The organism is Stenotrophomonas sp. Br8, assembly GCF_014763005.1.
GTDB classification, from domain to species: Bacteria; Pseudomonadota; Gammaproteobacteria; order Xanthomonadales; family Xanthomonadaceae; genus Stenotrophomonas; species Stenotrophomonas lactitubi.
In genome coordinates this window covers 54,789-112,232 of sequence record NZ_JACGTN010000023.1, presented here as the reverse complement: position 1 = coordinate 112,232, position 57,444 = coordinate 54,789, and the positions used below count along the sequence as shown (strand labels likewise).

The window sequence follows — 57,444 nt, the reverse complement described above, 5'->3', positions numbered from 1 at the left end:
ATTCAGCGTCAGCGCACCGGGCGGCGGCCGGCGTACCGAGTACAGCGACGGCAACTGGCGTGTCTTCGACGAAGCCGGACGTCTGCGCGTGCGCATGGGAGTGTGGTGACAGGGCGTCTGCCGGCGACGGCAGACGCCCAGCTTGTCAACCGTATCGGCCGCCGGTGAAAGCGGCCTCTTTTTTTCCTGGAGTTCTCATGAAATTCAATGCTCGACTTGTCCTGCTTACCCGCGCCGTGGAGCAACCCGGCGTGGTCAACCTGCACTTCCGCGCGGAGGGGGAGGCGGTCCCGCCGCAGATGGTGATTCCGGTGGCACCGGCCGATGCCTACGCCCTGAAGTTCGGGGGGCTGTATCGGTTCGAGCCGGTGGAAGTGGACGAATTGCCTGCCGCTCTGGCCTGAAAGGTCGGGCTGGGGCGGACAAGGCGCTGTCGCGGCAGTTCAGGGACCATGGCCCAACCCCGGTATACTGGCGCCCTTTCAGGCCCCGGCCCCCAGGTCCCCCTGCCATGCCGGCAGGGGCCCAGGCCCCCAGAGTCCCGCGATTCCATGTCCCAGCTGAACCCCAAAGTCGGCTTCGTCAGCCTTGGCTGCCCGAAGGCCCTCGTCGATTCCGAGCGCATCCTTACCCAGCTGCGGTCGGAAGGCTACGACATCGTCCCGTCCTACGATTCGGCCGACGTGGTGGTGGTCAACACCTGCGGCTTCATCGATTCGGCGGTGACCGAATCGCTGGATGCGATCGGCGAGGCGATGAACCAGAACGGTAAGGTCATCGTCACCGGCTGCCTGGGCAAACGCCCGGAGCAGATCCGTGAGGCGTACCCGAACGTGCTGGCGGTGTCCGGGCCGCAGGATTACCAGAGCGTGATGGAAGCCGTGCACGCGGCGCTGCCGCCCAAGCACGACCCGTTCGTGGATCTGGTGCCGGACTACGGCATCAAGCTGACCCCGCGTCACTACGCCTACCTGAAGATTTCCGAGGGCTGCAACCACCATTGCAGCTTCTGCATCATTCCGTCGATGCGCGGCAAGCTGGTCTCGCGCCCGGTCGATGACGTGCTGCGAGAAGCCGAGCGCCTGGTGCGTGGCGGTGTGCGTGAGCTGCTGGTGGTTTCGCAGGACACCTCTGCCTACGGCGTGGATGTGAAGTACGCCGAGAAGATGTGGCGCGACAAGGCTTACCAGACCCGGCTGAAGGCACTGTGCGAAGGCTTGTCCGAGCTGGATGCGTGGGTGCGCATGCACTACGTCTATCCGTATCCGCACGTCGATGACGTGGTGCCGCTGATGGCCGAGAACCGCATCCTGCCGTACCTGGACATCCCGTTCCAGCACGCCAGCCCGCGCATCCTGCGCCTGATGAAGCGCCCCGGCGCGGTCGAAAAGACCCTGGAGCGCGTGCAGAACTGGCGCCGCATCGCGCCGGACATCACCGTGCGTTCGACTTTCATCGTCGGTTTCCCGGGCGAGACCGAGGCCGAGTTCGAAGAGCTGCTGTCCTTCCTGGACGAAGCGCAGCTGGACCGCGTCGGTGCGTTCGCCTACTCGCCCGTCGAGGGCGCCACGGCCAACAACCTGCCGGACCCGGTGCCGGAAGAAGTGAAGCAGGAACGACTGGCGCGCTTCATGGAAAAGCAGGCGCAGATTTCGGCCTCGCGTCTGGAAGCCAAGATCGGCACGGTGCAGCAATGCCTGGTCGATGCCATCGAAGGCGATATCGCCGTGGCCCGTTCCAAGGCCGATGCGCCGGAGATCGACGGCCTGGTGCATATCCAGAACGCCGACCAGGTGACATTGCGCGTGGGTGAGTTCGTCGACGTGGAAATCACCGAGAGCGACGAGCACGACCTCTACGGCGACGCGCTGCCGCCGACCACGCGCCCGGCCTTCGACCTCAAGGTGCTGTGACCGGGGCGGAGGCTGCTGATGGCGGCCCCCGCCGCTTCGTGGCACCGCTGCGCGCGGCGGTGGATCGGTCTGCGTTCGATCATCCGGTGTTTGCCGGTATCGCCGAATTCGCTGATCTGCTGACCACAGCGGACTGGCCGCGCGTGTCCGACCTGGACGCGCGCCTGGCGCTGCCGGGCAAGCGCATTGTTGAACAGGATGCGGCGCTGCTGGCCGATGGCCTGCACTATGAAACGCGCATCGCCGAAGGGCGCATCGCCACCCGTGCCGACAACTGGCACGACCTGTTCAATGCCCTGGCCTGGGCACGCTACCTGCCGATCAAGCGCGCACTCAACGCGCAGCAATGCCGGCACATCGAGCGCATGGCCGCCGGACAGCGCAACCGCGCGCAGGCTGCGCTGACCCAGTTCGATGAAACCGGCGTGGTGGTGCATGTGCGCGACCGGGCATCACTGGCAGCCTGGGATGCTCACGATTGGCGCGCGTTGTTCGAACCGAGCCATTGGCAGTCAGGGCGGATCGCCATTGCCGCTGTATTTGGTCATGCCTTGATGGAACAGGCGCTGCTGCCGGGCCGGCTGCTGGTGGGTAAATGCATCGTGCTGCAGGGCGATGACGATGCCGGCTGCATCGATGTGGTCGCGCAGGCCATCGACGAGGGCAGAGTGCTGCTCGACCCTCTGGAGCTGCGCCCGCTGCCATTGGCAGGCATTCCGGGCTGGCACGCCGATCAGGCACCAGCCTTCTACGCGAACGACGATTATTTCCGCCCACTGCGCGAAGGGCGTCGTTATCCGCCGCCGCTGCCGCTCCAGTAGAGCCGAGCCCGTGCTCGTTGAGCGCTGCTGCCCGGCAGAGGCTCAGCCCTTGGCCGCAGTCTCGTACTCGACATCGATCACCGCAAAGGTGTGATGACCACTGGGCAGTTCCACCGAAAACTCATCATCCAGGCGCTTCTTCAACAAGGCCCGCGCCAACGGCGAATCGATGCTGATCCAGCCCAGTCCTGCATCGGTCTCATCCGGCCCGACGATGCGGTAGCGGCTGGTCTGCCCGCTGTCCACGTTCTCCAGCTCCACCCAGGCACCGAAGAACACCGCTTGCGGATCGGTCGGCGTGGTGTCGACCACGCGCAGCGATTCCAGGCGCTTGGTCAGGTAGCGCACGCGACGATCGATCTCGCCCAGCTGCTTCTTGCGGTAGGTGTATTCGGCATTCTCCGAGCGATCACCTTCGGCTGCGGCCGCAGCCAGCGCCTTGACCACCTCGGGTCGACGTACCCGCCACAGCTCATCCAGCTCGGCTTTCAAGCGTGCATGGCCGGCTGCGGTGATCAGCGCGGTGCTCTTTTCTGCGGGGGGACGCCAACGCGACATGTAATGCGGCTTCTCGTACGGAATGAAACAAATACGGCGCGCCGCTGCCGGCGCGCCGCGAAGGTGCTGCCGGAGTTCTCAGCGCTTGCCGCCGAAGATGCCACCGAGGATGCCGCGCACGATCTGGTTGCCCAGCTTGGTACCGACCGTACGCGTTGTCTGCTTGGCCATCGTCTCGATCATGCCCTGGCGGCGCTTGGTGCCAAAGATCGCGTCCTTGATCGATTGTCCGAAGCCACCTTCCTGCGCCTCGTCCTGCTCACGGCTGCGTGCGGCCGGTGCATCGGTTTTCTCAACCGCCTTCTGCGCGCGCTGGGCCAGCAGTTCGGCCGCCGATTCGCGGTTGATGGCGGTGTCGTAGCGGGTGCCGACCGGGCTGCCGGCCCGAACCTGCGTACGTTCGGCCTCGGTGACCGGTCCCATGCGGCAGCGCGGCGGGGCGATCATCGTCTGCTGCACCGGCATCGGCACGCCCTTGTCCTGCAGCGTGGACACCAGCGCCTCGCCGGTACCGAGCTGGCTGAGCACCTTCACCACATCCAGCTTGGGATTCGGCACGAAGGTCTCCGCGGCGGTCTTCACCGCCTTCTGGTCGCGCGGGGTGAATGCGCGCAACGCGTGCTGCACGCGGTTGCCGAGCTGGCCGAGGATGTTGGCCGGTACGTCGTCCGGGAACTGCGAGCAGAAGTACACGCCCACGCCCTTGGAACGGATCAGCCGCACCACTTGTTCGATGCGCTGTACCAGTGCGGGGGGCGCATCGTCGAACAGCAGGTGCGCTTCGTCGAAAATGAAGACCAGCTTCGGCTTGTCGAGGTCGCCCACTTCCGGCAGCTGCTCGAACAGCTCCGACAGCAGCCACAGCAGGAAGGTGGAGTACAGCTTGGGCTTGAGCACCAGCTGGTCGGCGGCAAGGATGCCGATGACACCGCGGCCATCATGGTTGACCCGCATGATGTCGGCCAGTTCCAGCGCCGGTTCGCCGAAGAAGTGCTCGCCGCCGTCCTGCGCCAGGCGCAGCAGGGCGCGCTGGATGGCGGCCACCGACTGCGCGCTGACCAGGCCGTACTCGGTGGAGATGTCCTTGCGCTCCTCGGCCACCAGGCCGAGCAGGGCGCGCAGATCGTCCATGTCCAGCAGCAGCAGGCCGCGGTCATCGGCCAGCTTGAACACGATGTCGAGCACGCCGGCCTGGGTGTCGTTCAATTCCAGGATGCGTGCCAGCAGGGTCGGGCCCATCTCGCTCACGGTGGTGCGCACCGGGTGGCCGAGCTTGCCGTACAGATCCCAGAACACGGTGGGGCTGGCCGCCGGGGCGTAGTCGCCCACACCGATCTCGGCCGCGCGCTTGAGCAGGTTCTCGGCGCCGGTACCCGGCACCGCCAGCCCCGACACATCGCCCTTCACATCGGCCAGGAACACCGGTACCCCGATCCGCGAGAAACCCTCGGCCAGGGTCATCAGGGTCACGGTCTTGCCGGTGCCGGTGGCGCCGGCCACCAGCCCATGGCGGTTGCCGAGTTTCGGCAGCAGGGTGACAGCCACATCGTCGGTGATGCCTTTGCCGAGCAGAATCGGATCCATGGTCCAGCCCTTGTGATGAATGTGCCAATGTTAACCGCCGACAGTGACGGGCCGAAGGTCGGCTTGCCCCGACCTTGGCAGCGCCGCTACTCTGCCTGCCTGTTTCATACACAGTGCCACCAATGCCCGTTCCTGTCCTGATTTCCCGTACCTGGCCGCTGCTGGCCCTGGCTGGCCTGGTTTCCCTGGCGCCGGAGGCCCACGCACAGCGGGTTTCGGCCCGGGACAAGGTGAAGGTGGATACACTGCAGCAGCGCATGACGGCTGCCGAGAAGCGCTACAGCGATGCCGTGCTGCTGGTGGCCAACGCCGATCCGAAGGGGCGCAACGAGGCTGATGCCGCGCTGGAGGACATGGAAGATGTCATCAGCGAGTGCGTGAAGCAGAAGGGGTGCCAGATGAGCAACATGCTGGCGACCTACAAGCGGCTGCTCAAGCATGACGCCGATGCCGCCGCCGATGATGACGTGGCCGATGAAGCCGGCGACCGCCTGGAAGCCGACCCGGACCATGTCGGCCCGCTGGCTGCCGACGTGCCCGAGGCCGCCCGCGCAGCGGCGCTGCTCAACGACAAGCGCCATGCCTTCGACAACATGGTCGAATACAACCCGGCCGTGCAGGCCGGCATCCGCCGCTGGCTGACCGACATGCGCCCGGCGCTGATGACCACCTACGAGAACTACCAGAACCTGCGCGCGGTGATGTGGCCGGAATGGGAGAAGCGCGGCCTGCCCGAGGCGCTGCTGTTCGGCATCATGGCCAAGGAGTCCAATGGCCGCGTGCATGCGTCCTCACGTGCCGGCGCCGCAGGCCTGATGCAGTTCATGCCGGCCACCGGCCGCCGCTTCGGCCTGGGCCCGGACGGTACCGGTTTCGATACCCGCTTTGATGCGCGCAGCGCCGCCGAAGCCAGCGCGACCTACCTCAACGAGCGCATGCGTGAGCTCAACAACAACGTCGAGTTGTCGTTGGCCGGCTACAACGGCGGCGAAGGCCGCGCGGCGCGCGTCTACAAGCAGTACCCGGGACAGAGCTTCTGGGTGGACAGCGTCTACAACCAGTTCCCCGGCGAGACCAAGGACTACGTGCCGATGGTGATCGCCGCGTCCTGGATCTTCCTGCACCCGCAGCAGTACGGCGTGGAGTTCCCGAAGATCAATGCACAGCCGGCCACCATCCGCCTGGCGCGCTCGACCACGATCTACGAGCTGACCATCTGCCTGGGCAGCCATGGCACCCGCGATGGCTACATGCGCGCATTGCGCAACCTCAACCCGCGCTATGAGGCCGATGGCTGGATCCCGGCCGGGACCCTCATCAACGCCACCAACCGCATTGCCGGCCTGTACGCGCGCAACTGCGTCAGCGGCCCGCGTGCGGATCTGGCACGCACCCTGATCACCGCCGACCTCAATGCCGCGATCGTGCGCCCCAGCGCCGCCAGCTATACCGGCAGCGTGGCCGTGGGCGGGGTGGTGCCGGTGGTCGATCCCAATGCCGCCAGCAGCGTGCCGACCACGCCCGCAGCGCCCGTGGCTGCGCCGCGCCCGGCGCCGGCACCGCGTGCCAAGCCGGCCCGCAGCTACAAGGTCGGCAAGGGGGAGACCCTGGGCCGGATCGCCGCGAAGTTCCAGTGCGATGTGCCGGTGCTGGCCCGCGCCAATGGCCTCAAGGCCCCCGGCTACAGCCTGCGCCACGGCCAGGTGCTGAAGCTGCAGGGCTGCGACAAATAATTTTTCTGCAATCTGGATATCGCATGGACATCGAAGACACCCGCAACCTGTTCACCAACCTTCGCGAGAACACCGACTGGGACCTGGATGCCCCGCTGCTGTGGGGGTACTTCTTCGTGCACTCCACCGCCGAGCCGCTGCAGGCACTGGGCACCCACCTGCAGGCGCAGGGCTATGTGCTGGTGGAACTGTTCGAGCAGGAGCCGGAGGACGGTGACGCTGCATTCCACGTGCTGCACGTGGAGCGCGTGGAAGTCCACGACGAAACCTCGCTGGACAAGCGCAACCAGGAACTGAGCGCGCTGGCCACGCAGATGGGCGTGGAAGACTACGACGGCATGGACGTCGGCCCGGCGCCGACCCTGCAGTAAGCAAAAAGGGGACGGAGGGGATTAAGTCGTTTGTGTCACAAACGACTTAATCCCCTCCGTCCTCTTTTCTCAGCGCAGCTTCGCCAGTGCCTGGCCCAGCTGCACCGGATGCTCTGCATCCAGATGCGGGGCGAATTCGGCCACCCCCGGTGGCAGCAGCACGATCACGGTCGAGCCGTAATTGAAGCGCGCCATCTCTTCGAAGCGCTGCAGCGTGATGCCGCGGCCCCGGTAATCCTTGCGGGTGATGCGGTCGCCGTAGTGCGGAATCTCCTCACCGCTCCACACCGTTTCCACGCCCGACACCAGCAGCGCACCGACCATCACGCTGACCATCGGGCCGAAGCTGGTGTCGAAGTGGCAGACTAGGCGTTCGTTGCGTGCGAACAGGCCTGGCACGTTGTTCACCGCGGCCGGGCCAACGCTGAACAGGCGGCCGGGCACGTGCACGGTTTCGCGCAGGGTGCCGGTCCACGGCATGTGCACGCGGTGATAGTCGCGCGGCGACAGGTACACCGTGGCATACAGCCCATCGTTGAACGGCTTGGCATCCTCGGCGCTGCCCAGCAGCTCGGCGGCGGTGAAGGACTGGCCCTTGGCCTGGAAGATGCGGCCGGCGTCGATCTTTCCGAGCTGGCTGATGCGGCCATCGGCCGGCATCACCAGGCTGCGCGGATCCGCATCGGCCACGCGCGCGCCGGGTTTCAGCGCGCGGGTGAAGAACTGGTTGAAGGTCGGGTAGCTGCGCGGGTCAGGGTTGGCCGCTTCATCCAGGTTGACGTTGAATTTGCGGGTGACCGTGTCGATCAGCCAGCGCGATACGCGCGGGTTGTCCGAGTACGCCAGCGAACGCGCCATCGAGGACAGCAGGCGGTGGGGCAGGACGTACGTCAGGGCGGTGGTCAGACTCATGGGGCGGATTTCTCGGTCAGCTTCTGCAGGTCGCGGGCGATCGCCGGCGCGTTGAACGGGGGCCGCACCAGGCCGGCAAGCCGGCCCTGCGGGTCGAGCACGGCCAGGCTGGCAGAGTGCTCGAGGGTGTAATCCTCGGGATTCTCGTCGAAGTGCTTGCCCGGCACCTTCTGGAACACGAAGCCCAGCGAGGTGGCAAAGCGCTCCAGCGAGGGGATGTCGGCGGTCGCCGCCAGGGTGTCCTTGTGGAAGCCATGGGCGTACTCGCCCAGGCGGGTCGCGGTGTCGCGCTCCGGGTCGACCGAGACGAACAGCACGCGCGGGCGCAGGCCGTCGGGCAGGGCTTCCCACTGGTTCTGCGCACCGGCCAGCTCGGCCAGGGTGGTCGGGCAGACGTCCGGGCAGAAGGTGAAGCCGAGGAACACCAGGGTCCAGTGGCCCTTCAGCTCGCCGGGAATCAGGCGCGTGCCGTCGGACTGGGCCAGGTTGTAGTCGGGCAGGGCGCGCGGCTGCGGGTACAGGGTGATCGCTTCGGTGGCCGGCTGCCCGGCCGGCGGCTTCGGCGCGAACACCTGCTGGGCGGCGAGCAGGCCAAGGCCCGCCGCCAGGGCGATCAGCAGGATGATGCCGACGTTGCGATTGAACATGGGATTCCGCCGCAGGAAGTGGCCACCATCATACCGGCTGCGACTGGATCGTTTCTGCCGCAACGGATGCCGGCGCAGGCGGCAACCCCTATAATCGGGGGCCACTTTGCCCGCAGTACCGCCATGACCGCTGAAACGGCCGCCGAACTCCATACGATCATCGATCTGATCCGCTACGGCACCAGCCGTTTCAATGCTGCGGGCCTGACCTTCGGGCACAGCTACGACAATGCCCTGGACGAGGCCACCCAGCTGGTGTTGCACGGCCTGCACCTGCCGCACGACCTCGGCCCGGCCTACGGCCAGGCGCGCTTGCTGCGCGAAGAGAAGCTGGCGGTGCTGGAGCTGTTCCAGCGCCGTATCGACGAGCGCATCCCGGCCGCCTACCTGACCGGTGAAGCCTGGTTCGCCGGCCTCAGCTTCAAGAGCGATACGCGCGCCCTGGTGCCGCGCTCGCCGATCGCTGAGCTGATCGAGTGCGGCTTCGAGCCGTGGCTGGCTGGCCGCGACGTCAGCCGCGCGTTGGACCTGTGCACCGGTTCGGGCTGCATCGCCATCGCCATGGGCCACTACTACCCGAACTGGGAAGTGGACGGCGTGGACCTCAGCGATGAGGCGCTGTCGCTGGCCGAAGAAAACAAGGAACGCCTGCAGGCGCACAACGTGACCCTGCTGAAGTCGGACCTGTTCAACGGCCTGACCGGCCGCCACTACGACCTGATCGTCACCAACCCGCCGTACGTCACCAACGACGAGACCGATGCCCTGCCGCAGGAATACTCCTACGAGCCGGAGATGGGCCTGCGTGCCGGCGACGACGGCCTGGACCTGGTGCTGAAGATCCTGCGCGACGCGCCGCTGCACCTGAGCGAGGACGGCCTGCTGATCTGTGAAGTGGGCGAATCCGAACAGCACCTGATCAAGCTGCTGCCGGAAGTCGATTTCGCCTGGGTCGAATTCAAGGTCGGCCAGATGGGCATCTTCGCGGTCGAGTGCCGCGAGCTGATCGCCCACAGCGCACGCATCACCGAACTGGCGGCACAGCGCCCGTGAGCTCCAATTCGTTCGGCAAGCTGTTCACCGTCACCACGTTCGGCGAATCGCACGGGCCGGCCATCGGCTGCGTGATCGATGGCTGCCCGCCGGGGCTGGCGCTGGACGCGGCCGAATTCAGCCACGACCTGCAGCGTCGCGCCACCGGCAAGAGCCGGCATACCTCGGCGCGGCGTGAGGCCGACGAAATCGAGATCCTGTCCGGGGTGTACGAGGGCCTGACCACCGGCACCCCGATCGCGCTGCTGATCCGCAACACCGACCAGCGCAGCAAGGACTACAGCAACATCGGCCAGCAGTTCCGTCCGGGTCATGCCGATTACAGCTACTGGCACAAGTACGGCATCCGCGACCCGCGTGGCGGCGGCCGTTCCTCGGCGCGCGAGACCACCATGCGCGTAGCCGCTGGCGTGATCGCCAAGAAATGGCTGGCCGAACGCTTCGGCATCACCGTGCGCGGCTACCTGTCGCAGCTGGGCGGGATCACCCCGGCCGGTTTCGACTGGTCGGTGGTCGAGGACAACCCGTTCTTCTGGCCGCACGCCGCACAGGTGCCCGAGCTGGAGGCGTACATGGATGCACTGCGCAAGTCCGGTGATTCGGTCGGTGCCTGCGTGGACGTGGTCGCCGACAATGTGCCGCCGGGCTGGGGCGAGCCGATCTACGGCAAGCTCGATGGGGAACTGGCTGCCGCACTGATGAGCATCAACGCGGTGAAGGGCGTGGAGATCGGCGACGGTTTCGCCAGCGCCATGCAGAAGGGCACCGAACACCGTGACCTGCTGACCCCGCAGGGTTTCGCCAGCAACCACGCCGGCGGCATTCTCGGTGGCATCTCCACCGGCCAGCCGGTGGTCGCCTCGATGGTGCTCAAGCCGACCTCCAGCCTGCGCCTGCCGGGTGAATCGCTGGATACGGCCGGCAATGTGGTGGAGGTGGTCACCACCGGCCGCCATGATCCCTGCGTCGGCATCCGCGCCACCCCCATCGCCGAGGCGATGATGGCGCTGGTGCTGATGGACCAGGCGCTGCGCCACCGCGCGCAGTGCGGCGACGTCGGCACCATCACTCCGCGCATTCCCAGCCAGCTTGATGGCTGATACGCGGCCGACGGTCTGGGTGAGCCAGCCGCTGATCGACGCGGCCATCGTGCCGCTGCGCGATCGCGTGCAGCTGCGCACCACCGATACCGTCACCGCCTGGTCGCCGCAGCAGATCGCCGCGCAGCTGGCTGACGTTGACGGCGCGATCATCACCCTCAACGAGCGCATCGGCGCGGCCCAGGTTGCCGACGCCGTGCAGCTGCAGGTGATCGCGAATGTCGGGGTCGGCTACAACAATCTGGATGTCGACGCGCTCAGCGCCGCCGGCATCCTCGCCAGCAACACCCCGGACGTCCTCACCGAGACCACCGCCGATCTCGGCTTCGCCCTGCTGATGGCCACCGCACGCCGGATCACCGAATCCGAGCGTTGGCTGCGCGAGGGGCAATGGGGACAGTGGTCGTTCCAGACCATGCTCGGTGCCGACATCCATGGCAGCACGCTGGGCATCCTCGGCATGGGCCGCATCGGCCAGGGCATCGCCCGTCGCGGTGCGCACGGCTTCGGCATGAAGGTGCTGTACCACAACCGTTCGCGGCTGCCGGCCGACGCCGAAGCCGCGCTCGGCGCGACCTACGTGGATCTGGACACGCTGCTGGCGCAGTCCGACCATCTGCTGACCGTACTGCCGTACACCGCTGCTTCGCACCACATCATCAACGCCACCGCGCTGGCGAAGATGAAGCCGTCTGCCACGCTGGTGAACATCGCCCGCGGCGGCATCGTCGACGAACTTGCGCTGGCCGATGCACTGGCCAACGGTCGTCTGGCGGCCGCTGGCCTGGATGTCTACGAAGGCGAGCCGAACGTGCGGCCGGAACTGCTGGCGCTGCGCAACATCGTGCTGACCCCGCACATCGGCAGCGCCTCGCTGGCCACGCGCACGGCCATGGTGCAGATGGCCGTGGACAATCTGCTGGCCGGGCTTGGCCTGGACGGCAGTCCGGCGCGCATGCCGAGCGCGATCAACGCCGACGCGGCCCTTGCCGCGCGCGCCTCGATGGATGAAAAAAGCGGGAAACGATAGGGAACCTCCGCGCATCCATCCGAGGAGGCTCCCCGAACCCAGCTGTCGTGCGTGAGTTTTCCCCCTTCCCGTTTTCGTGAGAGTTCCCCCATGAGCAATGCACAACGCAGCTTCCACGTCGCCATCGTCGGCGCCACCGGTGCGGTCGGCGAGACCATGCTGGCCATCCTGGCCGAGCGTGATTTCCCGGTCGCCACCCTGAGCCTGCTCGCTTCCGAGCGATCGGCCGGCGGCGAAGTCGAGTTCAACGGCAGCAAGGTGAAGATCCAGGACCTGGCCACCTTCGACCCGAGTGGCGTGGACATCGCCCTGTTCTCGGCCGGTGGCAGCGTGTCCAAGGAATACGCCCCGAAATTCGCCGCCGCTGGCGCGGTGGTGATCGACAACTCCTCGGCCTTCCGTTACGACGACGACGTGCCGCTGGTGGTGTCGGAGGTCAACCCGGACCAGGTCGGCAACCGTCCGCGCGGCATCATCGCCAACCCGAATTGCTCGACCATGCAGATGCTGGTCGCGCTGGCACCGCTGCATCGCAAGTACGGCATCGAGCGCATCAACGTGTCCACCTACCAGTCGGTGTCCGGCGGTGGCCGTTCGGCGCTGGAAGAACTGGGCAAGCAGACCGGCCAGCTGTTGAGCTTCCAGGAGATCGATCCGCAGCGTTTCCCGGTGCAGATCGCCTTCAACCTGATCCCGCACATCGACGACTTCCTGGACAACGGCTTCACCAAGGAAGAGATGAAGCTGGTCTGGGAGACCCGCAAGATCCTGGGCGACGACAGCATCCTGGTGAACCCGACCGCCGTGCGTGTGCCGGTGTTCTACGGCCACTCCGAATCGGTGGCGATTGAAACCCGTGACAAGGTGACCGTGGCCGAAGCGCGCGCGCTGCTGGAACAGTCGCCGGGCATCGAGGTGGTGGATCGTCATGAAGCCGGTGGCTACCCGACGCCGGTTACCCATGCCTCGGGCACGGACGCGGTGTACGTCGGACGCATCCGCGAGGACCTGTCGCATCCGCGCGGCCTGAACCTGTGGATCGTGTCGGACAACGTGCGCAAGGGGGCTGCCCTGAACGCGGTGCAGCTGGCCGAACTGGTCGCCGCCGAGACGCGCTGATGGAGAGGCCGGGCAACGCCCGGCCTTTTCTGTAGAGCCGGGCCCATGCTCGGCTCTCCCCAAGCAGCCGAGCATGGGCTCGGCTCTACATGGGTGCGGACCGTGGTCCGCACGCTTTATAGTGTCGCCCATGAATAAACGAGCCAAGGGCGCACGGCGTCCGCTCACCTGTCTCTCCGCCGCGCTGCTGGCCCTGGTCAGCAGTTCGGCCATGGCCCTGGGGCTGGGCGACATCCGGGTCCTGTCCAAGCCGGGACAGCCGTTGCTGGCCGAGATCCCGGTGATCTCGGCCGATCCATCCGAACTTGAGAACCTGCGCGTCGCGCTCGCCTCGCCGGTCACCTTCGAGCGCGTTGGCCTGCAGCGTCCGGCTGGCCTGGTCAGCGAGCTGCAGTTCGAGTTGACCCGCAACGCACAGGGCAGGGCGGTGGTGCGGGTTACCTCGCAGACGCCTGTGGAAACACCGTCGCTGAGCTTCCTGGTCGAGGCCGACTGGGGCCAGGGTCGGCTGGTGCGTGAGTACTCGGCCCTGGTTGATGCACCGGCCAGCGCACTGGCCGTGGCCGAACCGGAGATCGTCGCGCCGGCCGGCGTGCTGTCGGACACCATCGTCCGCGATGCGCCTGCCGCCGCTGCAACGGCAGCCGAGCCGGCACCAGCCACGCCGGCAGCCGCACCTGCTGCACCTGCCGCACCTGCTGCACCTGCTGCACCGCGTCCGCGCGCTGCGGCATCTGCGCCAGCACCAGCAGCACCGGCAGCACCGGCACTGGCCGCAGACGGCAGCGTGACCGTGCAGCGCGGGCAGACCCTTTCGCAGATTGCCGGGTCGCTGGCCCGTGGCAATCAGATCAGTCGCGACCGGGCGATGATCGCGCTGTTGCGTGCCAACCCCGAAGCCTTCATCCGAGGCAACGTCAACCTGCTCAAGCAGGGCGCGGTGCTGCGCATGCCGGGCGATAGCGCACTGGCCGCGGTGGATGCGGCCGAGGCCGCCGCGCTGGTTCGCGAGCATGCCGCGCAGTGGCGACAGGCACGCACCGTGCCGCAGCCGGCTGGCGCCCCGATGCCGGTGGCCAAGGCCGATGGCAGCGTTTCTTCCCCGGCTGCGGCCACAGGGGCACGACTTGAAATCGCTCCGGCGCTGGCGTCCGACGCCGCGCACGCGGGCACAACCACCGGCACCACTGCCGGCAGCGAGGGTGACATGCTGGGCAACGAACAACTGCGCCAGGCCAAGGAGGACATCGCCACCCGCGATGCCGAGATCGGCGATCTGAAGCAGCGCGTGGCGGAGCTCGAAAAGCTCAAGGAGCAGCAGCAGTCACTGATCGCGATGAAGGACAATGACCTGGCCGCCGCGCAGCAGCGCTTGGCACAGGCGCCGGGTGCGCCGGGCGCCGGCACGCCGTGGTACTGGCTGGGCCTGCCGCTGCTGGTGCTGGTTGCCCTGGGCGCCTGGTTGCTGCGTCGTCGCAAGCCCTCGCCGCTGCCGCCGCTGCGCGAGGAACACGATGCCGCCGGCCTGGCCGCAGCGCTGCCGGCAGGTGCCGCGCTCGATACCCTGGCCGAGCAGGACGCCGGGGTGGGTTTCGCGGCCGAAGGCGGACGCCAGGAACCGGCGATGCCGGCCTGGGCCAGCACTGCCGACGATGATGCGCCGGATGCGGACATCCGTGAGGATGCCTCGCCGGCCGAGTGGCGGGCGGGTGAGCTTGATGAGGACGCGCTGGCTGAACTGCCTGCTGCGGTGAACGATCTGCCGCGCTGGGACGATGCTGCAGCCCCGGTCACGCCGACCGAGGCCGCCGAGGTGGCCGTACCCGACTACGCGCTGCAGGCCGAACAGGAGCCGCAGTTCCGCGGTGTGTTCGATCTGCCGGCCGAACCGCATGAGCACGGGACGGCTGGACCGGTCGACCTGCACGACGACCATGCTGCCACCGAGGACGCTGCCGTGCCTCCGGCAGACAGTGGCCATGACTGGACCCCGCGTGTCGGCCAGGAACGGCTGGAACTGGCCATCGCTTATCTGGACCTGGGCGACGCGCAGACTGCGCGCACCCTGCTGCACGAGGTGGCCGAAGGTGGCGATCTGCATTGCCAGGCGCAGGCCCGCGAACTGCTGGCCCGTCTGCCATGACCCGCGAACGCCGTCTCGACTACGTTGAATTCGCCTCGAGCGACCCGGCTGCGAGTCGCGTCTTTTTCGAAGACGTGTTCGGCTGGTCGTTTGTCGATTACGGCAGCGACTACACCGCCTTCGATGACGGCCGCCTGCAGGGAGGCTTCTTCCGCGGCCAACCGCAGCGTGCCAGCGAAGGCGCGCCACTGCTGGTGCTGTATGCCGACCAGCTGGCGCCGATGGAAGCGGCGGTGCGCGCGGCCGGTGGCGAGATCGTGCGAACCGTGTTCTCTTTTCCCGGCGGCAGCCGTTTCCAGTTCGTCGAGCCCGGTGGCAATGAACTGGCGGTCTGGTCCGAGCGCGACCCGGCCTGAGCGCCGCCCCACCCGCAACATCGAGGTAGCACATGCGTTACGCGCTCGGCGTCGAGTACGACGGCAGCGATTTCAGGGGATGGCAGAACCTGGGCGAGGGCGGACCCAGTGTCCAGGCCAGCCTGGAACAGGCCCTGTCATCGGTGGCCGATACCCCCTTGCAGGTGGTCTGCGCCGGCCGCACCGATGCCGGCGTGCATGGCCAGTGCCAGGTCGTGCACTTCGAGACCGACGTGGTGCGTGATCCGCGCGCCTGGATGCTCGGCACCACCACCCGCCTGCCGCGTTCGATCGCGGTGCGCTGGTGCGTGCCGGTGGCCGATGACTTCCATGCCCGTTTCTCCGCGCGGGCACGACGCTACCGCTACCGCCTGCTCAACCGCGAGGTACGCCCGGCGCTGGGTCGGCAGACCCTCAGCTGGGAGCGCCGTCCGCTCGATGCCGAGCGCATGCACCTGGCCGGGCAGGCCCTGCTGGGCGAGAACGACTTCAGCGCCTTCCGCTCCGTCCAGTGCCAGGCCCTGCATGCGCGGCGTGAACTGCAGTCGCTGCAGGTCAGCCGCCACGACGACGTCATCGAGGTGGCGGTGCGTGGCAATGCATTCCTTCATCACATGGTCCGCAATATTGTCGGCTCGTTGATTCTGGTTGGCAGTGGGGAGAAACCGGTGGAGTGGATCGCCGAACTGCTGGCCGGGCGCGACCGAACCGTAGCCGGTCCCACCGCTCCTCCGCAGGGACTGGTGTTCCTGGGGCCGCTGTACCCCGACAACTGGCATCTGCCCGCCGAGGTAACGCTATGAGCCGCTCCTACTACCGTACCCGCATCAAGTTCTGTGGCATGACCCGCGCCGGCGACGTGCGCCTGGCCGGCGAGCTGGGCGTGGACGCGGTGGGCTTCATTTTCGCCCGCGAGAGCAGCCGCCGGGTCGCACCGGCCGAAGCGCGCGCGATGCGCCAGGCGATCGCACCGATGGTCGACGTGGTGGCGCTGTTCCGCAACAACAGCAAGGAAGAAGTGCGTGAGGTGCTGCGCACCGTGCGGCCGACCCTGCTGCAGTTCCATGGCGAGGAAGACGAAAGCTTCTGCCGCAGCTTCAACATGCCGTACCTGAAGGCGATCGCCATGGGCGGGCGTGAGGAGATCAATGCGCGCACCCTGCAGCTGCGCTACCCCAGCGCCGCCGGTTTCCTGTTCGACAGCCATGCCCCGGGCGGCGGCGGCGGTACCGGCGTGGCCTTCGACTGGTCGCGCGTGCCGACCGGACTGCATCGTCCGTTCCTGCTGGCCGGTGGCCTGACCCCCGAAAACGTGTACGACGCCGTGCTGGCGACCCTGCCGTGGGGCGTGGATGTGTCCAGTGGCATCGAACTGGAGCCGGGCATCAAGGACGGCTACAAGATGCGCACGTTCGTGGAAGAAGTCCGCCGCTCCGATTGCGCCGTGCTGGATTGAACCACGGTCAGTTCTGGCGTGTCCGGCCTTCATATTTGAGCCTGCACACCTTCTTCACATAGGATGATCCCAAGCGTGCTGGCCATGAGGGCCGGCACGAGGATCGACGGAGCCGCTGTTGGCGTGCTCCGAACGGGCGCTTGGCGCCCCAGCCCAGGAAGGCAAACGATGCAGGAATTCCTCACCGTCGTGCTCGGTTATCCGACCCTCCCGTACAGCGTCGCGCTGGCGGTGGCGGTTCTGTATTGGGGGATTGCCGCCTTCGGCCTGGTCGATGACGGTTTCGGCGAGGCCGGTGCCGACGGCGCCCTCGAAGGCGACGCCCATCTCAGCGGTCTGTCCGCCCTGCTGGCGCGCTGGGGGCTGGGCGGTGTGCCGCTCATGGTGGTGGTGACGCTGCTGAGCCTGTTCGCCTGGACCCTCACCTACTTCATCCACCTGTACCTGCTGCTGCCGTTGCCCGACCTGCTGCGCTGGTCATTGGGCACCGTGGTGGCGGTGCTCGCACCACTGCCGGCCGTGCCGGTCACCGCGCTGCTGCTGCGTCCCATCCGCCGCTTCCTGCTGCGCCTGCGCCCGGTGCCGCAGGCCTCGCTGCTGGGCCGCGTTGGCGTGGTCGCTTCGCCGAAGGTCGACGCACGCAGTGGCCATGCCACCGTCGATGACGGCGGTGCCGGCCTGGTCCTGCAGATCCGCAGCGACATCGAACTGCAGCGTGGCGAGCGCATCGTGCTGGTCGAGCACGTGGCTGCACAACACCATTACCGGGTGGTCCGCGCCGACGCGGTCGCCCTCGACTTCCAGGACAACCTGCTTCCGGGCAACAAGGAGAATCATCAATGACGTTGGCTTCCGTGCTCCCCTTCCTCTTCATCGTGGGCTGCGTGCTTGCCCTCCTGCTCGGCGTGGCCGGCCTGTTCAAGGCGTTCTACCGCAAGGTCGACCAGGGCGTGGCGTTGATCGTCAACGACATGAGTGCGACCCCGAAAGTGCATTTCACCGGCGCGCTGATCATTCCCGTGCTGTACCGCGCCGAGCTGATGCGCATCAGCCTGATCACCCTGCAGATCGACCGTCGCGGCAAGGAAGGCCTGATCTGCCGTGACAACATGCGCGCCGACATCGCCGTGGCGTTCTACCTGCGCGTCAACGAGACCCAGGCCGACGTGCTGCGCGTGGCCAAGGCCATCGGCGCTGATCGCGCCTCGGACAAACACGCGGTCGATGAGCTGTTCAACGCCAAGTTCTCCGAAGCACTGAAGACGGTCGGCAAGAAGTTCGACTTCACCGAGCTGTTCGAGAAGCGCCAGGAATTCCGCGACGAGATCATCGCGGTGATCGGCAATGACCTCAATGGTTATGTGCTGGAAGACGTGGCCATCGACTACCTCGAGCAGACGCCGAAATCGCTGCTGGACCAGTTCAACATCCTCGACGCGCAGGGCATCCGCAAGATCACCGAGCTGACCGCTGCGCAGAACGTGGTGACCAACGAGCTGGAGCAGAACGAGAAGCTGGCCATCACCAAGAAGAACGTCGAAGCGCGCGAAGCGTTGCTGGCGCTTGAACGGCAGCAGGCCGAGGCCGAGGCACGGCAGAAGCGCGAGATCGAAACCATCCGTGCGCGCGAGGAAGCCGAGACCGCCAAGGTGCAGGAAGAGCAGCGCCAGCTGTCCGAGAACGCCCGCATCGAAGCGCAGCAGGTGATCGACATCCGCGAGCAGAACCGCATGCGCGAAGTCGAAGTAGCCGAACAGAACCGCCAACGCGCCGTGGCCATCGAAGCCGAGCGCGTCGAACGTGCACGCCAGCTGGAGCAGGTCACCACCGATCGCGAAGTGCAGCTGCAGGGCGTGGAACGTGACAAGGTGGTCGAGCAGGGCAAGATGGACGTGGCCAACATCACCCGCGAACGCATCTCCATCGACAAGACCGTGGCGCAGGAAGAAGAGCGCATCAAGGAAGTGCGCGAAGTCTCCGAGGCCGACCGCCAGAAGCAGGTGCTGATCCTGGAAGCTGAGGCGAAGGCGCAGGAATCGCTGGTGCGCGAAGTGAAGGAAGCGCAGGCCCGCGAGACCGCGTCCAAGCATCGTGCGGTGGAGCTGACCACGCTGGCGCAGGCCGAGCACGAAGCGGCCGGCAAGCAGGCCGAAGCCAAGCGTCTGCTGGCCGATGCGTTCCGCGCCGAGCAGGCCGCACCGGGTCTTGCCGAAGCGCAGGTACGCGAAGCGTCGGCGCTGGCCATCGAGAAGGTCGGCATCGCCGAAGCACGCGTGATCGAAGCCAAGGCCGAAGCGAACCTGAAGCAGGGCAGCAACGAGGCGCGCGTGCTGGCCGAGACGCTGCAGGCACAGGCACAGGGCGAAGAGAAGATGGGCCTGGCCCGCGCCACGGCTACCGAATCGCTGGGCAATGCCGAAGCCGGCGTGGTGCAGAAGAAGCTGCTGGCCGAAGCCGAAGGCCTGGTCCGCAAGTTCGAAGCGATCGCCTCGCTGAGCGACCAGGCACGTGGCCACGAAGAGTTCCGCATGATGCTCGACAACAGCCTCAAGCAGGCCCTGGCTTCGATCGAAGCCGGCAAGGAAGTCTCGCGCGAGAACGCGGGCGTGATCGCCAGCGCACTGCGCAATGCCGACATCGACCTGATCGGTGGAGACGGCGGCATGTTCGAAAACCTGATCAAGGCGGTTTCGCTGGGCAAGTCGATCGAAGGCTTCGCCGGCAAGAGTCCGATCGTGCAGGACCTGATGCAGCGCTACCTGGGCGTCAACGTGGCCGACAGCGCGCCGCGACAGATCGCCGAGGACGCGGAGACCGTGCCCGTCGCGGCGACCGTTGTGGTCGACAGCGCGCGCTGATCCACCCGGCGATGGCAATCGCCATCGCCCACCCGTGCCGGCCGCATCGACGGCCGGCCGTCCGTGAGCCGGAAACCTGCAGATGTCCGAAACCAAACCGTCCACCGAGTCCGTCGTGCCAGAGGCTGCCGGCGATACCGTCGACCAGGCCGTTGCCCAGGGCGGCGCCTATGAAGTCCTGCGGCGCCGTCTTGGCGAACAGGGCCAGCGCCTGCAGGCCGTTGCCGAGCAGCTGAACCGCCAGCGCCTGGCCGAGTTCGGCGACAGCCGCCTGGAGGTGGTCGGCCGCTTCCGCATCCGCAGCGAGAACAACTGCGTCGGCCGCGACATCGTCCAGGTCGGCCCGGACCGCCTGCTGTTCGGCTACAACGTGTTCATCGGGCTGAAGACCCAGACCCGCATCGAAGATGTGTTCGGCCTGTACCGGCTGGTACAGGGCAACGAGGGCTACGACGTCGCCGCGCTCGAGCTGAAGGGCAGTTTCCTCGACCAGCCGGGCTTCGTGCATGACTTCAATGAGCTGTACGCCTACTACAAGCATGCGCGCCTGCTGCAGCTGATCGTGGTGGGCGACAAGCTGCTGGCCTCGTTCCAGATCGGTGAGCGCAGCAGCGACGTGCGCGTGTTCCGCTGGGCGCTGGCACGCGAAGGTGAACTGACCTATCTCGATGCGCGCGGCGAGCGCGACATAGCGCTGCCACCGCCGTTCGATTTCGAATGGACCCGCGCCACCCGCGACCTCGCCGTCAACGGCCGCCATTCGCATCTGAACATCCTTGACACCCTGTTCGTGGAGACCACCGGTGGCGACCTGACCATCAAGGTGGAAAACAACACCGAAACCGGGCAGGGCATCTACAGCGAACCGGTGGAAGACAGCACGCAGTCGCTGGACGACGCGCAGTTCGAGTTCGACCGTGTCGGCTCGCTGGTGCTGCTGAAAGTGCTGCCGTATCGCGAAACCGAATGGCGCGGACTGATCTACAACACGCTCACCGGCGACATCGTGCGCAACGATGCCATCGTCCAGGCCTGCGTGCAGCTGCCCGAAGACCACGGCATCATCTTCCCCGGCGGCTATTACCTGCAGGGTGGCGAGCACAAGGCGTTCGACGCCTCGATGGATGGCATGCAGTTCAAGCGCAGCATCCGTTCGCCCAACGGCGAGGACGTGCTGTACATCTTCTACGAGCGCGAAGGCGGACGTTCGGCGCTGTTCGTCTACAACACCATCCAGCGCGTGCTGCAGAACCCGGTGTTCGGCCACGGCTATGCCTTCATGCAGGATGGGCGCATGGTGCTGTTCCATGCCGAAGGCAGCGAGCCGACCCGCATCCATCCGATGCAGGTCTGGCAGACGCCTTTCAGCAGCGACGAGTTCGCCGCCAGCCGTCCGCCCGGCAATACCTTCATGGGGCGCATCGGCAACGCCGAGCTGGTGCGTGGCATCTCCAACCTGTTCAACCTCGCGCGCGAAATCGACGGCCAGGATGTATCGGTGCAGCGCTACCAGCGCCTGGTGGCCGACACCCGGCGGCTTTTCGATGCGCATCATTGGCTGGGCGACGAGGCCTGCGATGGCGCCGAAGCGTTGCTGCGGCAGATCAGCGCCACCGGCGAGTCGGTGCTGGACGAATACGAGAAAGTGCAGTCGATCCGCCAGCAGTCGGCGCAGGCGATGGCCGAGGCCGAGAGCACGCACAAGGCGCTGCTGGGCCGGCTGCAACCGGACAACTGGAACGAGGTGCAGGCCTTCGTCGAAGCGCTCAATGCGATCACTGCACTGCGTGGTCGACTGCTGACGATCCGCGAACTGCGCTACATCGATACCGCGCGCATCGAGGCGATGGCCGCCGAGCTGGTGCAGGCGCACGACCGTGTCGGCGTCGCCACCGGTGCCTTCCTTGCCGGCGACGCGGCACTGGCCCCCTTGACCGCCCGCATGCAGGCGCTGGACGAGGCCGCACAGCAGGCCGCCAGTGCACGCCAGCTGGATGAACAGCTGGACGGCCTGCGCGGCATGGCCGGTGATCTGGACATGCTGTCCGAGCTGATGGCCGGGCTGAAGGTGGACGACGCGACCGCGCGTACCCGCGTGGTCGAATCCATCTCGCTGCTGTACGGGCGCTTGAACCAGGCGCGCACGCGCGCCGAACAGCGGCGAAGGTCGCTGGGCTCGGCCGAAGCTGTGGCCCAGTTCGCCGCCCAGTTCGCCCTGTTCTCGCAATCGATCACCAGCGCGCTGGCGATGGCCAGCGACCCTGAGCGTGCCGACGAACAGCTGTCGCGCCTGCTGGTACAGCTGGAAGAACTGGAGAGCCAGTTCGGCGAGCATGAGCAGTTCCTAGGCGACATCCTGAGCAAACGCGAAGAGCTGGTCGAGGCCTTCGACACCCACAAGCAGGCCCTGCTGGATGATCGCCAGCGCAAGGCGCGCTCGGTGCTTGATGCTGCCAACCGCATCCTCGACGGCCTGGGCAAGCGTACCGAGCGGTTCGGCACGGCCGACGAACTCAATGCGTTCTTCGCCGGTGATCCACTGATCCTCAAGCTGCGTGAACTGGCCGAGCGCCTGCGTGCGCTGCGCGACAACGTCAAGGCCGACGATGTCGAGGCGCGCCTGAAGGGCGTGCGCGACCAGGCCGTACGCCAGCTGCGTGACCGCAGCGACCTGTACGAGGCGGGAGGCAATGTAGTCCGTCTTGGTCCGCGCCATCGATTCAGCGTGAACACCCAGGCGCTGGACCTGACCCTGCTGCCGCGTGGCGAAACCCTTACCATCCATCTCACCGGCACCGATTTCCTGGAGACCCTGCACGATCCCGAGCTGGATGCGCTGAAGCCGTTCTGGCAGGTGACCCTGGATTCGGAATCGGCAGCGATCTACCGCGGCGAATACCTCGCCGGGTGCCTGTTGCTGGCAGCGGAGGAGGGCCAGGATGGCTTGGACCTGACCCAGCTGCAGCACGATGCGGCCGAACCCGAAGCGCTGGACCAGCGGGTCCGCGCCTTTGCTGCGCCCCGTTACCGCGAAGGTTACGAGCGCGGTATCCATGACCACGACGCCGCCCTGATCCTGCGCGCGCTGTTGCCGTTGCAGCAGGCCGCCGGCCCGCTGCGGCATTCGCCCCACGTGCGTGCGTTGGCGCTGCTGTTCTGGGCAGCGCGGCAACGCGATGAATCCGTGGCGCAGTGGCCCGGCCGGCAGGCCGGCGCGGAGGCCATCGCGCGCCTGTTCGGTTCCGATGAGGGACGTCAGGCGCTGCGCGCGGAAATGGCGAAGGCGCTACATGACTATGCACAGACCCATGCATTGCCGTTCGACGCCGCCGCCGCCGATGCTGCAGCGGCGTATCTGGGCGAAGAACTGGTCGCCGGCGAGCCGGTGTTCAGCAGCAGCCGCCACGCGCAGGCACTGCTGGACGCGCTGTCGCAGCAGCTGGAGCAGGCCGGCCAACGGGATGCGCTTGAGCGTGCGCTGCAGCGCTCGCAGGATCCGCTTGCCACGCGCTGGGCGTTGGCCGGGCAATGGCTGCGGGCGCTCGCCGGGCTGCCGGCACAGTCGGCGCACGCCGGTTATGTCGAAGAAGCAGCGGCACTGCTGCTGGTGCAGCGACAGCTGCGCACGCGTGCCACCGATGTACCGCTGCAGGCGGAGGTCAGTGGCCTGCTGGGCGAGCATGCCCGCATCCACAACGGCAGCCTGACCGTGTCGCTGGACGATTTCCTGGCACGAATGCAGCACCACCTGCAGTCCTTCGTTCCAGCATTCCATGCCTATCAGGCGGTGCGCCAGGGCATCATCGGCCGCGAGCGCGAAACCCTGCGGCTGTCGGAGTTCAAGGCGCGGCCGTTGTCGTCCTTCGTGCGCAACAAGCTGATCAACGACGTGTATCTCGGCGTGATCGGCGACAACCTGGCCAAGCAGATGGGCACTGTTGGCGAGAACAAGCGCAGCGACCTGATGGGCCTGCTGATGATGATCTCGCCGCCGGGCTACGGCAAAACCACGTTGATGGAGTACGTAGCGCATCGCCTCGGCCTGGTCTTCATGAAGATCAACGGCCCCGCACTGGGCCACGAAGTGCGGTCGCTGGATCCGCAGCAGGCGCCGGACGCGACCTCGCGGCAGGAACTGGAGAAGCTCAACCTGGCGCTGGAGATGGGCAACAACACCATGCTGTATGTCGATGACATCCAGCACACCCACCCGGAGTTCCTGCAGAAGTTCATCTCGCTGTGCGATGGCACGCGTCGCATCGAAGGCGTGTGGCGCGGCCGTACGCGCACCTACGACATGCGTGGCAAGAAGTTCTGCGTGGTCATGGCCGGCAACCCGTACACCGAGTCCGGCGAAGTGTTCAAGATCCCGGACATGCTGGCCAACCGTGCCGACATCTACAACCTCGGCGATGTGCTCGGCGGCATGGAAGCAGCCTTCACCCTCAGCTACATCGAGAACAGCCTGACCTCCAACCCGGTACTGGCGCCGCTGGCCACGCGTGAGATGGCCGACCTGTACCTGCTGGTCGATCGCGCGATGGGCAAGGATGTCTCCAGCAATGGTTTGAGCCATGCCTACAGTGGCGCCGAGGTCAACGAAATCACCGCCACCCTGCAGCGCATGCTGCGCGTGCGCGACGTGGTCTACAGGGTCAACCAGCAGTACATCGTCAGCGCCGCGCAGGACGACCGCTATCGTACCGAGCCGCCGTTCCGCCTGCAGGGCAGCTATCGAAACATGAACAAACTGGCGGAGAAGATTTCGCCGGTGATGAATGACGACGAGCTGCAGCAGTTGATCTCCGATCACTACCTGGGCGAAGCGCAGCTGCTGACCACCGGTGCCGAGGAGAATCTGCTGAAGCTGGCCGAGCTGCGTGGCGTGCTCGATGACGAGCGCGCGCAACGCTGGGCGCAGATCAAGCGCGATTTCCTGCGAAACAAGGCGATGGGCGCCGGTGACAGCGATGTTGGTGGCCGCGTGGTCGCGCAGCTGGCCGACATCGCCAGCGCGTTGCAGCTGCCGCCAGCGCCGGCGGAGGTAGCGGCCGCACCCGAGCCTGCGCCATGGCCGGCCCTGCTGGCGGCGCTGCAGCGCCTGGCGGATGCACGGCCGGCCAGCGCGCCGGCGGCTGCCGCACCGCAGCCCGCAGCCACGCCATTGGCCGAAGACCTGCAGGCCGGTCTGGCACCGCTGCTGCAGCTGCTGGTCGCCTCGCAGGAACAGCAGGTGCAGCTCTCGCAGACGTTGGCGGCGTTTGCCGGGTGGGCACGGCAGCAGGTAACGACCGATGTGGCCACGACCGACACGCGTCGTCGCCCGCGCGTGCGTCGTGCAGCGACTCCGGAAGAACGTGCGCTGGACGAAGCGCTGATGCGCCACTTCTACGGTGAGTCATTGCCGCCGGAAACGATGGCTGATGACGGCCCACGGCCGCCGCCACTACCGTGACCTGCGTGCGCTCCCTGCCCGAACCCACGCTTCCTGCGCGCGTCGATGTGGCCGCGCTGGCCGTGTACGGCAGCCCCTTGCTGCAGGTACTGGCCGAGCCGGCACCGTTGCAGGCCGGCACGGGGGGCGAAGGACTGGTGGCTGCGCTGGCGCGGATCGCCTTGGCCCTGCAGGCCAGCGATCCGGCGCGCCTGCGGCGGCAGGAGAGCTGGTGGGGGCGCCTGCTCGGCCGCGACGTTGCACGCCAAGCGCAGGCGCAGGAGCTGCAGGCGCAGCTGGGCGTGCTGGTGCTGCAGGCACGCGAGCAGGCACAGGGTCTCGCCCAGCGTGTGCAGCAGCGTGCCCAGACCATCATCGACAACGACGCGGCTGCCGCCGCGTTGGAGGCCTGGGCCACGTTCGGCGCCGCGCAGTTGGCGAGCCTGGAAGGCGCTGCGCAGACCGCGCTGGCGCCGCGTGTGGACCACCTGCAGCGGCTGGCCACGCTGCGGCGCATCGAAAGCGGGCAATGGCAGCTGCTGCAGGAGCAGGACGAAGCCTTGCTGCAGCGCTTCGTCCGCATCCACGATGTCCTGCTGCCGGCCTGGCGCCAGGCCGCGCTGGCTGGCCAGGCACAGGCCCAGGCTGCGCAGGCCGCGCAGGCAGCCACGCTGCAGGCCCAGATCGACGACGAAGTGGCCGCTGCTCAGGCTAGACTGCCCTGAGCCGGCCGCCGCTGCCGCTTATCCACCGCAAGGACACTGCCCGATGACCCAGGACAGCCAGAACTCCGGCACGCTCGTGCCCGCCACCACGCCCGCTCCGGAACTTGATGACAGCACGTTGAAGGCCCTCGGCCTGGTCCGCGACGACCTGCCGCGCATCGCCGAAATCGGCCGCGAGCTGGAAGATCTGCGCCCAGGCAACCTGCAGGTGTTCGGCCGTGAAGCCGCCGCACGGACGACGGCCTTCTCCAGCCAGTTGCTGGACCAGGTGCGCAATCGTGACCTCGACGCCAACGGCGAGAAGCTCGGCGAAGTGGTACGCATCGCGCGCGAGCTCAAGCTGGATGGTTTTTCCCAACGCTCGAAGGTGCCGGTGATCGGTGGCCTGATCGATCGCCTGCGTTCCTCCAAGGGCGAACTGGTGCAGAAGTTCAGCGATACCAATTCGCAGATCGAACAGCTGCTCGGCGACGTCGGCGCGCAGCAGGCGCTGATGGGCAAGCGGGTGACCGATTTCGACCGCATGCATGACATCGTCCGCGAGGAACGGAACGCCCTGGGCCTGTATGCCGCCGCCGGCAAGCAGCGCCTGGCCCAGCTGCAGTCCGAGCAGTTGCTGGGGCAGGGCAGCGAAGACCCGCAGCAGCGCATCCGCCAGAGCGAGATCGACAATGCGATCCGCCTGATCGAGAAGCGCGTCTCCGACCTGCAGCTGATGCAGCACGCGGCTGACCAGTCGTTGCCGATGATCCGCCTGATCCAGGCCAATGCGTTGCAGTTGATCGAGAAGTTCAACACTGTCCGCGACATCACCATCCCATCGTGGAAGCGCCAGTTCGCGATCCAGTTGTCGCTGGGCGAGCAGAAGAACGCGGCCGAACTGGCCAATGCGATCGATGATGCGACCAACGAGCTGATGCGACGCAATGCAGACCTGATGCGCCAGGCTTCGGTGGACACTGCACGCAGCAACCAGCGCGGCGTGATCGACGTGGCCACGTTGCGCCATGTGCACGATCAGCTGATCGCCACGGTCGAAGAGGTGCGCAGCATCCATCGCGAGGGCATGCAGCAGCGTCAGCAGGCCGAAGTCGAGTTGTCGCGCCTGCGCGAGGATCTGCAGCAACGCCTGGCGGCGCCGACGGCACCCTGACAGCGCTTGGCAGCATCGAGCGTGCTCGATCGCTGCCGGTTGGTCCTTCTGTAGAGCCGAGCCCGCGCTCGGCCTTACTACTCAACGCAACTGCCCAACCACCCAGTCCGCCAGCGCGTCCACGCGCGCATCGACAGGACCGTCCGGCCGCGCCAGCACCCAGAATCCGCCGGTCGCGGCAAACCCCCACGGTGCCAGCAGCCGCCCCGCGGCCAGATCCTCTGCCACCAGCGGCTCGGGCGCGATCGCCGGGCCCAGTCCCGCCACCGCCGCTTCCAGCAGGTAGTACAGGTGTTCGAAGCCGGTGCCCAGTTGCAGCTGGCCTGGATCCAGATCATGTGCCTGCGCCCACGCCGGCCACGCTTGCGGCCGCGAACTGGTATGCAACAGCGTTTCCTGCAGCAGGGCCGACGGCGGCACGTGGCGCAGCCGATGCGCCGCCGGGTGCGAGGGCGCCACCACCACGCCCACCCGTTCCGGTGCCAATTCGCGTACCTGCCAGCCGCGCGGCCACGGCCCCTGCGCCAGCAGCAGCACCGCATCCAGGGTGGCCTGCGTCTCGGTGAAGCTGCCATCCAGGGCCGACCACTGCAGGTGCACGCCGGGCAGGGCCGCCTGCAGGGCCGGCAGCCGCGGAATCATCCAGCGCGCCAGCACGCTGCCGCTGCACCCCAGCACCAGCGCCGGCGAAGCCGCTGGCCGCTGCAATGCGCGCACGCAGTCCTCGATCCCGCTGAAGGCATCGCTGCAGGCTTCCTGCAGGCGGGTGCCGGCGGCGGTGAGGCGCAGGCCGCGGCCTGCACGCTGGAACAGGGCCAGGCCCAGATGGTCTTCCAGCAGCTTCAGCTGGCGGCTGATCGCGCCATGGGTCACATGCAGGGCCTGTGCAGCGCGGCCAACGCCGCCCAGGCGTGCGGTGGCCTCGAATGCCCGCAGGGCATTCAGCGGCGGCAGCAGTGACGTACTCATGTGAGATTTCCTGACGGGATGCGCCAGATAATATCCATTTTCCGGACACAATCCGTGCGCTAGAGTATCCACCTGTCTGAACGACCGGTCGTCTCCATGCCTGCCTCTCCCATTGCCGATTTCCACGCATTCCCTGACGCCCAGGGCCACTTCGGCCGTTACGGTGGCAGCTTCGTCGCCGAAACCCTGGTCGGCCCGCTGCAGGAACTGGCCCAGGCCTATGACCAGGCCCGTCAGGACCCGGCGTTCCAGCTGGCCTATGACCGCGATCTGGCCCATTACGTGGGCCGGCCAAGCCCGATCTACCATGCTGAACGCCTCAGCGACCACGTCGGCGGCGCGCAGATCCTGCTCAAGCGTGAGGACCTGAACCACACCGGCGCGCACAAGATCAACAACACCATCGGCCAGGCGCTGCTGGCTGCACGGATGGGCAAGAAGCGCATCATCGCCGAGACCGGCGCCGGCCAGCATGGCGTGGCCAGTGCCACCGTCGCCGCGCGGCTGGGCCTGGAGTGCGTGGTGTACATGGGCGCCACCGACATCGAGCGGCAGAAGATCAACGTCTACCGCATGAAGCTGCTCGGTGCGACGGTGGTGCCGGTGACCTCCGGTTCGGCCACCCTGAAGGACGCCCTCAACGAGGCAATGCGCGACTGGGTGACCAACGTGCAGGACACCTTCTACATCATCGGTACGGTTGCCGGTCCGGACCCGTACCCGCGCATGGTGCGCGACTTCAACGCCATCGTCGGCCGTGAGGCGCGCGAGCAGATGCTGGCCGAGTACGGTCGCCTGCCCGATGCGATCACCGCCTGCGTCGGCGGCGGCAGCAATGCGATCGGCTTGTTCCATGCCTTCCTCAACGACCGCGAGGTCGAGATTGTCGGCGCTGAAGCCGCCGGCGATGGCATCCACACCGGACGCCACGCAGCCTCCATCGCCGCCGGCCGTCCGGGCGTGCTGCACGGCAACCGCACCTATGTGCTGTGCGACGACGACGGCCAGATCATCGAGACCCATTCGGTATCGGCCGGCCTGGACTACCCGGGCGTCGGCCCTGAGCACGCGTTCCTGGCCGACAGCGGCCGCGCGCGTTACCTCGGCATCACCGACGAAGAGGCGTTGCAGGCCTTCCACCTGCTGGCCCACACCGAAGGCATCCTGCCGGCGCTGGAGTCCAGCCACGCGCTGGCACAGGCGGTGAAGCTTGCGCGCGGGCGTCCGCGCGACCAGATCGTGCTGTGCAACCTCTCCGGCCGCGGCGACAAGGACGTGCATACCATCGCTGCGCGCGAAGGCCTGGTGCTGTGAGCGCGCTGCTTCGCAGGAGCAGCGCACTGCTGCTGGCGTTCGGTTTGGCCGCGTGTCAGCCACCGGAACCACCGGTGCTTGCGCCGGCTGCCAAAGCCACTACGCAGCCTGTGCAGCAGCCGGCCGCCAACGATGATCTTGACCCGATGGCGCGCACGCCCATCGTCGATCCGCCGTCCGCGGAAGGCACGAGCAACGGTGACGCACCGGCAGTGGCCTCGGTGGCGCTGGACCACGCCGGCGACGTGCTGGTTGGCCAGCACATGAGCGACGTCAAGCACCTCGGCTCGTGGGAGTCGCAGGGCGCGATCGAGACCTGCGAGTACTTCACCGGCAAAGGGCTGCCGCCGGGCGTTTCGATGATGGTCGACGATGGACGCATCGTCCGCTTCGACCTGGATCAGGATGAGGATGCCGAAACACCAGTCGCCCAGCCTGGCCCGTACGGCCTGCGCATCGGCATGACCCGCGCACAGGCGCTGGCGCAGTTCCCCGGCGCGCCGGTTTCCGAGCCGCATGCCTATCTGGACGACCAGGGGGAATACCTCACCTGGCAGGACCCGGGTTCCGACCTGGGCATCCGCCTGGAACTGTTTGAAGGGAAGGTTACCCAGATGTACTGGGGAACCAGTGAAGCGATTGAACTGATTGAAGGGTGTGCCTGAAATGTCCGTATCCCGACTCGATGCCTGTTTCCTGCGCCTGCGCCAGCAGCAGCGCAAGGCCCTGATCCCCTTCATCACCGCCGGTGATCCGTCCCTGGAAGCCACGGTGCCGGTCATGCACGCGCTGGTCGGGGCCGGTGCCGATGTGATCGAACTGGGCGTGCCGTTCTCCGATCCGATGGCCGATGGCCCGACCATCCAGCGCAGCTCCGAGCGCGCGCTAGGCCGCGGCGCAGGTAGCCGCTATGTGTTGGAGGCAGTGGCGCAGTTCCGCGAACAGGATGTGCAGACGCCAGTAGTGCTGATGGGCTATCTCAACCCGGTGGAGATCCACGGTTACGTGGCGTTCGCCAACGCGGCGGTGGCCGCTGGCGTGGATGGCGTGCTGCTGGTCGACCTGCCACCGGAAGAAGCCGGCGAAGCCCAGCAGGCCTTCGACGCTGCGGGTCTGGCGTTGGTTCTGCTCGCATCGCCGACCACCAGCGAGGCGCGCGCCGACAAGCTGCTGGCGCTGGCCCGCGGCTATCTCTACTACGTCAGCTTTGCCGGTGTCACCGGCGCCTCCGAACGACTGGACAGCGACGCGGCCAGTGCACGTCTGCAGGCGCTGCGGGCCAAGGCCAGCGTGCCGGTGGTGGCTGGGTTCGGCATCAAGGACGCAGCCAGTGCGGCGGCCATGGCCCGCCAGGCCGATGGCGTGGTGGTCGGCAGCGCGCTGGTGGCGGTGCTGGCCGAAGCGGCTACTGCCGAGGATGCAGCGCAGCGCGCCGCTGCGTTCCTGGCTCCGCTGCGGCAGGCGCTCGACGCGTAACGGTAGTGCCGGCCGCTGGCCGGCATCCTCCGACCTGCCCGCCTGCAAGCGCTGCCGGCCAGCGGCCGGCACTACCCAACACCTAAACGTACGTCCCAGCATGGTTTTTTCCATCGGGGCCAAGGCCGGGCAGGGGGTGCACGGGCAGGGAAAGCGGAGCTAGACTGTCCGCCTTTGCGGCCCTCGGGCCGCCCTGAACGGAAGTGTCCTCCCGCATGAGTTGGCTCAGCAAGTTGATGCCGTCTGGCATCCGCACCGACAACACCCCCAGCAAGAAGCGCAGCGTCCCCGAGGGCCTGTGGGAAAAGTGCAGCAACTGCGGCAGTGCGTTGTACCGTCCGGAGCTGGAAGAGAATCTGGAGGTCTGCCCGAAGTGCGGCCACCATATGGCCATCCGTGCGCGTGCGCGCCTGGCCGCGCTGTTCGACGCCGACAGCACCACCGAGATCGCTGCCCGCCTGGGGCCGACCGACCTGCTGAAGTTCAAGGACCAGAAGAAGTACGGCGAGCGCATCAAGATCGCGCAGAAGAACACCGGTGAGTACGACGCGCTGATTGCCATGCGCGGCCTGCTCAAGGGCCGTCCCCTGGTGGCCTCGTCCTTCGATTTCGCCTTCATGGGCGGCTCGATGGGTTCGGTGGTCGGCGAGCGTTTCGCCCTCGCCGCCGAGACCGCCGCCGAGATCGGCGCACCGTACGTGTGCTTCTCCGCCAGCGGTGGCGCGCGCATGCAGGAAGGCCTGTTCTCGCTGATGCAGATGGCCAAGACTTCGGCCGCGCTGGGCAAACTGCGTGAAGCCGGACAGCCGTACATTTCGGTGCTGACCCACCCGACCACCGGTGGTGTATCGGCGTCGTTCGCGATGCTGGGCGACATCAACATCGCTGAACCGCGTGCACTGATCGGCTTCGCCGGCCCGCGCGTGATCGAGCAGACCGTGCGCGAGAAGCTGCCGGAAGGGTTCCAGCGTTCGGAGTTCCTGCTCGAACACGGTGCCATTGACCAGATCTGCGACCGCCGTGAACTGCGCGACCGCCTGGCCGACCTGCTGGCGATGCTGCGCCGCGAGCCGGCACCGGAGGAGGTTTGATGGGGAGCCGCAAGTACTTCGGTACCGACGGCATCCGTGGTCGGGTCGGCCAAGGCGCGATCTCGGCTGATTTCGTGCTGCGCCTGGGCAACGCCCTGGGCCGCGTGCTGGTCGCCCAGCGTGGCCAGGATGGGCGCCGTCCGATCGTGGTGATCGGCAAGGACACGCGGATCTCCGGCTACATGTTCGAAGCCGCGCTGGAAGCCGGGCTGGTCGCTGCGGGTGCTGACGTGCAGCTGCTCGGCCCGATGCCGACCCCGGCCGTTGCCTTCCTCACCCGCACCCTCGGCGTGGATGCGGGCATCGTCATCAGCGCGTCGCACAATCCGCACTACGACAACGGCATCAAGTTCTTCTCCGCCCAGGGCGAGAAGCTCGACGATGCCACCGAGCTGGCGCTGGAAGCTGCACTGGACGTGCCGTTCACCACGGCCGTTTCGGAGAAGCTCGGCAAGGCCTCGCGTGCACGCGAGGCCGTCGGCCGTTACATCGAGTTCTGCAAGTCCAGCGTGCCGCGCTCGTTCGATCTTCGCGGCGTGCGCCTGGTACTCGACTGCGCGCATGGCGCCACCTACCAGATCGCGCCGCTGCTGTTCCGCGAACTGGGGGCGGAGGTCATCGGCATCGGTGCCGAACCCAATGGCGTCAACATCAACGACGGCGTCGGTTCGACCCACATCGACAACCTCGCTGCCAAGGTGCGTGAGACCCGCGCCGACCTGGGCATCGCCTTCGACGGTGATGGTGACCGGGTGTTGATGGCCGATGACCGCGGCAACCCGGTCGACGGCGATGACCTGGTGTACATCCTGGCGCGCGCGTGGCAGGCCGAAGGTCGTCTGCGCGGGCCGGTGGTCGGCACCTTGATGAGCAACTTCGGTCTGGAAAAGGCCTTGGCCGAACTGCAGATTCCGTTCCAGCGCAGCAACGTCGGCGACCGCTACGTGCATCAGGCGCTGGTGGAGGGGGGCGGCGTGCTCGGCGGCGAAGCGTCCGGCCATCTGCTGTGCCTGGACCGGGCCACCACCGGTGACGGCATCGTCAGTGCCCTGCAGGTGCTGGTGGCGCTGAAGCAGCAGGGAAAGAACCTGCGCGAAGCGCTGCAGCCGTTGTCCAAGGTGCCGCAGAAGACGGTCAACGTGCGCCTCGGCGATGTCTCGGCCAAGGCCACCGTGCAGGCCGAGAGCGTGCAGGCTGCGCTGACCGAAGCACAGCAGGCGGTATCCGGTCGCGGGCGTGCCTTCCTGCGTCCCTCCGGCACCGAACCGGTGGTGCGGGTCACGGTCGAGGCCGATGACGCGACGTTGATGCAGGACACTCTGGATCGGCTTTCGGCGGCAGTCAGGACAGCGGCTGCGGCCTGAGCCCTGTCGCTGGATCGAACCGACAACATGGCCGCCTGTGCGGCCATGTTGCTGTCTGGCGCAAGCAAGGCATCAGGCGCTGCGCGGCATCGCCGTCTGCCATTTCCAGGTGTCGCGGCACATGTCCGCCAGACCATGGCGCGCGGTCCAGCCCAGCTCGCGCAGGGCAAGGGACGGGTCGGCAAAGCTCACCGCGATGTCGCCGGTGCGGCGACCGGTGATCCGGAACGGAATCGGCCGGCCGATGGTCTGCTCGAAGGCCTTGATCAGTTCCAGCACGCTGTGGCCCTGCCCGGTGCCCAGGTTCAGGGTGATGCTGCGGCGCTTGTCGCGCAGGTACTGCAGCGCCAGCACGTGGGCCCGCGCCACGTCTTCCACATGGATGTAGTCGCGTACGCCGGTACCGTCGCAGGTCGGGTAGTCATCGCCGAATACCTGCACTTCAGGCAGCAGGCCGGCAGCGACCTGGGCGATGTAGGGCATCAGGTTGCTGGGGGTTCCGTGAGGCAGCTCGCCGATCAGAGCGCTTGAATGCGCACCCACCGGGTTGAAGTAGCGCAGCGTTGCCGCATGCAGCGTTGTGTCGGCACTGACCAGGTCGGACAGCAGCTGCTCCACCACCAGCTTTGAACGGCCATAGGGTGTCATCGCGCAGGTCGAGGCCGTCTCGGCCACCGGGCAATGGTCCTGGTCGCCGTACACGGTTGCCGACGAGCTGAACACAAACGTGCCTACACCGGTATCGCGCATGGCGCCGAGCAGGGCAAGGGTGCCGCTGATGTTGTTGTCGAAGTAGTCCAGCGGCATCTGCCGCGATTCGCCAACCGACTTCAGCGCGGCAAAATGCAGCACCGCATCGATCGAATGCTCGCGCAGCAAGGCCGCGATCCGCGCACGGTCGCGCACGTCGGCCTGTACGAACAACGGTGTGGTGCCGGTGATGCTGCCGATCCGATCGATCACCCCGGCGTCGCTGTTGCAGAGCGAGTCGACGATGACCACCGTATGGCCCTGCTGCTGCAGTTCCACGCACGTATGGGAGCCGATGAATCCCGCACCGCCGGTAACCAGAACGTTCATTTCCTGTAGTCCTTCCACTCTGTTGGAGCTTCCTTGCCGAAGCCGTGTCAACCCAGTGCTGGCAGCGCCATCACGGTCCCGGCACCATCTTCTTCTGCCGCGCCTTGAAGCCATTGAACAGCGGTGCGATCAGCGGGTTGTAGCTCCACGCGATGCGCTTGCGCAGCCAGCTTGCCGGCCGGTTGCGGATGGCGAAGCGGTAGATGCGCTCGGGATCGCCGCCGACCACGTTGCGTCCGAACGGATGGGTGGTGTGCAGGTAGCGGAACCCCTGTTCACGCGCCACTTCGATGTAGTCCTGGTCGAAATCACCGTACGGCCAGCACAGCGTGTCCGACACTTCGCCCAGCTTCTCCAGCAGCACTTCCCTGGCCTTCGACAGGTCACCACTGATGCCGGCACGGCGCTGGGCGCGATCCAGGTCCTGGCGGCGCAGCCAGCGCGTGTGGGTGTGGGTATGGCAATGGATCTCGAAGGTGCCGGCCTCGATGGCCGCACGTGCTTCGCTCCAACGCATCATCACTTCGTCGCTGCGGCCCTGCTTGTAGATCAGGTCTTCGCAGGCGCGATGCTCGGGCGTTTCCGGCAGCGTGGCACCGGTGATGCCGGCATGCGGGCGCATCGGGCCCTCGTGCATCCAGCCGGTCACCACGAACACCACCGCGTGCATGCCGTACTTCTGCAGGATCGGGTGGGCGTAGACCCAGTTGTCCAGGTAGCCATCATCGAAGGTGATCACGATCGACTTGCGCGGCACCGGCTTGCCGGCCAGGAAGCCGGCGTACTGGTCCAGCGTCAACGAAGTCCAGCCGGTGCGCGCCAGCCAGGCGATCTGGCTTTCGAAATTTTCCGGCGACACCGTGATCATGCCGGGCGAGTTGCTGACGTGATGATGCATCAGCACCGGTACGGTTCTGGCATTAGCCATGACCCAGCTCCTTCATCCATTGGTGGTAGTAGTGTTCGGTGGCTTCAGCGTGGCCTTCGGGGCTGAAACGCTTTGCGCTGCGGATCCAGTCCCAGCCGGAACGTCCCATCTGCCGGCGACGCTCGGGATCGTCCACCAGCAGCCGCAGCGCGCCGGTCAGGGCGGCGCCGTCACCCAGTCGAGTGAGGATGGCATTGCTGCCTTCCACCAGCATTTCGGGCACGCCGCCGACCCGGTGCGACACGATCGGCAGGCCCGCCTGTGCCGCTTCCAGGAAGACCGTGCCCGATGCTTCCTTGTGTGTGGCCAGCGCGAAGATGTCGAAGCCCGGCATCAGCTGGCTGGCATCGCTGCGGAAGCCCAGCAGATGGACCTGGCGCTGCAGCTCGTGTTCGGCGCAGGTGGCCTGCAGGCGCTGCATCACGGCCTGGCCATCGCCGACCACCACCAGATGCAGGCGGGGGTTGGCCTTGCACAGCGGCACCATGGCCTGCAGCAGTTCGGCGTGGCCCTTGGGTTCGCGCAGCACGGCCACGCAGCCCACCACGATGTCCTGTTCGTCGAATCCGAGCTCGGCGCGCACGCGTGAACGCGTCTCCTGCAGCGCCTGCCAGGACGGCTCCTGCGCGGCGTCGATGCCGGTTGGAGAAACCGCCATTGGCGGCACGATGCCGATGTGGTCGGCGGGAATTCCGCGGTCCGCCAGCAGTTGCTTGACGAAGTTGCTTACCGTGATGACCCGGTGCGGCAGGCCGGTGTAGGTCAGCAGCGAATTCACCGGGCTCATCAGGTGGCGCGAGCGCACCACCAGCGGTGTGCCGCCGAGGCGTGCACCCGCGGCGGCAATCAATGCATCGCGACGGCTGGTGGTGTTGACCACGTCGTAGCGCTCGCGGCGCACCAGCCGTGACACCGACCAGATGCCGCGCAGCAGCCGGCCCATGCCGCCCATGCGCAGCGTATGCACGGTGAAGCCATCATCGCGCGCGCGGGTGGCCAGGCGCGCGTCCGGCTGGCACAGCAGGGCGACGTCATGACCGCGCGCGCGCATCACCTGCATGTGGCGGAAAATGTAGATCTCCTGCCCACCCATGCCTTTGGCGGCTTCGGTATGCAGGATGCGCAGCGGACGGTTCATGGTGGATCGGTCCTTGGATTCAGCGGTTGCGGAAGCGCGTCAGCGCTTCCCATGCCGCGCGGAGGCTGGCGGCGTCGGGGGTCTGTTGCGGCAGGGGGCGGTAGCGCGCATCGAGCGCGGTGGCATTGCCGAATTTGTCGAACACGTAGATCGCCTCGCCATTGCGCACCGCGCGCTGCGACCAGCTTTCCACCACCAGCGCGCGCTTGCCGGTCGGTGCAGCCAGCAGGTCATGGCCGGTGCTGTAGTCGGTCAATGCGTTCTCGCAGCCCAGGCCGTGGCGCATCAGCGTCGGCACCCAGTCTTCATGCGAACTGACCCGCGCGTCGCGGCCGCCACCCTGGCCGGGCCAATGCAGCACGAAGGGCACCTGCAACTGGTAGTTGGAGAAGTTGCCGTTGTGGCCCCAGTAGTTGAGCTTGAGGTCGTTGAATTCCTCGGCGTGGTCACCGGTCACCAGCACGATCGTGTCCTGGTCCAGGCCCTGTGCGCGCAGATCATCCAGCAGTGATCCAATCAGGCTGTCGGCGTAATGCACCGCGGTGTGATAACGGTTCAATTCCGGCGTTGGATCGTGCTCGGGGCCGAACTTGAGAAAATCGATGGCATCGGCCATCGGCGTGGCGAGCGGCGGATAGCCGGCCGGCATGTGGTAAGGCGCGTGGGTGGAATCGAGGAACACGAAACCGAACCATGGGCGCTGTGCAGCCTGGCTGGCGCGGATGTCCTTCTGCAGTCCAGCGACGATGGCGGCATCGCGGCCGTCGGACGTCAGTTCGGACGGTCCCTGGTGCAGCTGGTCGCGGACATCGGCGAACGCGGTGCGATCGAATTCCGGGCTGTACAGCGGCGCGCTGCCATACAGATGCAGGTCATAGCCCTGCTGTCCCAGCACCTTGAACAGCTGCGAGCCGCGCTGCTCGTCGAGCATGCTCGGCCAGTAGCCACCCGGCAGGCCATACAGCAGGCCGAACAGGCCATAGCGGGTGGCGTTGCCGGTGCTGAAATGATGCTCGTACACCCGCGAGGACCCGGCCAGTGCCGATGCGTTGGGCATGAACTGAGGGGTGAGCACGTCATGGCGCAACGATTCCAGTACCACCATCAGCACGTTCGGCCGCTGGTGGCTCTGGCAGCGCAGGGGCTGCAATGGATAGTTGAGCTGGGCATGGCGCGGATCGGGCAGGCCGACCTGGTGCTGGCTGACCACGCCGAAGCGGCGCATCGCGCTCTTGGCGGTGATCGGCTGCGCCCATGGCAGGTAATTCCACTGGCTGATCACTGCGCGTTCGCCAAGCGCATCGTAGTAGGCAGTGGCGACCTGGCCGCCGCCCATCAGCAGGGCAATCACCGCCCAGGCCTGCAGTACCCGCCGCCGCCGCGGCGCTGCGGGCAGCAGCTTCCAGCAGGCCCAGGCCAGCAGGCCCTGCGCGGCGAAGATCGCCGATACCATGGCAGCCGCTTGCAGCCAGGTCTTCCAGGACAGACTCACCTGATCCTGCAGGGCACCGCCGAACACCATGTTGGCGACCATCGCGTTGAGGTGGAAGCGATACAGCGCGAACACCTTGGCATCCACCAGCAGCAGGCACAGCCACAGACCCTGGCATATCACCGCCGACACGCTGAGCGCGCGCGCGCTGCGCGGCCACAGGCCGATGGCCAGCGGCAGCAGGCCGGCCAGTGCGCCGAACGCGAGCAGATGGCCGGGCAGGGCAATCGCCAGATAGGCAAGGCCGAGTGTCCCGCCGGGGTTGTCGCGCAGCGGAACGTTGCCCAGCGCGATGAGCGCGGCCAGCACCGCGTTGGCCGCGATGAACAGGGACCACCAGGCCAGCCTGCGCCAGCGTCGGGCGGGGCCGGGAAGAGCGGCGGCGGTGGCGTCGGGCAGGGCGGCGTCCATGGAGAAGGCGGGTTGGGATGGGGTAACGGGTGGCGTTTCCCGGCGTGACGAAGTCGTTAAACCGCGCGCGGGTGGCGCATTGTATCGGTTTGTTTCAGTGTGTCGGTGGCGTGCCCCGATCTATCTGTCACAATGTTCAGATCGGTCGCCATGACATGGCGGGCCCGTACCGACTCAACGACAAGCCAGGAACCGCTGTGAGCCAGATCCCCACCCTCGACATCACCCGTTTCGACAGTGACCGCGACGCCTTCGTGGCCGAGCTGGGGGCGGCATATCGCCAATGGGGGTTTGCCGGCATCCGCAACCACGGCATCCCGCAGGCCGACATCGATGCGGCCTACGACGTCTTCAAGGCCTTCTTCGCACTGCCGGATGAGACCAAGCGCAAGTACCACGTGGCGGGCAGCGGCGGCGCCCGTGGCTATACCCCGTTCGGTGTGGAGACCGCCAAGGGCTCCAAGCACTTCGACCTGAAGGAGTTCTGGCACATCGGCCGCGAGATCGCCGACGACTCCAAGTACCGGGACGTGATGGCGCCGAACCTGTGGCCGTCCGAGGTCGAGGGCTTCCGTGAGCGTGGTTATGGCCTGTACCAGGCGTTGGACAACCTGGGTTCGCGCGTGCTGTCGGCCCTGGCCCTGCACATCGGCCTGCCGGAGCACTTCTTCGCCGACAAGACCAATTTCGGCAATTCGATCCTGCGCCCGATCCATTACCCGCCGATCACCACCGACGACATCCCGAACGTGCGTGCCGGTGCACATGGCGACATCAACTTCATCACGCTGCTGGTTGGCGCCAGCGCGGCAGGCCTGGAAGTGCAGTCGCATGATGGGGACTGGGTGCCGTTCACCTCGGACGCGGACACCATCGTGGTCAACATCGGCGACATGCTGCAGCGCCTGACCAACCATGTGTATCCGTCGACCATCCACCGTGTGGTCAATCCTCCGGGCGAGCTGGCCCGCCAGCCGCGCTATTCGGTGCCGTTCTTCCTGCACCCGAACCCGGATTTCCTGATCGACGTGCTGCCCTCGTGCATCAGCGAGGAGAACCCGAGCCGGTACCCGGAGCCGATCACCGCGCACGGCTTCCTCGAAGAGCGCTTGCGCGAGATCAAGCTGAAGTAATGAAGAAGCCGCCGAAAGGCGGCTTTTTCATTACGGGTAGCGCCGGGCCATGCCCGGCGAGCGCAGCGGAGGGTGTTCGGCAGGGTTGCACCCTGCACCCGCAGAGGCCAGGGCCAAAGCCTAAAGCCAAAGCAGCTCCGGGTTTCTGCGGGTTGGGCGGGGCGGTGTGGGCTGGCAGGACACGCCGTAAACCCATCCCTGGGGGCTCGATGGCGCCATCCATGGCGCCAACGGTCCTGCCAGCCCACACCGCCCCACCCCCGACAATTTCCCGCGGCTGTTGGTAGGTGTCGACCTTGGTCGACACGATCTATCCACGTCATGCGTGGATGAGATCTGTCAGATCTCGAAGCAGGGGAGGGGGCCGAAGCTCTGCTTTCGCTTTTGCTTTTGATCTCCTTTTTTCTTTCCGTGGCGGGCGAATCGCCGCAATGTGTCATGGGCCGGGCGGGTGGGGCTGCGCAGGGGCGTGAGCCGCATGGATGCGGCGCCCGAGCTTACAGGGACGTACTTGCAGCGACCCCTGCGCAGCCCCACCCGCTCGGCCAATCCCACGAACCCAGCCGGAGCTTTCCGCGACCAACCCAACCCAGGCCCCCGCCACGAGGGGCCCCGCCGTTGGCTGAAAACCCATGTAACCGCTTACAAAGAAACGGTTTTTTGCCGCAGCAGGTATCATGGGCGGCTGAGTTCATACAGGAGCCACCCGCTCATGCGCCGCAAGATCGTCGCTGGAAACTGGAAGCTGCACGGCAGCCGTCAATTCGCCACCGAACTGCTGGGGCAGGTCGCTGCCGGGCTGCCGAAGCGCGGAGTGGAGGTGGTGATCCTGCCGCCGATGCCCTACCTGGGTGAGCTGGTCGAAGACTTCGGCGACACCGGCCTGGCCTTTGGTGCACAGGACGTCAGCAGCAACGAGAAGGGCGCCTACACCGGTGAGGTATGCGCGGCCATGCTGCACGAGGTGGGTGCCCGCTATGGCCTGGTCGGCCACTCCGAGCGTCGCCAGTACCACAACGAGAGCAGTGAGCTGGTGGCCCGCAAGTTCGCTGCCGCCCTGCATGCCGGCCTGGTGCCGGTGCTGTGCGTCGGTGAAACCCTTGAGCAGCGCGAGGCCGGGCAGACCGAGTCGGTCATCGCCAGCCAGCTGGCCCCGGTGCTGGAGCTTGTCGGGGCGGAAGGCTTCGCCAATGCCGTGGTCGCCTACGAGCCGGTCTGGGCGATCGGAACCGGCCGTACCGCAACCAAGGAGCAGGCGCAGCAGGTGCACGCGTTCATTCGTGGCGAAGTCGCGCGCATCGATGCTAGAATTGCTGATTCACTGCCCATTGTTTACGGCGGTAGCGTGAAGCCCGACAATGCCGGGGAACTGTTCGCGCAGCCGGATGTCGATGGTGGGCTGGTTGGTGGTGCCTCCCTGGTGGCCGCCGACTTCCTGGCCATCGCAGAGGCGGCGGCAAACAATTAGTTACGGTTGCCGGCTAGCCGCCGGCACTCTAGTCCGAGGGCGGATTTCCAATGCTGATGTTGATCCTCAATGTCGTCTACGTGCTGGTTGCCGTAGCCATGGTCGCGCTGATCCTGATGCAGCGTGGCTCGGGTGCGGCGGCAGGTTCGGGCTTTGGCGCTGGCGCCTCGGGGACCGTGTTCGGTGCGCGTGGCGCGTCCAACTTCCTGTCCAAGTCGACCAAGTGGCTGGCCGTGGTGTTCTTCGGCATCAGCCTCTTCATGGCCTGGTACGCCGGCCATGGCAACCGCCCGGCCGCCGAACAGGATCTGGGTCTGATGTCTGCCCCGGCGGCCAGTGCTCCGGCCGCTCCGGCGGGCGAATTGCCGGCTGTTCCGAAGGCCGATGCGGTCCCGGCCGCCCCGGTTCCGGCCGCAACTGTGCCGGCTCAGGCGGAATCTTCGGTTTCTGGTGAAGAAAAGCCTTCGGAAGGCTCCCAGAAAGACTGAAGCCGGTTACAATACGCGGCGCATCGGGAAGATAGTCTGATGTGATCGTTTGCCCAGGTGGCGGAATTGGTAGACGCACTACCTTGAGGTGGTAGCGACTTAGGTCGTAGGGGTTCGAGTCCCCTCTTGGGCACCATTTAGTAAGTAAAGCGGGTTCGTCTGGCGCGCAAGGCGCCAGGCAGATTCCCGTCCACTCCCCCATGCCAAAGCGCCTGCAGGCGCAGCGGCAGAGGCAAGAGAGAATCGCTGTGCTGGCCGAATATTTGCCGTCTCTGCTGTTTCTGATCGTTGCCACCGGTATCGGCATTACGCTGATGCTGGTTGGTCGATTCCTCGGTCCCCGCCGCCCCGATCTGGAAAAGCTGTCGCCGTACGAGTGCGGCTTCGAAGCCTTCGAAGACGCACGTATGAAGTTCGACGTGCGCTACTACCTGATCGCGATCCAGTTCATCGTCTTCGACCTGGAAATCATCTTCATCGTGCCGTGGACGCAGGTCTTCATGGAGCTTGGCGCGCGTTCGCTCGTCACCATGGGTCTGTTCGTCGGCATGCTGTTCCTCGGTTTCATTTATGTCTGGAAGAAGGGAGCGCTGGAATGGGAGTGATTCAGACTCTCGATGGCCTGATGACCAATCCTGTCCCGGAAGGGCGGGTTGATGACATCCTGCGGCCGGAAGGCGACAACCCCCTGTTGGAAAAGGGCTTTGTCACCACCAGCGTCGATGCCCTGCTGAACTGGGCACGTACCGGTTCGATGTGGCCCATGACCTTCGGTCTGGCCTGCTGTGCGGTCGAAATGATGCACGCAGGTGCGGCGCGCCTGGACCTTGACCGCTACGGCGTGGTGTTCCGCCCGTCGCCGCGTCAGTCCGACGTGATGATCGTCGCCGGCACCCTGGTCAACAAGATGGCCCCGGCGCTGCGCAAGGTCTATGACCAGATGCCCGACCCCAAGTGGGTGATCTCCATGGGCAGCTGCGCCAACGGCGGTGGTTACTACCACTACTCCTATTCTGTGGTGCGCGGCTGTGATCGCGTGGTGCCGGTGGACATCTATGTCCCGGGCTGCCCGCCGACCGCCGAGGCGCTGGTGTACGGGATCCTGCAGCTGCAGAAGAAGATCTGGCGTACACAGACCATCGCCCGCTGACCCCTTCACCTGACAAGAGCGCGCCAAGCCCCCATGGCAGAGCAAGCATCCTTCATCGACCGACTCTCCGCACGTTTCGCAGGTGCGAAGGTCATCGTGGTCGAACCCCGCGGCGAAGTGACGCTGGAAGTGCCTGCCGCTGAGTGGCACGCCACCGCCCTCGCGCTGCGTGACGAGTTTGGTTTCGAGCAGGCCGTGGACCTCTGCGGCGTCGATTACCTCGGTTATGGCTCCGATGAGTGGGACACCGCCGACGTGTCCTCGCAGGGCTTCAGCCGCGGTGTCGAAGGCAAGGCCCAGGGCCGCTTCGCCTGGGGCGAATTCCCCAGCGAAGAGAGCGCCGACGGTGCCCGCCCGCAGCACATGCCGACCCAGCGCTTTGCCGTGGTCGCACAGCTGCGTTCGTACCAGCACAACCTGATGATGCACCTGCGCTGCTTCGCGCCTGACGAAGCGCTGCCGGTGGTGTCCTCGCTGACCGGCATCTGGCCGGGCCTGAACTGGTTCGAGCGCGAAGCGTTCGACCTGTATGGCGTGATCTTCGAAGGTCACCCGGACCTGCGCCGGATCCTGACCGACTACGGTTTCGTCGGCCATCCGTTCCGCAAGGACTTCCCGCTGATCGGCAACGTCGAAGTCCGCTACGACGAAGAAAAGAAGCGTGTCATCTACGAACCGGTCACCTCGGTGGAGCCGCGTGTCGGCGTGCCGCGCGTGATCCGCGACGACGCCCGCCTGCAGACCGCTGCCGGCGAGCGCTCGCAGGAGGCAGTGAAGTGAGTCACGTACACCAGGCCGGCGAAGCATTCGCCAGCAATGCTGCCGAAAGCCGGCAGGAAATCCGCAACTACACCATGAACTTCGGCCCGCAGCATCCGGCCGCGCACGGTGTGCTGCGCCTGATCCTGGAGATGGACGGCGAGACCATCATGCGTGCCGACCCGCACGTGGGTCTGCTGCACCGGGGCACCGAGAAGCTGGCCGAGTCCAAGCCCTTCAACCAGTCGATCGGCTACATGGATCGCCTGGATTACGTGTCGATGATGTGCAACGAGCACGCCTACGTGCGCTCGATCGAGACCCTGATGGGGATCGAGGCGCCGGAGCGCGCGCAGTACATCCGCACGATGTTCGACGAGATCACCCGCATCCTGAACCACCTGATGTGGCTGGGTTCCAACGCGCTCGACCTGGGTGCGATGGCAGTGATGCTGTACGCCTTCCGCGAGCGCGAAGAGCTGATGGACTGCTACGAAGCGGTCTCCGGCGCGCGCATGCACGCGGCGTACTACCGTCCGGGCGGCGTTTACCGCGACCTGCCGGACCACATGCCGAAGTACAAGGAATCGCGCTGGCACAAGGGCAAGGCCCTGAAGAACCTCAACGCCTCGCGCGAAGGTTCGCTGCTGGACTTCCTGGAAAACTTCACCAATGAATTCCCGGGCCGTGTCGACGAATACGAGACCCTGCTGACCGACAACCGTATCTGGAAGCAGCGTACCGTTGGCATCGGCGTGGTCACGCCGGAACTGGCCCACCAGTGGGGCATGACCGGCGTGATGCTGCGTGGTTCGGGCATCGCCTGGGATCTGCGCAAGAAGCGTCCGTACGCGAAGTACGATGCCGTCGATTTCGACATCCCGCTGGGCAAGGAAGGCGATTGCTACGATCGCTACCTGTGCCGCGTGGCCGAAATGCGCGAGTCCAACCGCATCATCAAGCAGTGCGTGGCGTGGCTGAAGGCCAACCCAGGCCCGGTCATGGTCAAGAACTTCAAGGTCGCTCCGCCCAAGCGCGAGGACATGAAGGACGACATGGAAGCGCTGATCCACCACTTCAAGCTGTTCAGTGAAGGCTATTGCGTGCCGGCCGGCGAGACCTACGCCGCGGTTGAAGCGCCCAAGGGCGAATTCGGCTGCTACCTGGTTTCCGACGGCGCCAACAAGCCGTTCCGCGTACACCTCCGTGCGCCGGGCTTCGCCCACCTGTCCTCGATCGATTCGATCGTGCGTGGCCACATGCTGGCCGACGTGGTGGCGATGATCGGTACCTACGATCTGGTGTTCGGCGAGGTTGACCGGTAATGCCGTCCGCCACGCCAACGCCCGCTGCAGGCAGCCGGCGCAAGCCGGCGCCGCAGTTTCTGCAATTTCACGTTATGCATTTCGCTGAGGTCGGCCGATGAAGGCGACAGGTAATTTCGAGGCGGCGCGCGACGTCGACCCGATGGTGGTGTTGAGCGACAAAACCCGCGCTCACATCGATCACTGGCTGTCCAAGTTCCCGCCGGACCGCAAGCGCTCTGCCGTGCTGCAGGGTCTGCATGCTGCCCAGGAGCAGAACCAGGGCTGGCTGACCGACGAGCTGATCGCCGGCGTGGCCAAGTACCTGGACCTGCCGCCGGTGTGGGCCTACGAGGTTGCCAGCTTCTACTCGATGTTCGAGACCGAGAAGGTGGGTCGCAACAACGTGGCCATCTGCACGAACATCAGCTGCTGGCTCAATGGCGCCGAAGACATCGTGCGCCATTGCGAGAAGAAGCTGGGCATCAAGAACGGTCAGTCGACCGCTGACGGCCGCGTCTACCTCAAGCGTGAGGAAGAGTGCCTGGCCGGCTGCGCGGGTGCACCGATGATGGTCATCAATGGTCACTACCATGAGCGTCTGACCCTGGAAAAGGTCGACGAGCTTCTGGACGGGCTGGAGTAAGGGCATGGCACATCACCACGAATCCAAGGGTCCGGTCGGCCCCGCGCCGCTGCCGCACCAGGTGGTCTACACCACCCTGCATTACGACACCCCGTGGTCGTACGAAAGCTATCTGAAGACCGGTGGCTACGCCGCCCTGCGCAAGATCCTCGAAGAGAAGATCCCGCCGGAGCAGGTCATCGAGATGGTCAAGGCCTCGGGCCTGCGCGGCCGTGGCGGCGCTGGTTTCCCGACAGGCCTGAAGTGGTCCTTCATGCCCAAGGGTAACGTGCAGAAGTACATCCTCTGCAACTCGGATGAATCCGAGCCGGGCACCTGCAAGGATCGCGACATCCTGCGTTACAACCCGCATTCGGTGGTGGAAGGCATGGCGATCGCCTGCTACGCCACCGGTTCGACCGTGGGTTACAACTACCTCCGCGGTGAGTTCCACCACGAGCCGTTCGAGCACTTCGAGCAGGCCCTGGCCGATGCCTATGCAAACGGCTGGCTGGGCAAGAACGTGCTGGGCTCTGGCGTGGATATCGACATCTACGGCGCCCTCGGTGCCGGCGCCTACATCTGCGGCGAAGAAACCGCACTGATGGAATCGCTGGAAGGCAAGAAGGGCCAGCCGCGCTACAAGCCGCCGTTCCCGGCCAACTTCGGTCTGTATGGCAAGCCGTCGACGATCAACAACACCGAAACCTACGGTTCGGTGCCGGCGATCATCCGCAATGGCCCCGAGTGGTTCAAGGGCCTGAGCCTGACCGCCAATGGCGGCCCGAAGTGCTTCTCGGTGTCCGGCTGCGTGCAGAGGGGCGGCAACTTCGAAGTGCCGCTCGGCACCACCTTCGACGACCTGCTGGAAATGGCTGGCGGCCTCAAGCCGGGCCGCAAGCTCAAGGGCGCGATCCCGGGCGGCGTGTCCATGCCGGTGCTGACCGCGGCCGAGCTGAAGGGCCTGCCGATGGACTACGACACCATCCGTGCGCTGGGCTCCGGCCTGGGTTCCGGTGCGGTCGTGGTGCTGGATGACAGCGTCTGCTGCGTCAAGTTCGCTTGCCGCATCAGCCAGTTCTTCCACAAGGAATCCTGTGGCCAGTGCACCCCGTGCCGCGAAGGTACCGGCTGGATGCACCGCGTGCTGGAGCGCATCGTCGCCGGCAAGGCCACGATGGAAGACCTGCACCAGTTGAAGACCGTGGCCGGTCAGATCGAAGGTCACACCATCTGTGCGTTCGGCGAAGCGGCGGCGTGGCCCATCCAGGGCTTCCTGCGCCAGTTCTGGGACGAATTCGAGTACTACATCGTCAACGGTCATTCGATGGTTGACGGCAAGAAGGTGGAGGCAGCCGCTGCATGAGCGCGCAACCCATAAATCCCAGCGTGCCACCGGACCACGTCACCATCGAGATCGATGGCAAGTCGCTGGTCGTGCCCAAGGGTTCGATGATCATCCAGGCCGCCGACAAGGCGGGCATTTCGATTCCGCGCTTCTGCTACCACGAGAAGCTGCCGATCGCTGCCAACTGCCGCATGTGCCTGGTCGACGTGGAAAAGTCGCCGAAGCCGGCGCCGGCCTGCGCCACGCCGGTGATGGATGGCATGAAGGTCGCCACCCGCAGTGAAAAGGCGCTGAAGTTCCAGCGCTCGGTGATGGAGTTCCTGCTGATCAACCACCCGCTGGATTGCCCGATCTGCGATCAGGGCGGCGAGTGCGAACTGCAGGACGTGTCGCTGGGTTACGGCCGTTCGGTCAGCCGCTTCAACGAGCGCAAGCGCGTGGTGGCCGACGAGGACATGGGGCCGCTGGTCGCCACCGAGATGACCCGCTGCATCCAGTGCACCCGCTGCGTCCGCTTCACCGCCGACGTCGCCGGTACCTACGAACTGGGTGGCATGTACCGCGGTGAAAACCTGCAGATCGGTACCTACGACGGCAAGCCGCTGACCACCGAGCTTTCGGGCAATGTGGTTGACGTGTGCCCGGTCGGTGCGCTGACCAACAAGGTGTTCCAGTTCCGCGCCCGTCCGTGGGAACTGACCGCGCGCGAATCGCTGGGTTACCACGACGCGATGGGCTCGAACCTGTTCCTGCACGTTCGTCGCGGCGAAGTGCTGCGTACCGTGCCGCGCGACAACGAGTCGGTCAACGAGTGCTGGCTGTCCGATCGTGACCGTTATTCGCACCAGGGCCTGTACAGCGAAGACCGTGCGGTCAAGCCGCTGCGCAAGGTCAATGGCGAGTGGAAGGAAGTGAGCTGGGCCGAAGGCCTGGCCGCGGCCGCCGAGATCCTCAAGGCCAACCAGGGCGACAACCTGGGCGTGCTGGTGCACCCGTCGACGTCGAACGAAGAGGGCGCACTGCTGGCCCGCCTGGCTACTGGCCTGGGTTCGAGCAACATCGACCACCGCATCAACAACCGCGACTTCTCCGACGCCGCCACCGCCGAAGTGTTCGGCCTGCCGCTGGCCGAGATCGAAGGCGCCGACCGCATCGTCGTTCTGGGCAGCAACATCCGCCACGAACTGCCGCTGCTGCACGCCCGCCTGCGCAAGGCGCAGACGACCAACGGCGCGAAGATCCACGTCGTCAACCCGGTCGACTTCGACTTCGCGTTCAGCGTTGCCGGCAAGCAGATCGTGGCCCCGTCGAAGTTCGCCGATGCACTGGCCAACGCCGAGCTGCGTTCGGCGGTGCAGGGCGGTACCAACACCGTGCTGATCGTCGGTGGCATCGCCGAGAACCATCCGCAGGCTGCCGCGATCCGCGCCGCTGCGCGTGACTTCGCCGCCGCCACCGGTGCCAAGCTGTGCCGTATCCCGCAGGGCGCCAACGCGATCGGCCTGACCCGCGCCGGCGTGCTGCCGGCCGGCAAGGACGTCGCCGCGATGCTGGCCGATCCGCGCAAGGCCTACGTGGTCTACGGCCTGGAACCGGGCCTGGACTTCGCCGATGCTCCGGCCGCGCGCAAGGCGCTGGTCGGCGCACAGGTGGTGGCCTTCAGCCAGTTCGCCTGCGCCTCGACCCGCGACGTTGCCGACGTGATCCTGCCGATCGGCGCGCTGCCGGAAATCGACGCCACCCTGACCAACCTCGACGGTCGCGAGCAGTCGGCCCGTGCCGGCGGCAAGCTGCCGGGCGAGGCCCGCGAGGGCTGGCGAGTGCTGCGTGCGCTTGGCGCTGAGCTGGCCGTCGCCGGCTTCGAGTTCATCGACCTGGCCGGCCTGCGCGCCAGCCTGGCCCCGGTGACTGTTGCCGTCGCTGCCTCGGCCCAGCCGGCCCTTACCGGCGAAGGCCTGGAAGTGGCCTCGACCGCTGCGATCTACCGCACCGATGCGGTGGTCCGTCGCGCCCCGGCGCTGCAGTCGCATCCGCTCAACAACGCCCCGCGCATCGTGCTCAACGCTGACGATGCCGCCCGCCTGCAGCTGCAGGAAGGGCAGATGGCCAAGGTCGGCACCGATGCCGGCAAGGCCACCCTGCCGGTGGTGGTCGACGCCCGCGTCGCTGCGGGTTCGGTCTGGATTGAATCGGGCCACGGCGCAACCGCGCCGCTGGGTGCCGCTCGTGTTTCGGTGGTGGCTGCATGAACGAATTGCTGATTAACGCGGTTGATCCGCTGCACCAGTGGCTGCTTGGCCTCGGTGACATCGGCGCGCTGATCTGGATCATCCTGAAGATCCTGGTGATCACCGTTCCGGTGATCGTCTCGGTGGCCTTCTACGTGGTCTGGGAACGCAAGCTGATCGGCTGGATGCACGTCCGCCACGGCCCGATGTACGTGGGCATGGGCATCTTCCAGGCCTTCGCCGACGTCTTCAAGCTGCTGTTCAAGGAAGTCCTGCAGCCGAGCAGCGCCAACAAGGCGATCTTCCTGCTGGCGCCGCTGATCACCCTGGCTCCGGCCTTCGCGGCCTGGTCGGTGGTGCCCTTCGATTCGCAGATCGTGCTGTCCAACGCCAACGCCGGCCTGCTGTATCTGTTGGCGATGACCTCGCTCGGCATCTACGGCATCATCCTGGCCGGTTGGGCATCCAACTCGAAGTATGCGTTCCTGGGTGCGATGCGCGCCTCGGCGCAGATGATCAGCTACGAAATCGCCATGGGCTTCGCCCTGGTCGGCGTGATGATCGCTGCGGGCAGCCTGAATCTGAGCAACATCGTGATGGCGCAGGCCGGCAATTCCGGTTTCTTCGACTGGTTCCTGCTGCCGCTGTTCCCGCTGTTCGTCATCTACTGGGTGTCGGGCGTTGCCGAAACCAACCGCGCGCCGTTCGACGTGGTGGAAGGTGAGTCGGAAATCGTCGCCGGTCACATGGTCGAGTACTCGGGCGGTGCGTTCGCGCTGTTCTTCCTGGCCGAATACGCGAACATGATCCTGATCAGCTTCCTGATCTCGATCTTCTTCCTCGGCGGCTGGCTGAGCCCGATCCAGGGCTGGGTCAACCCGGGCGATATCTCGCCGCTGGTCGACTGGATCTGGAAGGGCGGTGCACCGTGGCTGTTCGTCAAGGTGTTCTTCTTCGCCAGTGCCTACATCTGGTTCCGTGCCAGCTTCCCGCGCTTCCGCTATGACCAGATCATGCGCCTGGGCTGGAAGGTCTTCATCCCGCTGGCCATTCTGTGGATTGCGGTTACCGCCGTCATGGTGTTCTTCGGCGTGATTCAAAAGGGCGTCTAAGTGATGAACAGGATTACCCATTACTTCAAGAGCCTGTTGCTGCTCGAACTGCTGGCCGGTCTCTGGCTGACGCTGAAGTACAGCTTCAAGCCGAAGTACACGATGATGTACCCGATGGAGAAGTTCCCGCAGTCGCCGCGCTTCCGTGGCCTGCACGCTCTGCGCCGTTATCCCAACGGTGAAGAGCGCTGCATCGCCTGCAAGCTGTGCGAAGCGGTGTGCCCGGCATTGGCCATCACCATCGATTCGGCCAAGCGCGAGGACGGCACCCGCCGTACCACGCGCTACGACATCGATCTGTTCAAGTGCATCTTCTGCGGCTTCTGTGAGGAAAGCTGCCCGGTGGACTCGATCGTCGAGACCCACATCCTCGAGTACCACTTCGAGAATCGTGGCGAAAACATCGTTACCAAGCCGCAGCTGCTGGCCCTGGGCGACCGTCTCGAATCCGAGATCGCCGAGCGTCGTGCCGCCGATGCCGCTTACCGCTGAGGTCGAGAGATGGATTGGGTAAATATCGCTTTCTGGGTCTTCGCCATCGCGGCAACGGTTTCGGCCGCTGCAGTGATCAGCGTGCGCAACCCCGTGCATGCTGTCCTGTGCCTGGTGCTGACCTTCTTCTCCATCGCCTGCGTGTGGCTGCTGGTCGGTGCCGAGTTCCTCGGTGTTGCGCTGGTGCTGGTCTACGTCGGTGCGGTGATGGTGCTGTTCCTTTTCGTGGTGATGATGCTCGACATCGATCCTACGAAGATGCGTGAAGGCTGGGTGCGCTACCTGCCGGTCGGCCTCATCGTTGCCGTGGCGATGCTGGTGCAGATGCTGACCCTGATCGGCGTGAAGGGCAGGGCGGTCACTCCGTTCCCGGCCGACAACGCCGCCGCGGTTGCTGCAGACAGCTCCAACGTCACCTGGCTGGCCCGCACGCTGTTCACTGAGTACCTGCTGCCGTTCGAGTTCGCTGCCGTCATCCTGACTGTGGCTGTTGTGGCCGCGGTAATGCTGACCCTGCGTCGCCGTACCGGTGTGAAGAGCCAGAACCCGGGTGAACAGACCATGGTCAAGGCGGGCGACCGCCTGCGCATGGTCAAGATGGGCGCCGAAGTGCCGGTCGTGCACAGCAACAGCAAGCCGGTTGCCGGCGAGGAGACCCAGCCGTGATTACCCTTGGCCACATGCTTGCGCTCGGCGCGGTGCTGTTCGCCATCAGCCTGGCCGGCATCTTCCTCAACCGGAAGAACGTCATCGTCCTGCTGATGTCCATCGAACTGATGCTGCTGTCGGTGAACGTCAATTTCGTCGCGTTCTCGCGTCAGTTGGGTGATCCGTCCGGTCAGCTGTTCGTGTTCTTCATCCTGACCGTCGCCGCAGCCGAGGCCGCCATCGGCCTGGCGATCCTGGTGACCCTGTTCCGTACACGCCGAACGATCAATGTCGGCGAAGTCGATTCGTTGAAGGGCTGATCCACAGATGGAAATCACTCTCTCCAAGAGTCTGTTGATCGCAGTGGTGCTTGCACCGCTGTTCGGCAGCATCATCGCCGGCCTGTTCGGTCGCCAGGTCAAGCGCTTCGGCGCGCAGACCATCACCATCCTCGGTGTCGCCGTTGCCTGCGGCCTGTCGATGCACACGCTCTACCAGCTGCTGTGGGGCGGGGCTCAGCCGTTCAACGAGAACCTGTACACGTTCTTCGAAGTCGGCCAGTACTCGGCCCACGTCGGTTTCATGGTCGACAAGCTGACCGCGATGATGATGGTGGTGGTGACCTTCGTGTCGCTGCTGGTCCACATCTACACGATCGGCTACATGCAGGACGATCCGGGTTACCAGCGGTTCTTCAGCTACATCTCGCTGTTCACCTTCTCGATGCTCACCCTGGTGATGAGCAACAACTTCCTGCAGCTGTTCTTCGGCTGGGAAGCAGTGGGCCTGGTGTCGTACCTGCTGATCGGTTTCTGGTTCAAGCGTCCGACCGCGATCTTCGCCAACATGAAGGCGTTCCTGGTCAACCGCGTCGGTGACTTCGGCTTCCTGCTGGGCATCGCCGGTGTGTTGTGGGTGTTCGGTACCCTGGATTACTCGCAGGTGTTCTCGCAGGCCGGCATGCTCGCCGACCCGCGCGCCCAGCTGCAGATCTGGGACGGCACCATGTTCGGCATGCAGCTGCTCAACGAGCCGGTGATCTGGTCGATCGCCACCGTCATCTGCATCGGCCTGTTCATCGGCGCCATGGGCAAGTCGGCGCAGGTTCCGCTGCACGTGTGGCTGCCGGATTCGATGGAAGGCCCGACCCCGATCTCGGCGCTGATCCACGCCGCGACGATGGTGACCGCCGGTATCTTCATGGTCACCCGCATGTCGCCATTGTTCGAGCTGTCGCAGACCGCGTTGAACTTCATCCTGTTCATCGGTGCCACCACCGCGTTCTTCACCGGCCTGATCGGCATCGTGCAGAATGACATCAAGCGCGTCGTCGCGTACTCCACGCTGTCCCAGCTGGGTTACATGACCGTGGCGCTGGGCGTGTCGGCGTACTCCGCTGCCGTCTTCCACCTGATGACCCACGCCTTCTTCAAGGCGCTGCTGTTCCTGGGGGCCGGCTCGGTCATCATCGCGATGCACCACGAGCAGGACATGCGCAAGATGGGCGGCCTGCGCAAGTACATGCCGATCACCTTCATCACCATGTGGATCGGTACCCTGGCCCTGGTCGGTACGCCGTTCTTCTCCGGCTTCTACTCGAAGGACACCATCATCGAGGCCGCCGAGATCCACGCCCACATGCAGAACAGCTGGGTGGCCACCTATGGCTACTGGGCAGTGCTGGGTGGCGTGCTGGTGACCAGCTTCTACAGCTTCCGCCTGCTGTTCCTGACCTTCCACGGCAAGGACCGCTTCCGCGATGCACACGATGATCACGGCCATGGTCATGACGACCACCATGCTGCCGACGCACACCATGCCGACGCGCATGACGACCACGGCCATGGCCACGGTCCGCATGAGCCGCATGAAACGCCGTGGGTGGTGACGCTGCCGCTGATCCTGCTGGCCATCCCGTCGATCGCCATCGGTTTCTTCAGCATCGGTCCGATGCTGCACGGCACCGACTGGGCCGGTCACCACGCCCATGCGGCGATCAAGGGCCAGGTCAACACGTTCTTCACCGGCATCGTCGATTTCTACGATCCGGCCAAGAACACCGTGGCCTTCCTGGGCGAGGAGTTCCATGGTCCGGTGGCGTTCGCGCTGCACGGCATGATGCTGCCGCCGTTCTGGCTGACCCTGGCAGGCTTCCTGCTGGCTGCGTTGTTCTACCTGTGGAAGCCGGACCTGTCGGGCAAGGCGCGCAAGACCTTCGCCCCGGTGGTGTCCGTGCTGGAAAACAAGTACGGCTTCGACAAGCTGTGGATCGATGGCCTCGCCGGTGGCAGCGTCAAGCTGGGCAAGGTCTCGCGCTGGATCGACAGCAACATCGTCGACGGCGTGGTCAATCTCTCGGCACGTGTTGTGGACGTCGCAGCCAGCGTGCTGCGCCGTACCCAATCCGGTTTCCTCTATCACTACGCCTTCGCGATGATCATCGGCCTGATTGCCCTCCTGGGCGTGCTGATGCATTACCTGCGTTGATGACCTGTACGGAATAAGAAGACGTGTCGAACTGGCCTCTACTCAGTGTCCTCATCTGGCTGCCGATCCTCGGCGGTGCCCTGATCCTTGCGATCCGTGATGCGCAGACCGCCCGTTGGGCGTCGCTGGGCGTCGCGGTGCTGACCTTCGTGGCGAGTCTCTCGCTGCTGGGCGGCTACAACCCGGGCATCGACGCGCTGCAGTTCGTCGAGACCCACGCCTGGATCCCGACCTACAACATCGGCTACAACCTGGGCGTGGACGGCATCGCCGTAGCGCTGATCCTGCTGACCACGTTGGTCAGCGTGCTCGCCCTGATCGGTGCCTGGAGCGCGATCGACAAGCGCGTGAACCAGTACGTGGCGGCCTTCCTGATCCTGGAAGGTGTCACCGTCGGTATCTTCTCGGCCACGGACGCGATGCTGTTCTACGTGTTCTTCGAGGCGATGCTGATCCCGATGTTCCTGATCATCGGTGTCTGGGGCGGCCCGCGCCGCATCTACGCCGCGCTGAAGTTCTTCCTGTACACCTTCCTCGGCTCGGTGCTGATGCTGGTGGCGCTGATCTACCTGTACATGAAGGGTGGCAGCTTCCAGCTGGCCGACCTCTATGCACTGCAGCTGTCGGGCAAGGAACAGACCTGGATCTTCTTCGCCTTCCTGATCGCGTTCGCGGTCAAGGTGCCGATGTTCCCGGTGCACACCTGGCTGCCGGACGCGCACGTGGAAGCGCCGACCGCCGGTTCGGTGATCCTGGCCGCCATCGCACTGAAGATCGGTGGCTACGGCTTCCTGCGCTTCAACCTGCCGATCGTCCCCGATGCGTCGCAGGAGTGGGCATGGCTGGTCATCGCACTGTCGCTGATCGCGGTGATCTACGTCGGCCTGGTCGCCCTGGTGCAGGACGACATGAAGAAGCTGATCGCCTATTCGTCGATCGCGCACATGGGCTTCGTCACCCTGGGCACCTTCATTGCCCTGTGGCTGGTGCGTGAAGCCGGCAACGTCGATGCGGCCCGCCTGGGCCTGCAGGGCGCCATGGTGCAGATGATCTCGCACGGCTTCGTGTCCGGCGCGATGTTCTCCTGCGTCGGCGTGCTGTACGACCGCATGCACAGCCGCCGCATCGCCGATTACGGCGGCGTGGTCAACGTGATGCCCTGGTTCGCCACCTTCGCCATGCTGTTCTTCATGGCCAATGCGGGCCTGCCGGGTACCAGCGGTTTCGTCGGCGAGTTCATGGTCATCCTCGCGGCGTTCCAGCGGAACCCGTGGATCGCCCTGGGCGCAGCCACCACCCTGATCATCGGCGCGGCCTACACCCTGTGGCTGTACAAGCGCGTCTTCTTCGGCGAGGTGGCCAACAGCCACGTCGCCGAACTGAAGGACATCAACGGCCGCGAATGGCTGGTGCTGGGCGTGTTCGCCATTGGCGTGCTGGCCCTGGGCATCTACCCCAAGCCGCTGACCGACCTGATGGAGCCCTCGATCGCAAAGCTGGCGATGCAGATCGCATCCAGCAAGCTGCTGTAATTCCAGGATTTGATGATGACCACCTCGCCGCTGCTGCCACTGACCGCCGCTGACCTGCCACCGCTCGCTCCCGAGCTGGTGCTGATCGGCAGTGCCTTCGCCCTGATGATCCTCGACCTGTTCGTCAGCGAACGGAACAAGATCGTCACCCACCTGTTCTCGGTCGCCGCACTGGCCGTGGTGCTGTTCATGCTGGCCACCGGCGTGGGCGGGCAGGGGGAGGTCTTCCATGGCATGTTCGTGCGCGATACCGCCGCGGACGTGATGAAGACCGGGATCGTGCTGCTCAGCGGCCTGACCCTGATCTACGGCTGGGGCTACCTGCGCGAGCGCAAGCTGTTCCAGGGTGAGATTCCGGTGCTGATCCTGTTCGGTACCGCCGGCATGATGATCCTGGTCTCCGCCGGCAGCCTGCTGATGGTGTACCTGGGCCTGGAACTGCTGGCCCTGTGCTCCTACGCGCTGGTCGCCAGCAACCGCGAAAGCGGGCTGGCCTCGGAAGCGGCGATGAAATACATCGTCCTCGGCTCGCTGGCTTCGGGCCTGCTGCTGTACGGCATGTCGCTGATCTATGGCGCCACCGGCAGCCTGCACCTGGATGCCATCCAGGCCGCCATCCCGCACTCGGAAGAGCGCGTGCTGCTGATCACCGGCGCGGTATTCATGATTGCCGGTGTTGCCTTCAAGCTGGGTGCCGCACCGTTCCACATGTGGCTGCCGGACGTGTACCAGGGTGCTCCGGCACCGATCGCGCTGTTCATCAGCTCGGCACCGAAGCTGGCCGCCTTCGGCATGGCCTATCGCCTGCTGGAAATGGGCGTGGGTCCGCTGTCGACCGAACTGCAGCTGATGATTGCCGGCCTGGCCGCGTTGTCGCTGGTGATCGGCAACCTGATGGCCATCGCACAGAGCAACCTCAAGCGCATGCTGGCGTTCTCCACCGTGTCGCACATCGGCTTCCTGCTGATGGGCATCGCCGGTGGCGGTTCGCAGGGTTATGCGGCTGCGCTGTTCTACGCTCTGGCCTACGCCATCATGTCGACCGCAGCCTTCGGCGCGATCATCGCGCTGTCGCGTGCCGGCTTCGAGGCCGAGAACATCGAGGACTTCAAGGGTCTGAACGCCCGCAACCCGTGGATGGCCGGCCTGGTGCTGTGCATCATGGCGTCGCTGGCAGGTATCCCGCCGTTCCTCGGTTTCTGGACCAAGCTGGCCGTGCTCGGCGCCGCCATCAACGGCGGCCTGTTGTGGCTGGCGATCCTGGGCGTGCTGTGCGCCGTGGTCGGTTGCTTCTACTACCTGCGCGTCATCAAGGTCATGTACTTCGATGAGCCGGTGGGCGAGGCCATGCCGCGCAGCAAGGACCGCGTGCTGGGCGTGGTGCTGGGCGTGAACGCACTGGCATTGCTGGCGCTGGGCCTGGCCTGGAACCCGATCATGGTCTGGTGCCAGCAGGCATTTGCGCATCTTGCATAAAAGTTGACACAAAGCTGCGCGATTCGTGTAATATACGCAGCTTGAGTTGTCACTGCAGCGGTTCAGCCAGAACATCGTTGCGGAGCGCACTCCCTCGCCAGAGTGGAGGCAGCGGTTCAAACACTTCCGGTGCGGGGTGGAGCAGTCTGGCAGCTCGTCGGGCTCATAACCCGAAGGTCGCAGGTTCAAATCCTGCCCCCGCTACCAACACATCGAATCGGCGCCAACCAGTTCGATGAATGAGGAAAAGCTTGCAGGTTTTGAAGTTATCCCTCATAATTCCGCTTCTGATGCGGGGTGGAGCAGTCTGGCAGCTCGTCGGGCTCATAACCCGAAGGTCGCAGGTTCAAATCCTGCCCCCGCTACCAAGTAAAGAATGCGCCTTCGAAGTTCTGCTTCGAAGGCGTTTTTCTTTGGCGCTTCCGCTGATCCACCGGGCCATGCCCGGCGAGCGCAGCGGAGGGTTTCAGCACGGCCGCAGCCTTGCACCAGAGCGGTGCAGGGGCTATCATCAGCGGCCTAGAAGTACCCCTGACGGCGGCGCTCCCCATCGGAGATCCACACGGAAGGAGGGCCGCAGCACGCTTGTTCAGCGCGTTGCAACCGGAATCCAGTCACCGGAGTCTTTCCGGAAAAGGGGCCCAGCGGGCCCTTCGTCGTTTTCGGGGCGTCATGTTTCCATGCTGGCCAAGGCCGGCACCCAACCAAGAGATCAAGGCAGGCTGTGAGCGACAAGGCAACCGACATCGCGAATCTGCTCGCCCCGACCGTTGTGTCGCTGGGCCTGGAGCTGCTGGGCGTTGAGTATCTGCCGGCCCCCGGCGGTGCGACCCTTCGCCTTTACATCGACGTGCCGCTGGCGGAACAGCCCGAGCGCATCATCAATGTGGACGACTGTGAGCGGGTAAGCCGCGAAGTCTCTGCACAGATGGACGTCGAGGACCCGATCAGCGGCAATTACACGC

At 65.9% G+C, this 57,444-nt stretch carries 51 protein-coding genes and 3 tRNA genes (2 of these 54 running past the window's edge); 45 read left to right on the top strand and 9 right to left on the bottom strand.

Features of this window, described 5'->3' with window-relative positions:
• The 4 genes from H3005_RS18915 to H3005_RS18900 all read left to right on the top strand — a co-directional run.
• On the top strand, positions 1-109 hold the end of the coding sequence (locus H3005_RS18915) for a host specificity factor TipJ family phage tail protein (protein ID WP_191078767.1). 8,168 nt of this gene lie to the left of the window's left edge; the window shows 109 of its 8,277 coding nt (coding positions 8,169-8,277); its start codon lies off the left edge, out of view; it ends in the stop codon at positions 107-109.
• Between the two features lie 88 nt (positions 110-197).
• The gene (locus H3005_RS18910) at positions 198-404 is read left to right on the top strand and encodes a hypothetical protein (RefSeq protein WP_191078766.1); all 207 of its coding nucleotides are present in this window, start codon (positions 198-200) and stop codon (positions 402-404) included.
• A 147-nt stretch (positions 405-551) separates the two neighbouring features.
• Positions 552-1,913, top strand: coding sequence for a 30S ribosomal protein S12 methylthiotransferase RimO (gene rimO / locus H3005_RS18905; protein WP_180166311.1), 1,362 nt, complete (start codon positions 552-554; stop codon positions 1,911-1,913).
• On the top strand, positions 1,910-2,734 hold the full coding sequence (locus H3005_RS18900) for a DUF3025 domain-containing protein (protein ID WP_191078765.1): 825 nt from the start codon (positions 1,910-1,912) through the stop codon (positions 2,732-2,734). The genes rimO and H3005_RS18900 overlap by 4 nt, the downstream gene beginning before the upstream one ends.
• 42 nt (positions 2,735-2,776) lie before the next feature.
• On the opposite strand, the gene greB is transcribed toward H3005_RS18900, so the two are convergent.
• Both greB and H3005_RS18890 read right to left on the bottom strand, forming a co-directional pair.
• Positions 2,777-3,292 carry a transcription elongation factor GreB gene (greB, locus tag H3005_RS18895; protein ID WP_100553118.1) on the bottom strand — a complete coding sequence of 172 codons (516 nt, stop codon included), beginning with the start codon at positions 3,290-3,292 and terminating at the stop codon, positions 2,777-2,779.
• 78 nt (positions 3,293-3,370) lie between these two features.
• Positions 3,371-4,876 (bottom strand): helicase HerA-like domain-containing protein, encoded by a 1,506-nt coding sequence (locus tag H3005_RS18890; RefSeq protein WP_100553117.1) that lies wholly within the window; start codon positions 4,874-4,876, stop codon positions 3,371-3,373.
• Positions 4,877-4,998: 122 nt separating this feature from the next.
• Between H3005_RS18890 and H3005_RS18885 the strand changes: the two genes are divergently transcribed.
• Both H3005_RS18885 and H3005_RS18880 read left to right on the top strand, forming a co-directional pair.
• Complete coding sequence (locus H3005_RS18885) at positions 4,999-6,609, top strand: transglycosylase SLT domain-containing protein (protein ID WP_100553116.1); 1,611 nt, start codon at positions 4,999-5,001, stop codon at positions 6,607-6,609.
• A 23-nt stretch (positions 6,610-6,632) separates the two neighbouring features.
• Positions 6,633-6,980, top strand: coding sequence for a ribonuclease E inhibitor RraB (locus tag H3005_RS18880; RefSeq protein ID WP_089236327.1), 348 nt, complete (start codon positions 6,633-6,635; stop codon positions 6,978-6,980).
• A gap of 69 nt (positions 6,981-7,049) precedes the next feature.
• Here the strand turns inward: H3005_RS18880 and asd are convergent, their stop codons facing one another.
• Together asd and H3005_RS18870 are read right to left on the bottom strand one after the other, a co-directional pair.
• The gene (asd, locus tag H3005_RS18875; RefSeq protein ID WP_099819031.1) at positions 7,050-7,892 is read right to left on the bottom strand and encodes an archaetidylserine decarboxylase; all 843 of its coding nucleotides are present in this window, start codon (positions 7,890-7,892) and stop codon (positions 7,050-7,052) included.
• The gene (locus H3005_RS18870) at positions 7,889-8,539 is read right to left on the bottom strand and encodes an SCO family protein (protein WP_025876141.1); all 651 of its coding nucleotides are present in this window, start codon (positions 8,537-8,539) and stop codon (positions 7,889-7,891) included. The genes asd and H3005_RS18870 overlap by 4 nt, the downstream gene beginning before the upstream one ends.
• 123 nt (positions 8,540-8,662) lie before the next feature.
• On the opposite strand from H3005_RS18870, the gene prmB reads away from it, so the two are divergent.
• From prmB to H3005_RS18805, 13 genes are all read left to right on the top strand, one after another.
• Positions 8,663-9,592 (top strand): 50S ribosomal protein L3 N(5)-glutamine methyltransferase, encoded by a 930-nt coding sequence (gene prmB / locus H3005_RS18865; protein WP_191078764.1) that lies wholly within the window; start codon positions 8,663-8,665, stop codon positions 9,590-9,592.
• On the top strand, positions 9,589-10,692 hold the full coding sequence (gene aroC / locus H3005_RS18860) for a chorismate synthase (protein ID WP_191078763.1): 1,104 nt from the start codon (positions 9,589-9,591) through the stop codon (positions 10,690-10,692). The genes prmB and aroC overlap by 4 nt, the downstream gene beginning before the upstream one ends.
• Positions 10,685-11,722: a D-glycerate dehydrogenase gene (locus tag H3005_RS18855; RefSeq protein WP_191078762.1), complete on the top strand. Its 1,038-nt coding sequence runs from the start codon at positions 10,685-10,687 to the stop codon at positions 11,720-11,722. The genes aroC and H3005_RS18855 overlap by 8 nt, the downstream gene beginning before the upstream one ends.
• A 90-nt stretch (positions 11,723-11,812) precedes the next feature.
• On the top strand, positions 11,813-12,841 hold the full coding sequence (locus H3005_RS18850; protein ID WP_089236322.1) for an aspartate-semialdehyde dehydrogenase: 1,029 nt from the start codon (positions 11,813-11,815) through the stop codon (positions 12,839-12,841).
• Between the two features lie 130 nt (positions 12,842-12,971).
• Positions 12,972-14,984: a FimV/HubP family polar landmark protein gene (locus H3005_RS18845; protein WP_191078761.1), complete on the top strand. Its 2,013-nt coding sequence runs from the start codon at positions 12,972-12,974 to the stop codon at positions 14,982-14,984.
• Entirely contained in the window at positions 14,981-15,340 is a 360-nt protein-coding gene (locus H3005_RS18840) for a VOC family protein (protein ID WP_100553112.1), read from the top strand. The genes H3005_RS18845 and H3005_RS18840 overlap by 4 nt, the downstream gene beginning before the upstream one ends.
• 32 nt (positions 15,341-15,372) lie before the next feature.
• Positions 15,373-16,143, top strand: a complete 771-nt coding sequence (gene truA / locus H3005_RS18835) for a tRNA pseudouridine(38-40) synthase TruA (protein WP_089236319.1) — start codon at positions 15,373-15,375, stop codon at positions 16,141-16,143.
• On the top strand, positions 16,140-16,796 hold the full coding sequence (locus H3005_RS18830; RefSeq protein ID WP_100553111.1) for a phosphoribosylanthranilate isomerase: 657 nt from the start codon (positions 16,140-16,142) through the stop codon (positions 16,794-16,796). The genes truA and H3005_RS18830 overlap by 4 nt, the downstream gene beginning before the upstream one ends.
• A gap of 168 nt (positions 16,797-16,964) precedes the next feature.
• Positions 16,965-17,639: a DUF1449 family protein gene (locus tag H3005_RS18825; protein WP_089236317.1), complete on the top strand. Its 675-nt coding sequence runs from the start codon at positions 16,965-16,967 to the stop codon at positions 17,637-17,639.
• A complete protein-coding gene (locus H3005_RS18820; RefSeq protein ID WP_191078760.1) occupies positions 17,636-19,654 on the top strand; it encodes a hypothetical protein in 2,019 nt (672 codons plus the stop codon). The genes H3005_RS18825 and H3005_RS18820 overlap by 4 nt, the downstream gene beginning before the upstream one ends.
• Before the next feature lie 82 nt (positions 19,655-19,736).
• Positions 19,737-25,109: a DNA repair ATPase gene (locus H3005_RS18815; protein WP_191078759.1), complete on the top strand. Its 5,373-nt coding sequence runs from the start codon at positions 19,737-19,739 to the stop codon at positions 25,107-25,109.
• Positions 25,110-25,114: 5 nt separating this feature from the next.
• A complete protein-coding gene (locus H3005_RS18810; RefSeq protein WP_331273779.1) occupies positions 25,115-25,813 on the top strand; it encodes a hypothetical protein in 699 nt (232 codons plus the stop codon).
• A gap of 43 nt (positions 25,814-25,856) precedes the next feature.
• Entirely contained in the window at positions 25,857-26,966 is a 1,110-nt protein-coding gene (locus tag H3005_RS18805) for a toxic anion resistance protein (protein WP_191078757.1), read from the top strand.
• An 81-nt stretch (positions 26,967-27,047) separates the two neighbouring features.
• Here the strand turns inward: H3005_RS18805 and H3005_RS18800 are convergent, their stop codons facing one another.
• Positions 27,048-27,935 carry a LysR family transcriptional regulator gene (locus H3005_RS18800; protein ID WP_100553105.1) on the bottom strand — a complete coding sequence of 296 codons (888 nt, stop codon included), beginning with the start codon at positions 27,933-27,935 and terminating at the stop codon, positions 27,048-27,050.
• A gap of 96 nt (positions 27,936-28,031) precedes the next feature.
• Here H3005_RS18800 and trpB point away from each other — a divergent pair, with 96 nt between their 5' ends.
• The 5 genes from trpB to glmM all read left to right on the top strand — a co-directional run bounded on the left by trpB (position 28,032) and on the right by glmM (position 33,180).
• A complete protein-coding gene (gene trpB / locus H3005_RS18795; RefSeq protein WP_191078756.1) occupies positions 28,032-29,249 on the top strand; it encodes a tryptophan synthase subunit beta in 1,218 nt (405 codons plus the stop codon).
• A complete protein-coding gene (locus tag H3005_RS18790; RefSeq protein ID WP_100553103.1) occupies positions 29,246-29,914 on the top strand; it encodes a hypothetical protein in 669 nt (222 codons plus the stop codon). Before trpB ends, H3005_RS18790 begins: the two co-directional genes overlap by 4 nt.
• Before the next feature lies 1 nt (position 29,915).
• A complete protein-coding gene (gene trpA / locus H3005_RS18785; RefSeq protein ID WP_191078755.1) occupies positions 29,916-30,725 on the top strand; it encodes a tryptophan synthase subunit alpha in 810 nt (269 codons plus the stop codon).
• A gap of 215 nt (positions 30,726-30,940) precedes the next feature.
• Positions 30,941-31,816, top strand: coding sequence for an acetyl-CoA carboxylase, carboxyltransferase subunit beta (accD, locus tag H3005_RS18780; RefSeq protein WP_089236309.1), 876 nt, complete (start codon positions 30,941-30,943; stop codon positions 31,814-31,816).
• On the top strand, positions 31,816-33,180 hold the full coding sequence (glmM, locus tag H3005_RS18775; RefSeq protein ID WP_191078754.1) for a phosphoglucosamine mutase: 1,365 nt from the start codon (positions 31,816-31,818) through the stop codon (positions 33,178-33,180). Before accD ends, glmM begins: the two co-directional genes overlap by 1 nt.
• Positions 33,181-33,252: 72 nt before the next feature.
• Here the strand turns inward: glmM and galE are convergent, their stop codons facing one another.
• The 4 genes from galE to H3005_RS18755 form a co-directional block, all read right to left on the bottom strand.
• The gene (galE, locus tag H3005_RS18770; RefSeq protein ID WP_191078753.1) at positions 33,253-34,260 is read right to left on the bottom strand and encodes a UDP-glucose 4-epimerase GalE; all 1,008 of its coding nucleotides are present in this window, start codon (positions 34,258-34,260) and stop codon (positions 33,253-33,255) included.
• A 70-nt stretch (positions 34,261-34,330) separates the two neighbouring features.
• A complete protein-coding gene (locus H3005_RS18765) occupies positions 34,331-35,188 on the bottom strand; it encodes a polysaccharide deacetylase family protein (RefSeq protein WP_099819051.1) in 858 nt (285 codons plus the stop codon).
• On the bottom strand, positions 35,181-36,326 hold the full coding sequence (locus tag H3005_RS18760) for a glycosyltransferase family 4 protein (protein WP_191078752.1): 1,146 nt from the start codon (positions 36,324-36,326) through the stop codon (positions 35,181-35,183). The genes H3005_RS18765 and H3005_RS18760 overlap by 8 nt, the downstream gene beginning before the upstream one ends.
• A 19-nt stretch (positions 36,327-36,345) precedes the next feature.
• A complete protein-coding gene (locus H3005_RS18755) occupies positions 36,346-38,229 on the bottom strand; it encodes a DUF3413 domain-containing protein (RefSeq protein ID WP_223880335.1) in 1,884 nt (627 codons plus the stop codon).
• 155 nt (positions 38,230-38,384) lie between these two features.
• Between H3005_RS18755 and H3005_RS18750 the strand changes: the two genes are divergently transcribed.
• The 21 genes from H3005_RS18750 to rimP all read left to right on the top strand — a co-directional run.
• A complete protein-coding gene (locus H3005_RS18750) occupies positions 38,385-39,362 on the top strand; it encodes a 2-oxoglutarate and iron-dependent oxygenase domain-containing protein (RefSeq protein WP_100461028.1) in 978 nt (325 codons plus the stop codon).
• A 712-nt stretch (positions 39,363-40,074) separates the two neighbouring features.
• The gene (gene tpiA / locus H3005_RS18745) at positions 40,075-40,830 is read left to right on the top strand and encodes a triose-phosphate isomerase (protein WP_100553097.1); all 756 of its coding nucleotides are present in this window, start codon (positions 40,075-40,077) and stop codon (positions 40,828-40,830) included.
• A 50-nt stretch (positions 40,831-40,880) separates the two neighbouring features.
• Complete coding sequence (gene secG / locus H3005_RS18740; protein ID WP_089236303.1) at positions 40,881-41,318, top strand: preprotein translocase subunit SecG; 438 nt, start codon at positions 40,881-40,883, stop codon at positions 41,316-41,318.
• A 51-nt stretch (positions 41,319-41,369) separates the two neighbouring features.
• Positions 41,370-41,454 (top strand) — tRNA-Leu (locus tag H3005_RS18735).
• A gap of 112 nt (positions 41,455-41,566) precedes the next feature.
• Complete coding sequence (locus H3005_RS18730; protein ID WP_005414075.1) at positions 41,567-41,923, top strand: NADH-quinone oxidoreductase subunit A; 357 nt, start codon at positions 41,567-41,569, stop codon at positions 41,921-41,923.
• Positions 41,914-42,468, top strand: coding sequence for an NADH-quinone oxidoreductase subunit B (locus H3005_RS18725; protein WP_089236302.1), 555 nt, complete (start codon positions 41,914-41,916; stop codon positions 42,466-42,468). Before H3005_RS18730 ends, H3005_RS18725 begins: the two co-directional genes overlap by 10 nt.
• 33 nt (positions 42,469-42,501) lie before the next feature.
• Positions 42,502-43,248 (top strand): NADH-quinone oxidoreductase subunit C, encoded by a 747-nt coding sequence (locus H3005_RS18720; protein ID WP_089236301.1) that lies wholly within the window; start codon positions 42,502-42,504, stop codon positions 43,246-43,248.
• The gene (locus H3005_RS18715) at positions 43,245-44,552 is read left to right on the top strand and encodes an NADH-quinone oxidoreductase subunit D (RefSeq protein WP_089236300.1); all 1,308 of its coding nucleotides are present in this window, start codon (positions 43,245-43,247) and stop codon (positions 44,550-44,552) included. Before H3005_RS18720 ends, H3005_RS18715 begins: the two co-directional genes overlap by 4 nt.
• Before the next feature lie 97 nt (positions 44,553-44,649).
• The gene (nuoE, locus tag H3005_RS18710) at positions 44,650-45,177 is read left to right on the top strand and encodes an NADH-quinone oxidoreductase subunit NuoE (RefSeq protein WP_025876204.1); all 528 of its coding nucleotides are present in this window, start codon (positions 44,650-44,652) and stop codon (positions 45,175-45,177) included.
• Between the two features lie 4 nt (positions 45,178-45,181).
• Positions 45,182-46,522: an NADH-quinone oxidoreductase subunit NuoF gene (gene nuoF, locus H3005_RS18705; RefSeq protein ID WP_191078751.1), complete on the top strand. Its 1,341-nt coding sequence runs from the start codon at positions 45,182-45,184 to the stop codon at positions 46,520-46,522.
• Positions 46,519-48,753: an NADH-quinone oxidoreductase subunit NuoG gene (gene nuoG, locus H3005_RS18700; protein WP_191078750.1), complete on the top strand. Its 2,235-nt coding sequence runs from the start codon at positions 46,519-46,521 to the stop codon at positions 48,751-48,753. The genes nuoF and nuoG overlap by 4 nt, the downstream gene beginning before the upstream one ends.
• Complete coding sequence (gene nuoH, locus H3005_RS18695) at positions 48,750-49,844, top strand: NADH-quinone oxidoreductase subunit NuoH (protein ID WP_099819057.1); 1,095 nt, start codon at positions 48,750-48,752, stop codon at positions 49,842-49,844. Before nuoG ends, nuoH begins: the two co-directional genes overlap by 4 nt.
• Positions 49,845-49,847: 3 nt before the next feature.
• Positions 49,848-50,336 (top strand): NADH-quinone oxidoreductase subunit NuoI, encoded by a 489-nt coding sequence (gene nuoI, locus H3005_RS18690; RefSeq protein ID WP_005417924.1) that lies wholly within the window; start codon positions 49,848-49,850, stop codon positions 50,334-50,336.
• A gap of 9 nt (positions 50,337-50,345) precedes the next feature.
• Positions 50,346-51,002 carry an NADH-quinone oxidoreductase subunit J gene (locus H3005_RS18685; protein ID WP_100553094.1) on the top strand — a complete coding sequence of 219 codons (657 nt, stop codon included), beginning with the start codon at positions 50,346-50,348 and terminating at the stop codon, positions 51,000-51,002.
• A complete protein-coding gene (gene nuoK / locus H3005_RS18680; protein ID WP_006381125.1) occupies positions 50,999-51,304 on the top strand; it encodes an NADH-quinone oxidoreductase subunit NuoK in 306 nt (101 codons plus the stop codon). Before H3005_RS18685 ends, nuoK begins: the two co-directional genes overlap by 4 nt.
• A 7-nt stretch (positions 51,305-51,311) precedes the next feature.
• Complete coding sequence (gene nuoL / locus H3005_RS18675; protein ID WP_191078749.1) at positions 51,312-53,471, top strand: NADH-quinone oxidoreductase subunit L; 2,160 nt, start codon at positions 51,312-51,314, stop codon at positions 53,469-53,471.
• Positions 53,472-53,494: 23 nt separating this feature from the next.
• Positions 53,495-55,003, top strand: coding sequence for an NADH-quinone oxidoreductase subunit M (locus tag H3005_RS18670; protein WP_089236294.1), 1,509 nt, complete (start codon positions 53,495-53,497; stop codon positions 55,001-55,003).
• A gap of 15 nt (positions 55,004-55,018) precedes the next feature.
• Positions 55,019-56,479, top strand: coding sequence for an NADH-quinone oxidoreductase subunit NuoN (nuoN, locus tag H3005_RS18665; RefSeq protein ID WP_089236293.1), 1,461 nt, complete (start codon positions 55,019-55,021; stop codon positions 56,477-56,479).
• A 130-nt stretch (positions 56,480-56,609) separates the two neighbouring features.
• A tRNA-Met gene (locus tag H3005_RS18660) sits at positions 56,610-56,686 on the top strand.
• Between the two features lie 84 nt (positions 56,687-56,770).
• Positions 56,771-56,847, top strand: a tRNA-Met gene (locus H3005_RS18655).
• 356 nt (positions 56,848-57,203) lie between these two features.
• On the top strand, positions 57,204-57,444 hold the 5' end (the start) of the coding sequence (gene rimP, locus H3005_RS18650) for a ribosome maturation factor RimP (protein WP_089236292.1). It continues 350 nt past the right edge of the window; the window shows 241 of its 591 coding nt (coding positions 1-241); its start codon is at positions 57,204-57,206; the stop codon falls past the right edge of the window.

What these genes read in the sequence shown, in the direction of transcription:
- H3005_RS18910 (WP_191078766.1), top strand. Translation starts at nt 198, where the DNA reads ATGAAATTCAATGCTCGACTTGTCCTGCTTACCCGCGCCGTGGAGCAA.
- rimO (WP_180166311.1), top strand. Translation starts at nt 552, where the DNA reads ATGTCCCAGCTGAACCCCAAAGTCGGCTTCGTCAGCCTTGGCTGCCCG.
- greB (WP_100553118.1), bottom strand. Translation starts at nt 3,292, where the DNA reads ATGTCGCGTTGGCGTCCCCCCGCAGAAAAGAGCACCGCGCTGATCACC.
- H3005_RS18890 (WP_100553117.1), bottom strand. Translation starts at nt 4,876, where the DNA reads ATGGATCCGATTCTGCTCGGCAAAGGCATCACCGACGATGTGGCTGTC.
- H3005_RS18885 (WP_100553116.1), top strand. Translation starts at nt 4,999, where the DNA reads ATGCCCGTTCCTGTCCTGATTTCCCGTACCTGGCCGCTGCTGGCCCTG.
- H3005_RS18880 (WP_089236327.1), top strand. Translation starts at nt 6,633, where the DNA reads ATGGACATCGAAGACACCCGCAACCTGTTCACCAACCTTCGCGAGAAC.
- asd (WP_099819031.1), bottom strand. Translation starts at nt 7,892, where the DNA reads ATGAGTCTGACCACCGCCCTGACGTACGTCCTGCCCCACCGCCTGCTG.
- H3005_RS18870 (WP_025876141.1), bottom strand. Translation starts at nt 8,539, where the DNA reads ATGTTCAATCGCAACGTCGGCATCATCCTGCTGATCGCCCTGGCGGCG.
- prmB (WP_191078764.1), top strand. Translation starts at nt 8,663, where the DNA reads ATGACCGCTGAAACGGCCGCCGAACTCCATACGATCATCGATCTGATC.
- H3005_RS18855 (WP_191078762.1), top strand. Translation starts at nt 10,685, where the DNA reads ATGGCTGATACGCGGCCGACGGTCTGGGTGAGCCAGCCGCTGATCGAC.
- H3005_RS18850 (WP_089236322.1), top strand. Translation starts at nt 11,813, where the DNA reads ATGAGCAATGCACAACGCAGCTTCCACGTCGCCATCGTCGGCGCCACC.
- H3005_RS18845 (WP_191078761.1), top strand. Translation starts at nt 12,972, where the DNA reads ATGAATAAACGAGCCAAGGGCGCACGGCGTCCGCTCACCTGTCTCTCC.
- H3005_RS18840 (WP_100553112.1), top strand. Translation starts at nt 14,981, where the DNA reads ATGACCCGCGAACGCCGTCTCGACTACGTTGAATTCGCCTCGAGCGAC.
- truA (WP_089236319.1), top strand. Translation starts at nt 15,373, where the DNA reads ATGCGTTACGCGCTCGGCGTCGAGTACGACGGCAGCGATTTCAGGGGA.
- H3005_RS18830 (WP_100553111.1), top strand. Translation starts at nt 16,140, where the DNA reads ATGAGCCGCTCCTACTACCGTACCCGCATCAAGTTCTGTGGCATGACC.
- H3005_RS18825 (WP_089236317.1), top strand. Translation starts at nt 16,965, where the DNA reads ATGCAGGAATTCCTCACCGTCGTGCTCGGTTATCCGACCCTCCCGTAC.
- H3005_RS18820 (WP_191078760.1), top strand. Translation starts at nt 17,636, where the DNA reads ATGACGTTGGCTTCCGTGCTCCCCTTCCTCTTCATCGTGGGCTGCGTG.
- H3005_RS18815 (WP_191078759.1), top strand. Translation starts at nt 19,737, where the DNA reads ATGTCCGAAACCAAACCGTCCACCGAGTCCGTCGTGCCAGAGGCTGCC.
- H3005_RS18805 (WP_191078757.1), top strand. Translation starts at nt 25,857, where the DNA reads ATGACCCAGGACAGCCAGAACTCCGGCACGCTCGTGCCCGCCACCACG.
- H3005_RS18800 (WP_100553105.1), bottom strand. Translation starts at nt 27,935, where the DNA reads ATGAGTACGTCACTGCTGCCGCCGCTGAATGCCCTGCGGGCATTCGAG.
- trpB (WP_191078756.1), top strand. Translation starts at nt 28,032, where the DNA reads ATGCCTGCCTCTCCCATTGCCGATTTCCACGCATTCCCTGACGCCCAG.
- trpA (WP_191078755.1), top strand. Translation starts at nt 29,916, where the DNA reads ATGTCCGTATCCCGACTCGATGCCTGTTTCCTGCGCCTGCGCCAGCAG.
- accD (WP_089236309.1), top strand. Translation starts at nt 30,941, where the DNA reads ATGAGTTGGCTCAGCAAGTTGATGCCGTCTGGCATCCGCACCGACAAC.
- glmM (WP_191078754.1), top strand. Translation starts at nt 31,816, where the DNA reads ATGGGGAGCCGCAAGTACTTCGGTACCGACGGCATCCGTGGTCGGGTC.
- galE (WP_191078753.1), bottom strand. Translation starts at nt 34,260, where the DNA reads ATGAACGTTCTGGTTACCGGCGGTGCGGGATTCATCGGCTCCCATACG.
- H3005_RS18765 (WP_099819051.1), bottom strand. Translation starts at nt 35,188, where the DNA reads ATGGCTAATGCCAGAACCGTACCGGTGCTGATGCATCATCACGTCAGC.
- H3005_RS18760 (WP_191078752.1), bottom strand. Translation starts at nt 36,326, where the DNA reads ATGAACCGTCCGCTGCGCATCCTGCATACCGAAGCCGCCAAAGGCATG.
- H3005_RS18755 (WP_223880335.1), bottom strand. Translation starts at nt 38,229, where the DNA reads ATGGACGCCGCCCTGCCCGACGCCACCGCCGCCGCTCTTCCCGGCCCC.
- H3005_RS18750 (WP_100461028.1), top strand. Translation starts at nt 38,385, where the DNA reads ATGGCGGGCCCGTACCGACTCAACGACAAGCCAGGAACCGCTGTGAGC.
- tpiA (WP_100553097.1), top strand. Translation starts at nt 40,075, where the DNA reads ATGCGCCGCAAGATCGTCGCTGGAAACTGGAAGCTGCACGGCAGCCGT.
- secG (WP_089236303.1), top strand. Translation starts at nt 40,881, where the DNA reads ATGCTGATGTTGATCCTCAATGTCGTCTACGTGCTGGTTGCCGTAGCC.
- H3005_RS18725 (WP_089236302.1), top strand. Translation starts at nt 41,914, where the DNA reads ATGGGAGTGATTCAGACTCTCGATGGCCTGATGACCAATCCTGTCCCG.
- H3005_RS18720 (WP_089236301.1), top strand. Translation starts at nt 42,502, where the DNA reads ATGGCAGAGCAAGCATCCTTCATCGACCGACTCTCCGCACGTTTCGCA.
- nuoE (WP_025876204.1), top strand. Translation starts at nt 44,650, where the DNA reads ATGAAGGCGACAGGTAATTTCGAGGCGGCGCGCGACGTCGACCCGATG.
- nuoF (WP_191078751.1), top strand. Translation starts at nt 45,182, where the DNA reads ATGGCACATCACCACGAATCCAAGGGTCCGGTCGGCCCCGCGCCGCTG.
- nuoG (WP_191078750.1), top strand. Translation starts at nt 46,519, where the DNA reads ATGAGCGCGCAACCCATAAATCCCAGCGTGCCACCGGACCACGTCACC.
- nuoH (WP_099819057.1), top strand. Translation starts at nt 48,750, where the DNA reads ATGAACGAATTGCTGATTAACGCGGTTGATCCGCTGCACCAGTGGCTG.
- nuoI (WP_005417924.1), top strand. Translation starts at nt 49,848, where the DNA reads ATGAACAGGATTACCCATTACTTCAAGAGCCTGTTGCTGCTCGAACTG.
- H3005_RS18685 (WP_100553094.1), top strand. Translation starts at nt 50,346, where the DNA reads ATGGATTGGGTAAATATCGCTTTCTGGGTCTTCGCCATCGCGGCAACG.
- nuoL (WP_191078749.1), top strand. Translation starts at nt 51,312, where the DNA reads ATGGAAATCACTCTCTCCAAGAGTCTGTTGATCGCAGTGGTGCTTGCA.
- nuoN (WP_089236293.1), top strand. Translation starts at nt 55,019, where the DNA reads ATGACCACCTCGCCGCTGCTGCCACTGACCGCCGCTGACCTGCCACCG.